Origin of the sequence: Dactylosporangium cerinum, from assembly GCF_042653625.1 — a bacterium.
Lineage (GTDB): Bacteria > Actinomycetota > Actinomycetes > Mycobacteriales > Micromonosporaceae > Dactylosporangium > Dactylosporangium cerinum.
Map to the genome: position 1 here is coordinate 1 of NZ_JBHSIU010000028.1, position 56461 is coordinate 56461.

General features: G+C 70.4%; 53 protein-coding genes (1 of these 53 cut by a window edge). 30 read left to right on the forward strand and 23 right to left on the reverse strand.

Annotated features, from left to right (window positions below; translation table 11 throughout):
- Both ACFPIJ_RS22815 and ACFPIJ_RS22820 read left to right on the forward strand, forming a co-directional pair.
- Positions 1-2829 (forward strand): HAMP domain-containing protein (locus tag ACFPIJ_RS22815; RefSeq protein WP_380117208.1); only part of this gene is annotated, 2829 nt, incomplete at its 5' end.
- A 33-nt stretch (positions 2830-2862) separates the two neighbouring features.
- Positions 2863-3432 carry a response regulator gene (locus tag ACFPIJ_RS22820; protein ID WP_380117209.1) on the forward strand — a complete coding sequence of 190 codons (570 nt, stop codon included), beginning with the start codon at positions 2863-2865 and terminating at the stop codon, positions 3430-3432.
- Here ACFPIJ_RS22820 and ACFPIJ_RS22825 read toward each other — a convergent pair.
- Positions 3425-3757 (reverse strand): STAS domain-containing protein, encoded by a 333-nt coding sequence (locus ACFPIJ_RS22825; protein ID WP_380117210.1) that lies wholly within the window; start codon positions 3755-3757, stop codon positions 3425-3427. The genes ACFPIJ_RS22820 and ACFPIJ_RS22825 overlap by 8 nt on opposite strands.
- Positions 3758-3858: 101 nt before the next feature.
- Between ACFPIJ_RS22825 and hemL the strand changes: the two genes are divergently transcribed.
- Genes hemL through ccsB form a run of 6 tightly spaced genes read left to right on the forward strand, consistent with a single transcriptional unit; the run spans position 3859 to position 9633 of the window.
- A complete protein-coding gene (gene hemL / locus ACFPIJ_RS22830; protein ID WP_380117211.1) occupies positions 3859-5199 on the forward strand; it encodes a glutamate-1-semialdehyde 2,1-aminomutase in 1341 nt (446 codons plus the stop codon).
- Between the two features lie 16 nt (positions 5200-5215).
- A complete protein-coding gene (locus ACFPIJ_RS22835; RefSeq protein ID WP_380117212.1) occupies positions 5216-5866 on the forward strand; it encodes a histidine phosphatase family protein in 651 nt (216 codons plus the stop codon).
- Positions 5866-6402 (forward strand): TlpA family protein disulfide reductase, encoded by a 537-nt coding sequence (locus ACFPIJ_RS22840; protein WP_380117213.1) that lies wholly within the window; start codon positions 5866-5868, stop codon positions 6400-6402. Before ACFPIJ_RS22835 ends, ACFPIJ_RS22840 begins: the two co-directional genes overlap by 1 nt.
- The gene (locus ACFPIJ_RS22845) at positions 6402-7154 is read left to right on the forward strand and encodes a cytochrome c biogenesis CcdA family protein (protein WP_380117214.1); all 753 of its coding nucleotides are present in this window, start codon (positions 6402-6404) and stop codon (positions 7152-7154) included. The genes ACFPIJ_RS22840 and ACFPIJ_RS22845 overlap by 1 nt, the downstream gene beginning before the upstream one ends.
- On the forward strand, positions 7154-8701 hold the full coding sequence (gene resB / locus ACFPIJ_RS22850) for a cytochrome c biogenesis protein ResB (RefSeq protein ID WP_380117215.1): 1548 nt from the start codon (positions 7154-7156) through the stop codon (positions 8699-8701). The genes ACFPIJ_RS22845 and resB overlap by 1 nt, the downstream gene beginning before the upstream one ends.
- Positions 8701-9633: a c-type cytochrome biogenesis protein CcsB gene (gene ccsB, locus ACFPIJ_RS22855; protein ID WP_380117216.1), complete on the forward strand. Its 933-nt coding sequence runs from the start codon at positions 8701-8703 to the stop codon at positions 9631-9633. The genes resB and ccsB overlap by 1 nt, the downstream gene beginning before the upstream one ends.
- 1545 nt (positions 9634-11178) lie before the next feature.
- On the opposite strand, the gene mqnP is transcribed toward ccsB, so the two are convergent.
- Together mqnP and ACFPIJ_RS22865 are read right to left on the reverse strand one after the other, a co-directional pair.
- Positions 11179-12081, reverse strand: coding sequence for a menaquinone biosynthesis prenyltransferase MqnP (gene mqnP / locus ACFPIJ_RS22860; RefSeq protein ID WP_380117217.1), 903 nt, complete (start codon positions 12079-12081; stop codon positions 11179-11181).
- Positions 12078-13538 carry a menaquinone biosynthesis decarboxylase gene (locus ACFPIJ_RS22865; RefSeq protein ID WP_380117218.1) on the reverse strand — a complete coding sequence of 487 codons (1461 nt, stop codon included), beginning with the start codon at positions 13536-13538 and terminating at the stop codon, positions 12078-12080. The genes mqnP and ACFPIJ_RS22865 overlap by 4 nt, the downstream gene beginning before the upstream one ends.
- Before the next feature lie 69 nt (positions 13539-13607).
- Between ACFPIJ_RS22865 and ACFPIJ_RS22870 the strand changes: the two genes are divergently transcribed.
- Complete coding sequence (locus ACFPIJ_RS22870) at positions 13608-14237, forward strand: UbiX family flavin prenyltransferase (protein WP_380117219.1); 630 nt, start codon at positions 13608-13610, stop codon at positions 14235-14237.
- Here the strand turns inward: ACFPIJ_RS22870 and ACFPIJ_RS22875 are convergent.
- Positions 14200-14427, reverse strand: coding sequence for a BldC family transcriptional regulator (locus tag ACFPIJ_RS22875; RefSeq protein WP_033363294.1), 228 nt, complete (start codon positions 14425-14427; stop codon positions 14200-14202). The genes ACFPIJ_RS22870 and ACFPIJ_RS22875 overlap by 38 nt on opposite strands.
- Before the next feature lie 187 nt (positions 14428-14614).
- Between ACFPIJ_RS22875 and ACFPIJ_RS22880 the strand changes: the two genes are divergently transcribed.
- On the forward strand, positions 14615-15094 hold the full coding sequence (locus ACFPIJ_RS22880) for an Lrp/AsnC family transcriptional regulator (protein WP_380117220.1): 480 nt from the start codon (positions 14615-14617) through the stop codon (positions 15092-15094).
- Here ACFPIJ_RS22880 and ACFPIJ_RS22885 read toward each other — a convergent pair.
- The 4 genes from ACFPIJ_RS22885 to ACFPIJ_RS22900 all read right to left on the reverse strand — a co-directional run bounded on the left by ACFPIJ_RS22885 (position 15067) and on the right by ACFPIJ_RS22900 (position 23146).
- Positions 15067-15672 (reverse strand): putative glycolipid-binding domain-containing protein, encoded by a 606-nt coding sequence (locus ACFPIJ_RS22885; protein WP_380117221.1) that lies wholly within the window; start codon positions 15670-15672, stop codon positions 15067-15069. The two genes, ACFPIJ_RS22880 and ACFPIJ_RS22885, sit on opposite strands and share 28 nt — an antisense overlap.
- Before the next feature lie 87 nt (positions 15673-15759).
- Entirely contained in the window at positions 15760-17055 is a 1296-nt protein-coding gene (locus tag ACFPIJ_RS22890; RefSeq protein WP_380117604.1) for a DEAD/DEAH box helicase, read from the reverse strand.
- Between the two features lie 152 nt (positions 17056-17207).
- Positions 17208-21428, reverse strand: a complete 4221-nt coding sequence (locus ACFPIJ_RS22895; protein ID WP_380117222.1) for a hypothetical protein — start codon at positions 21426-21428, stop codon at positions 17208-17210.
- 260 nt (positions 21429-21688) lie between these two features.
- Positions 21689-23146 (reverse strand): C40 family peptidase, encoded by a 1458-nt coding sequence (locus tag ACFPIJ_RS22900; RefSeq protein WP_380117223.1) that lies wholly within the window; start codon positions 23144-23146, stop codon positions 21689-21691.
- Between the two features lie 356 nt (positions 23147-23502).
- On the opposite strand from ACFPIJ_RS22900, the gene mqnE reads away from it, so the two are divergent.
- The 3 genes from mqnE to ACFPIJ_RS22915 all read left to right on the forward strand — a co-directional run bounded on the left by mqnE (position 23503) and on the right by ACFPIJ_RS22915 (position 27096).
- On the forward strand, positions 23503-24672 hold the full coding sequence (gene mqnE, locus ACFPIJ_RS22905; protein ID WP_380117224.1) for an aminofutalosine synthase MqnE: 1170 nt from the start codon (positions 23503-23505) through the stop codon (positions 24670-24672).
- 297 nt (positions 24673-24969) lie between these two features.
- Positions 24970-25251, forward strand: a complete 282-nt coding sequence (locus ACFPIJ_RS22910) for a DUF4229 domain-containing protein (RefSeq protein WP_380117225.1) — start codon at positions 24970-24972, stop codon at positions 25249-25251.
- 45 nt (positions 25252-25296) lie between these two features.
- A complete protein-coding gene (locus ACFPIJ_RS22915) occupies positions 25297-27096 on the forward strand; it encodes a M14 family zinc carboxypeptidase (RefSeq protein ID WP_380117226.1) in 1800 nt (599 codons plus the stop codon).
- On the opposite strand, the gene ACFPIJ_RS22920 is transcribed toward ACFPIJ_RS22915, so the two are convergent.
- The 6 genes from ACFPIJ_RS22920 to ACFPIJ_RS22945 form a co-directional block, all read right to left on the reverse strand.
- Positions 27093-27842: a VOC family protein gene (locus ACFPIJ_RS22920; RefSeq protein ID WP_380117227.1), complete on the reverse strand. Its 750-nt coding sequence runs from the start codon at positions 27840-27842 to the stop codon at positions 27093-27095. The genes ACFPIJ_RS22915 and ACFPIJ_RS22920 overlap by 4 nt on opposite strands.
- Positions 27843-27896: 54 nt before the next feature.
- On the reverse strand, positions 27897-29840 hold the full coding sequence (locus ACFPIJ_RS22925) for a HelD family protein (RefSeq protein WP_380117228.1): 1944 nt from the start codon (positions 29838-29840) through the stop codon (positions 27897-27899).
- A gap of 164 nt (positions 29841-30004) precedes the next feature.
- Positions 30005-30955, reverse strand: a complete 951-nt coding sequence (locus ACFPIJ_RS22930) for an endonuclease III domain-containing protein (RefSeq protein ID WP_380117229.1) — start codon at positions 30953-30955, stop codon at positions 30005-30007.
- 319 nt (positions 30956-31274) lie between these two features.
- The gene (locus tag ACFPIJ_RS22935) at positions 31275-32252 is read right to left on the reverse strand and encodes a ricin-type beta-trefoil lectin domain protein (protein ID WP_380117230.1); all 978 of its coding nucleotides are present in this window, start codon (positions 32250-32252) and stop codon (positions 31275-31277) included.
- Positions 32253-32647: 395 nt separating this feature from the next.
- Positions 32648-32806 carry a hypothetical protein gene (locus ACFPIJ_RS22940; protein WP_380117231.1) on the reverse strand — a complete coding sequence of 53 codons (159 nt, stop codon included), beginning with the start codon at positions 32804-32806 and terminating at the stop codon, positions 32648-32650.
- 12 nt (positions 32807-32818) lie between these two features.
- On the reverse strand, positions 32819-33889 hold the full coding sequence (locus ACFPIJ_RS22945) for a glycosyltransferase family 2 protein (protein WP_380117232.1): 1071 nt from the start codon (positions 33887-33889) through the stop codon (positions 32819-32821).
- Positions 33890-34444: 555 nt separating this feature from the next.
- On the opposite strand from ACFPIJ_RS22945, the gene ACFPIJ_RS22950 reads away from it, so the two are divergent.
- Positions 34445-35497 carry a hypothetical protein gene (locus ACFPIJ_RS22950; RefSeq protein WP_380117233.1) on the forward strand — a complete coding sequence of 351 codons (1053 nt, stop codon included), beginning with the start codon at positions 34445-34447 and terminating at the stop codon, positions 35495-35497.
- A gap of 99 nt (positions 35498-35596) precedes the next feature.
- Here ACFPIJ_RS22950 and ACFPIJ_RS22955 read toward each other — a convergent pair whose 3' ends face one another.
- The gene (locus ACFPIJ_RS22955) at positions 35597-35884 is read right to left on the reverse strand and encodes a GlsB/YeaQ/YmgE family stress response membrane protein (protein WP_380117234.1); all 288 of its coding nucleotides are present in this window, start codon (positions 35882-35884) and stop codon (positions 35597-35599) included.
- Positions 35885-36083: 199 nt separating this feature from the next.
- On the opposite strand from ACFPIJ_RS22955, the gene ACFPIJ_RS22960 reads away from it, so the two are divergent.
- Genes ACFPIJ_RS22960 through ACFPIJ_RS64580 form a run of 3 tightly spaced genes read left to right on the forward strand, consistent with a single transcriptional unit; the run spans position 36084 to position 37257 of the window.
- The gene (locus tag ACFPIJ_RS22960) at positions 36084-36353 is read left to right on the forward strand and encodes a hypothetical protein (protein ID WP_380117235.1); all 270 of its coding nucleotides are present in this window, start codon (positions 36084-36086) and stop codon (positions 36351-36353) included.
- Positions 36354-36379: 26 nt separating this feature from the next.
- The gene (locus tag ACFPIJ_RS22965) at positions 36380-37123 is read left to right on the forward strand and encodes a DUF2786 domain-containing protein (protein WP_380117236.1); all 744 of its coding nucleotides are present in this window, start codon (positions 36380-36382) and stop codon (positions 37121-37123) included.
- Entirely contained in the window at positions 37027-37257 is a 231-nt protein-coding gene (locus ACFPIJ_RS64580) for a DUF7711 family protein (RefSeq protein ID WP_465252335.1), read from the forward strand. The genes ACFPIJ_RS22965 and ACFPIJ_RS64580 overlap by 97 nt, the downstream gene beginning before the upstream one ends.
- Here the strand turns inward: ACFPIJ_RS64580 and ACFPIJ_RS22975 are convergent.
- From ACFPIJ_RS22975 to ACFPIJ_RS22985, 3 genes are all read right to left on the reverse strand, one after another.
- Positions 37229-37882, reverse strand: a complete 654-nt coding sequence (locus ACFPIJ_RS22975; RefSeq protein WP_380117238.1) for an NADPH-dependent F420 reductase — start codon at positions 37880-37882, stop codon at positions 37229-37231. The two genes, ACFPIJ_RS64580 and ACFPIJ_RS22975, sit on opposite strands and share 29 nt — an antisense overlap.
- A 119-nt stretch (positions 37883-38001) precedes the next feature.
- Positions 38002-39030, reverse strand: coding sequence for an LLM class flavin-dependent oxidoreductase (locus ACFPIJ_RS22980; RefSeq protein WP_380117239.1), 1029 nt, complete (start codon positions 39028-39030; stop codon positions 38002-38004).
- Entirely contained in the window at positions 39023-40066 is a 1044-nt protein-coding gene (locus ACFPIJ_RS22985; RefSeq protein WP_380117240.1) for an LLM class flavin-dependent oxidoreductase, read from the reverse strand. Before ACFPIJ_RS22985 ends, ACFPIJ_RS22980 begins: the two co-directional genes overlap by 8 nt.
- A gap of 80 nt (positions 40067-40146) precedes the next feature.
- Between ACFPIJ_RS22985 and ACFPIJ_RS22990 the strand changes: the two genes are divergently transcribed.
- Entirely contained in the window at positions 40147-40626 is a 480-nt protein-coding gene (locus ACFPIJ_RS22990) for a MarR family winged helix-turn-helix transcriptional regulator (protein WP_380117241.1), read from the forward strand.
- A gap of 9 nt (positions 40627-40635) precedes the next feature.
- On the opposite strand, the gene ACFPIJ_RS22995 is transcribed toward ACFPIJ_RS22990, so the two are convergent.
- A complete protein-coding gene (locus ACFPIJ_RS22995; RefSeq protein ID WP_380117242.1) occupies positions 40636-41406 on the reverse strand; it encodes a VOC family protein in 771 nt (256 codons plus the stop codon).
- Between the two features lie 89 nt (positions 41407-41495).
- Here ACFPIJ_RS22995 and ACFPIJ_RS23000 point away from each other — a divergent pair, with 89 nt between their 5' ends.
- Entirely contained in the window at positions 41496-42110 is a 615-nt protein-coding gene (locus ACFPIJ_RS23000) for an ArsR/SmtB family transcription factor (protein WP_380117243.1), read from the forward strand.
- 46 nt (positions 42111-42156) lie between these two features.
- Positions 42157-43407 carry an MFS transporter gene (locus ACFPIJ_RS23005; RefSeq protein WP_380117244.1) on the forward strand — a complete coding sequence of 417 codons (1251 nt, stop codon included), beginning with the start codon at positions 42157-42159 and terminating at the stop codon, positions 43405-43407.
- On the opposite strand, the gene ACFPIJ_RS23010 is transcribed toward ACFPIJ_RS23005, so the two are convergent.
- A complete protein-coding gene (locus tag ACFPIJ_RS23010; RefSeq protein WP_380117245.1) occupies positions 43313-43987 on the reverse strand; it encodes a serine hydrolase in 675 nt (224 codons plus the stop codon). The genes ACFPIJ_RS23005 and ACFPIJ_RS23010 overlap by 95 nt on opposite strands.
- A gap of 256 nt (positions 43988-44243) precedes the next feature.
- On the opposite strand from ACFPIJ_RS23010, the gene ACFPIJ_RS23015 reads away from it, so the two are divergent.
- Positions 44244-45092, forward strand: coding sequence for a menaquinone biosynthetic enzyme MqnA/MqnD family protein (locus tag ACFPIJ_RS23015; RefSeq protein WP_380117246.1), 849 nt, complete (start codon positions 44244-44246; stop codon positions 45090-45092).
- 103 nt (positions 45093-45195) lie between these two features.
- On the opposite strand, the gene ACFPIJ_RS23020 is transcribed toward ACFPIJ_RS23015, so the two are convergent.
- Positions 45196-46074: a serine hydrolase gene (locus ACFPIJ_RS23020; RefSeq protein ID WP_380117247.1), complete on the reverse strand. Its 879-nt coding sequence runs from the start codon at positions 46072-46074 to the stop codon at positions 45196-45198.
- A gap of 238 nt (positions 46075-46312) precedes the next feature.
- On the opposite strand from ACFPIJ_RS23020, the gene paaA reads away from it, so the two are divergent.
- The 7 genes from paaA to ACFPIJ_RS23055 are packed head-to-tail and all read left to right on the forward strand — an operon-like array spanning position 46313 to position 51224.
- Positions 46313-47332, forward strand: a complete 1020-nt coding sequence (gene paaA, locus ACFPIJ_RS23025; RefSeq protein WP_380117248.1) for a 1,2-phenylacetyl-CoA epoxidase subunit PaaA — start codon at positions 46313-46315, stop codon at positions 47330-47332.
- Entirely contained in the window at positions 47322-47591 is a 270-nt protein-coding gene (gene paaB / locus ACFPIJ_RS23030) for a 1,2-phenylacetyl-CoA epoxidase subunit PaaB (protein ID WP_380117249.1), read from the forward strand. The genes paaA and paaB overlap by 11 nt, the downstream gene beginning before the upstream one ends.
- Positions 47588-48328 carry a 1,2-phenylacetyl-CoA epoxidase subunit PaaC gene (gene paaC / locus ACFPIJ_RS23035; RefSeq protein ID WP_380117250.1) on the forward strand — a complete coding sequence of 247 codons (741 nt, stop codon included), beginning with the start codon at positions 47588-47590 and terminating at the stop codon, positions 48326-48328. Before paaB ends, paaC begins: the two co-directional genes overlap by 4 nt.
- Positions 48322-48774 (forward strand): 1,2-phenylacetyl-CoA epoxidase subunit PaaD, encoded by a 453-nt coding sequence (gene paaD / locus ACFPIJ_RS23040; protein WP_380117606.1) that lies wholly within the window; start codon positions 48322-48324, stop codon positions 48772-48774. Before paaC ends, paaD begins: the two co-directional genes overlap by 7 nt.
- On the forward strand, positions 48771-49865 hold the full coding sequence (gene paaE, locus ACFPIJ_RS23045; protein WP_380117251.1) for a 1,2-phenylacetyl-CoA epoxidase subunit PaaE: 1095 nt from the start codon (positions 48771-48773) through the stop codon (positions 49863-49865). Before paaD ends, paaE begins: the two co-directional genes overlap by 4 nt.
- Positions 49866-49914: 49 nt before the next feature.
- Positions 49915-50523, forward strand: a complete 609-nt coding sequence (locus tag ACFPIJ_RS23050) for a sigma-70 family RNA polymerase sigma factor (protein WP_380117252.1) — start codon at positions 49915-49917, stop codon at positions 50521-50523.
- Positions 50523-51224 (forward strand): anti-sigma factor, encoded by a 702-nt coding sequence (locus ACFPIJ_RS23055; protein ID WP_380117253.1) that lies wholly within the window; start codon positions 50523-50525, stop codon positions 51222-51224. Before ACFPIJ_RS23050 ends, ACFPIJ_RS23055 begins: the two co-directional genes overlap by 1 nt.
- Here ACFPIJ_RS23055 and ACFPIJ_RS23060 read toward each other — a convergent pair.
- Complete coding sequence (locus tag ACFPIJ_RS23060) at positions 51214-52161, reverse strand: aldo/keto reductase (RefSeq protein ID WP_380117608.1); 948 nt, start codon at positions 52159-52161, stop codon at positions 51214-51216. The genes ACFPIJ_RS23055 and ACFPIJ_RS23060 overlap by 11 nt on opposite strands.
- Positions 52162-52241: 80 nt before the next feature.
- Between ACFPIJ_RS23060 and mqnC the strand changes: the two genes are divergently transcribed.
- Entirely contained in the window at positions 52242-53480 is a 1239-nt protein-coding gene (mqnC, locus tag ACFPIJ_RS23065; RefSeq protein WP_380117254.1) for a cyclic dehypoxanthinyl futalosine synthase, read from the forward strand.
- Positions 53477-54169, forward strand: a complete 693-nt coding sequence (locus ACFPIJ_RS23070; protein ID WP_203849517.1) for a demethylmenaquinone methyltransferase — start codon at positions 53477-53479, stop codon at positions 54167-54169. Before mqnC ends, ACFPIJ_RS23070 begins: the two co-directional genes overlap by 4 nt.
- Positions 54170-55761: 1592 nt before the next feature.
- Here ACFPIJ_RS23070 and ACFPIJ_RS23075 read toward each other — a convergent pair.
- Positions 55762-56461, reverse strand: partial view of a hypothetical protein gene (locus tag ACFPIJ_RS23075; protein WP_380117255.1) — the 3' portion only. Its footprint extends 203 nt past the window's final position; only the last 700 of its 903 coding nucleotides appear in the window; its start codon lies off the right edge, out of view; its stop codon occupies positions 55762-55764.

Consider the following 56461-nt stretch of genomic DNA (forward strand, 5'->3'; position numbering starts at 1 on the left):
ACGGTCAACACGATGGTCGACCAGCTCTCAAGCTTCGCCGACGAGGTCACGCGTGTCGCCCGAGAGGTTGGCACGGAGGGCAAGCTCGGTGGTCAGGCCCAGGTGCGGGGCGTCGCCGGCACCTGGCGCGATCTCACCGACAACGTCAACTTCATGGCTTCCAACCTCACCGCCCAGGTCCGCAACATCGCGCAGGTGGCGACGGCGGTGGCCCGTGGTGACCTGTCGCAGAAGATCACGGTCGACGCCCAGGGCGAGATCCTGGCCCTGAAGTCGACGGTCAACACGATGGTCGACCAGCTCTCAAGCTTCGCCGACGAGGTCACGCGTGTCGCCCGAGAGGTCGGCACGGAGGGCAAGCTGGGCGGCCAGGCGCAGGTGAAGGGCGTCTCCGGCACCTGGCGCGACCTCACTGACAACGTCAACTCGATGGCGTCCAACCTGACCTCCCAGGTCCGCAACATCGCCCAGGTCACCACTGCGGTGGCGCGGGGCGACCTGTCGCAGAAGATCACGGTCGACGCGCACGGCGAGATCCTGGAGCTGAAGTCGACGGTCAACACGATGGTCGACCAACTCTCAAGCTTCGCCGACGAGGTCACCCGCGTGGCCCGTGAGGTCGGCTCCGAGGGCAAGCTGGGCGGCCAGGCGCAGGTGCGGGGCGTCTCCGGCACCTGGCGGGACCTGACGGAGAACGTCAACCAGCTCGCCTCGACGCTGACGACCCAGCTGCGAGCCATCTCGCAGGTGTCCACCGCGGTGACCCGCGGCGACCTGACCCAGCGGATCGCGGTCGAGGCGCTCGGCGAGGTCGCCGAGCTCAAGGACAACATCAACCAGATGATCGTCACGCTGCGCGAGACGACGAAGAAGAACGCCGAGCAGGGCTGGCTCGACTCCAACCTGGCCCGCGTCGGCGGCCTGCTGCAGGGCCAGCGCGACCTCGGCGAGGTCTGCCGCATGATCATGGCCGAGGTGACCCCGCTGGTCGACGCGCAGATCGGCGCGTTCTTCCTCGCCGGCACCGATGCCGGGTCCGGGCTGCGGCTGCGGCTCGAGGCGTCCTACGGGTACATGCCGCCCGGCACCGAGGTCAGCTTCGCACCCGGGGAGGGGCTGATCGGGCAGGCGTCGCTGTCGCGGCGCGCGATCCGGGTCACCGCCCCCCAGGACAGCCGGCTGCAGGTCCGCTCCGGGGTCGCCGCGACACCCCCGGCCGACCTGGTGGTCCTACCGGTGCTGTTCGAGGGCGAGCCGCTCGGCGTCATCGAGTTCGCCGGCGTCGCCTCGTTCTCGGAGCTGCACCTGGCATTCCTCGACCGGCTGGTGGTCACCATCGGCGTGGCCCTGAAGACGATCCTCGCCAACCGGCGCACCGAGGAGCTGCTGTCGCAGTCGCAGCGCCTCGCCCTGGAGCTGCAGGACCAGTCCGCCGAGCTGCAGCGCACCAACGCCGAGCTGGAGGAGAAGGCGACGCTGCTGTCGGAGCAGAAGGGCAACATCGAGAAGCAGAACCGCGAGATCGAGATGGCCCGCCTCGGCCTGGAGGAGAAGGCGCAGCAGCTGGCGCAGGCGTCGCAGTACAAGTCGGAGTTCCTCGCCAACATGAGCCACGAGCTGCGGACCCCGCTCAACTCGATGCTCCTGCTGTCCCGGCTGCTCGCCGACAACCCCGACACCAATCTCACCGCGAAGCAGATCGAGTTCGCCGCCACGATCCACAACGCGGGCTCCGACCTGCTGGCTCTCATCGACGACATCCTCGACCTGTCGAAGATCGAGGCCGGTCGCATGGACGTGGAGCCCGGCGAGGTGTCCTTCGACGAGATCCGCGCCTACGTCGAGCAGGCGTTCGCGCCGCAGGCCGAGGACAAGGGGCTGGACTTCACGGTCGACACCACCGCCGAGCTGCCGCCCGCGATCGTCACCGACCCGCAACGCCTGCAGCAGATCCTGCGCAACCTGATCTCCAACGCGGTGAAGTTCACCGAGAAGGGCGCGGTCACGCTGTCGATCAGCGTTGCCACACCCGACCTGCAGTTCACCTCGCCGACGCTGGCCGGTGCGCGGCGGGTGATCGCGTTCGCGGTCCGCGACACGGGCATCGGCATCTCCGACGACAAGGTCGCCCTGATCTTCGAGGCGTTCCAGCAGGCCGACGGCACGACCAGCCGCAAGTACGGCGGCACCGGCCTCGGCCTGTCGATCAGCCGCGAGCTGGCCCGGCTGCTGGGCGGGGCGATCGGGGTCACCTCAGAGGTCGGCCGGGGTGCCGTCTTCACCCTGTACCTGCCGGACGTCATCGCGACCGAGGTCACGCAGACCGTGCACGCGGTGCCGGCGCAGCCGTTGCCGCCGGTCCGCAGCCTGCCGCCGGGCCCGGCGATGCTGCGGGCGCTGCCTACCCCGGAGCGCCGCCCGACCGCGGCCGCGCACCAGCTCGACGGCGCGACCGTGCTCATCGTCGACGACGACGTGCGCAACGTCTTCGCCCTCACCAGCGCGCTGGAGCTGCACGGCATGACGGTCCTGTACGCCGACAACGGCACCGACGGCGTCCGGGTGCTGTCCGAGCACCCCGGCGTGGACATCGTGCTGATGGACGCGATGATGCCCGACCAGGACGGCAACGAGACGACCCGGGCGATCCGGCGCAACCGGCGCTTCGCCAAGCTGCCGGTGGTGTTCCTGACCGCCAAGGCGATGCCCGGCGACCGGGAGTCTTCCCTGGCCGCGGGGGCCAGCGACTACATCACCAAGCCCGTCGATCTCGACGAACTGCTTGACGTGATGGCCGCCTGGGTAAACGGGGAGGGTCGTGCGGTGTAGGTTGATCGATGACGTCAGAAAGGGGCCGCATCCTTGACTGGACCGGAACGGCCGGCGAAGGTGCTGCTCGTCGACGACCGAAAGGACAACCTCCTCGCGCTGGAGGCGATCCTGCAGGGGCTGCCGGTCCAGACCGTCGGTGCCGACAGCGGTGAGGACGCCCTCAAGCACCTGCTGGTGGACGACTTCGCCCTGATCCTGCTCGACGCCCAGATGCCGACGATGGACGGCTTCGAGACCGCCCGGCACATCAAGCGCCGCGAGCGGACCCGGCACGTGCCGATCATCTTCCTGACCGCCGCGGACCGCGACTCGCACCTGGCGCTGCGCGGCTACGCGGCCGGCGCCGTGGACTACCTCACGAAGCCGTTCGACCCGTGGGTGCTGCGGGCGAAGGTCTCCGTGTTCGTGGAGCTGTGGACGAAGACGCAGCAGCTGGCGGCACAGTCGGACCTGGTCAAGGTCCGGGATGGCGAGCTGCGGGCGGTCGGGGTCGCCGTCGACGAGGCCGTCGCGCTGCTCAAGGCGGGACTCGCCGCGGGCGGTGAGGTCGGCGGCTCCCAGGTGGAGAAGGCGATCGCCGCGTTGAGCAGGATCAGGTAGCGGTTTCCTGGATCATCAGCGCGCCCCGCAGGCCGGTGATGTCCAGGACGCGGATCAGGAACGCGCCCACGTTGACCAGCACCAGGTAGCTCTGTGCCATGGTGGCCTTCCGGCTGAGCACGACCAGCGTGCCGAGCCCCTGCGAATCACAGAACGTGACGCCGCTCATGTCGAGGACGACCCGTGTCGGGGTGTCGCCGCCGATGATCTCATCGACGGTCGTTGCCAGGCGTTGGACCGTGGACATGTCGATCTCGCCGGCGAGCGTCACCACGGTCTCGGTCGGGGCGCGGCGCACGGTGACGGAAAGATCAGGTCGATCCACCCGCACAGCCTAACGTGGATCCACGTCCATAGTGGCGTCGGGCACAGGCCACCTGGGGGCGGTCGGCGTCGCGCCGGGCAGGCTGTCAGAATGGGCAGGCTGTGACAGCTATTGACTCCGCCGGCCTCGGCCCCTACGCGGGTGACGCTCCGGCTTCGCAGGCACTGTTCGACCGCGCCCAGGCCATCGTGCCGGGTGGGGTGAATTCACCTGTCCGGGCGTTCCGCGCGGTCGGTGGCACCCCCCGGTTCATGGTCGGTGGCGAGGGCTGCTGGCTCACCGACGCCGACGGGCGACGCTATGTCGACCTCGTCTGCTCGTGGGGCCCGCTGATCCTCGGCCACGCGCATCCCGAGGTGATCGGTGCGATCACCGCCGCGGCCGCGCACGGCACCAGCTTCGGCACCCCGACACCGGGCGAGGTGGCACTCGGCGAGGAGATCGTCGCGCGCACCCCGGTCGAGCAGGTCCGCCTGGTCAACTCCGGCACCGAGGCCACGATGAGCGCGCTTCGGCTCGCCCGGGGCTTCACCGGCCGGTCCAAGGTGGTCAAGTTCGCCGGCTGCTACCACGGTCACGTCGACGCGCTCCTCGCCGCCGCTGGGTCCGGGGTCGCGACGCTCGCGCTGCCCGACTCGCCCGGTGTCACCGGTGCGGCGGCCGGGGACACGATCGTGCTGCCGTACAACGACATCGCCGCGGTCGAAGCGGCCTTCGCCGCCGAGGGCCCGCAGATCGCGGCCGTCATCACCGAGGCGGCCTGCGGCAACATGGGCGTCGTCGCACCCCGCGACGGGTTCAACGGCAAGCTCGCCGAGATCGCCCACCGGCACGGCGCGGTGCTCATCCTCGACGAGGTCATGACCGGGTTCCGGGTCAGCGGCGCCGGCTGGGCGGGCCTCGAGCCCGTCGACGCCGACCTGTGGACCTTCGGCAAGGTCATGGGCGGGGGCCTGCCCGCCGCCGCGTTCGGTGGCCGCGCGTCGATCATGGCGCAGCTGGCCCCGGCCGGCCCGGTCTACCAGGCCGGCACCCTGTCGGGCAATCCGCTCGCCTGCGCCGCCGGCCTCGCGACCCTGCGCCTGGCGACCCCCGAGGTCTATGCGCAGCTCGACGCAACGGCCGCCACGATCGGCAAGTTGTCCTCGGACGCGTTGGCCGCCGCGGGGGTACCGCACACGCTGGCCACCGCCGGCAGCATGTTCTCGATCTTTTTCACGCACGAGCCGGTGCACAACTACGACGACGCGCGGACCCAGGACGTCGCGGCGTTCAAGGCGTTCTTCCACACCATGCTGTCCCGCGGCGTCTACCTGCCACCCAGCGCCTACGAGTCGTGGTTCGTCTCGACCGCGATCGGCCCGGAGGCCCTGGACGTCATCTCGGCCGCGCTGCCGCATGCCGCCCGCGCCGCCGCCGCTGCCTCGGCCGGGCTCTCATGACGATGGCTGGTCTCTCATGACGACGAAGACGATCGTGCACGTGCTGCGGCACGGCGAGGTGCACAACCCGGAGAAGGTCCTCTACGGGCGCCTTCCCGGCTACCGGCTCTCCGAGCTCGGCGTGCAGATGGCCAAGGCCGCCGCGCAGGCCGTCGCGGACAAGGACATCACCTACGTGGTGGCCAGCCCGCTCGAGCGCGCGCAGCAGACCGCGGCGCCGATCGCCGACCAGTTCGGCCTGCCCATCGCCGTGGACGAGCGGCTCATCGAGAGCGGCAACTTCTTCGAGGGCAAGCGGGTCGGCGCCGGCGACGGCGCGCTGCGCGACCCGCGCAACTGGTGGGTGCTGCGCGACCCGGTGACGCCGTCGTGGGGCGAGCCCTACACGGCGATCGCTTCGCGCATGTTCGCCGCGCTGCTCACCGCCCGGGAGGCGGCCGAGGGGCACGAGGCCGTCTGCGTCTCGCACCAGCTGCCGATCTGGACGCTGCGCCGGCACGTCGAGCGCAAGCGGCTGTGGCACGACCCCCGCAAGCGCGAGTGCAACCTCGCCAGCTACACCAGCTTCCACTTCGAGGACACGAAGATCGTCGGGGTGTCGTACACCGAACCCGCCGCGCATCTGGTCGCCATGTCGCCGACGGCGCGTGACGCGAAGGGCGCGTAATGTTCTATCGGGCTATTGCCGTTCTTGTCGCTTTTGTGTTCCTGGCCGCCTGTGACAGCACGACCCCGCAGAACGCGCTCGGCAGCCGCAAGATCTCCGTGTCGGACCGGGTCGCCGCGCCCGCGGTGCGCGCGGACTTCATGGACACCACCGGCTCGTTCGACCTCGCCCAGCAGAAGGGCAAGGTCGTCGTGGTCAACTTCTGGGCCTCCTACTGCGCGCCGTGCCGCACCGAGGCGCCGGAGCTGGAGAAGGTGTACGCCGCCACCAAGGCCTCCGGCGTCGTCTTCGTCGGGATCAACGTGCACGACCAGCGCGACCCGGCCAAGGCGTTCCTGGCCGACATCAAGCCGACCTATGGCAGCATCTTCGATCCCTCCGCGTCGATCGCGCAGGACTTCGCGGTGCCGCCCAACTCGATCCCGGCGACCCTGGTCATCGACCGCACCGGCCGCATCGCCGCCGTGATCCGCATGCAGGTCGATGAGAAGCTGCTCGAGCCGATCGTGCGCGACCTGCTCGCCGAGCAGGCCTGATGCTCCTCGCCGGGCCCTTCGACTACGCCACCAGCGGCCCGCTGCTCGGTGCGATCGCCGTCGCCGTCCTCGCCGGCCTCGCCAGCTTCCTGTCGCCGTGCATCCTGCCGCTCGTGCCCGGGTACCTCTCCTACGTCACCGGCCTCGCGGGCGCCGACCTCGACTCGGGCCACCGGCGGGGCCGGGTGGTCGCCGGCATCTCGCTCTTCATCGCCGGGTTCACGGCCGTCTTCGTCGCCCTGATCGTGCTCGCCACGAGCGCCGCGATGCAGCTGATGGTGCACCGGCGGACGATCGAGATCGTCGCGGGTGTGATCGTCATCGTGCTCGGCCTGGCCTTCATCGGCCTGGTGCCGGGGCTGGAGCGGCAGTGGCGGGTGCAGAAGCTGCCCGCCGCCGGGCTCATCGGTGCCCCCGTCTTCGGCGTCGTCTTCGCCCTGTCGTGGGCGCCGTGCACCGGCCCGACGCTCGCCGCGATGATCGCGCTCGGCTCGACCAGCGGGTCCCAGGCCAGGGCGGTGACCCTTGCCATCGCGTACTCCCTCGGCATCGGCCTGCCGTTCATCGCCGTCGGCCTGGGCTTCCAGCGGCTCATCGGAGTCATCAAGTTCATCCGCCGCAACAGCCGATGGGTGACCCGCATCGGCGGCGCGCTGCTCGTCCTGGTCGGGCTCGCGCTCGTCACCGGCGTCTGGAGTGACCTTATGATCGCCATCACGGCCAACGTCGGACCCGGATCGGTGCCGATCTGATGCGCTGGATCGTTTCCGTGTGCCGGCGTGCCTGGCGGCAGCTCACCTCGATGCGCACCGCGCTGGTGCTGCTGTTCCTGCTCGCCGTCGCCGCCATTCCGGGCTCCGTGCTGCCGCAGCGCAACGTGTCGCCGGAGCAGGTCCGCCAGTATCTGCGGGACAACACCGAGTGGGGTCCCACGCTCGACCGGTTCTTCTTCTTCGACGTGTACGCGTCGCCCTGGTTCTCCGCCATCTACCTGCTGCTGTTCACGTCCCTCGTCGGCTGCCTGGTGCCCCGCTTCCGGGTGCACTTCGTCGCGATGCTGCGCAAGCCGCCGTCCGCGCCCGCGCGGTTCTCCCGGCTGCCGGCCTCCGTTTCGGACATCGCACCGGTGCCCGCCGCTGAGGTGGTCTCGGTGCTGCGGCGCCGGCGGTTCCGCACCGTCGTGCGGGTCGACGGCGACGTCACCGAGATCAGCGCCGAGAAGGGCTACCTGAAGGAGACCGGCAACCTGGTCTTCCACTTCGCGCTGCTGTCGCTGCTGCTCGGCGTCGCCTACGGCTCGTGGTTCGGCTGGCACGGCAACCGGCTGCTCGTGCAGGGCCAGGACTTCGCGTTCTGCAACACCCTGCTCAACTACGACGAGCACGCCCTCGGCGCCCGGGTCGGCGAGGGCGACCTGCCCAAGTTCTGCCTGCGGATGGACAAGTTCGCCGCCACCTACCTCGACAGCGGCCAGCCGGTCACCTACAAGGCCGACGTCACGGTCACCCAGGCCGGTCGCACGTCGTCGCACCTGCTGCAGGTCAACGACCCACTGCGGCTCGACGGCGCCAACGTGTCGCTTCTGGGACACGGCTATGCCCCGCGGTTGCGGTACACCGACAAATATGGCAAAACGCACGAGCAGGTCGCCGCGTTCCTGCCCAAGGACGGCATGCTCACCAGCGACGGCGTCGCCACCTTCCCGGACGTCAACCTGAACCCCGACACCGGCACCCGCGACGAGAAGGCGCAGATCGGCTTCTCCGGGGTGTACCTGCCGACGCTGCCGTCGGACCCCTCGGTCGCCTCCTCGGCCTTCCCGGCGGAGAAGGATCCGCGCCTCATGCTGCAGGCCTACCAGGGGGTGCTCGGCTTCGACTCCGGCGCGCCGCTGTCGGTCTACACCCTCGACCAGCGCCAGATCGACGCGAAACGGCTCACGAAATTCGGCGACCCGATCATGCTCAAGCCCGGCGAGAAGGGCACCCTGCCCGACGGCACCACCGTCGAGTTCGTCGGCACCGAGCAGTGGATCAGCATCTCGATCCGGCACGACCCCGGCCAGCCGATCGTCCTGGCCGGCGCGGCCGCGCTGCTGGTCGGCCTGCTGGGCTCGCTGACCGGCAAGCGCCGGCGGGTGTTCTTCCGGATCACCCCGACCGCGATGTCGGCGGGCGGCCTGCCCCGCGGGGACTACCCGGGCTTCGCCGAGGAGTTCGCCGCCATCGTCGCCGCGGTGGCCCCTGCTGCGAGCGTGCCCGGCCAGGTGGCGCAGACTGACGTCAAGGAGGTCGTTTGATGGGTGGGTTGTCGAATCAGCTGCTGGTCGTCACGATCTTCAGCTATGTGCTGGCGATGCTGGCGTACGCCGTTGAGTATGCGTTCGGCCCTCGAAGCCTGGTAGGCCAGCGCGTTCTGGTTGGCGCGGGCGGTCCTGCTTCTTCCGAGATTTCGGATATTTCGGATTCGCCGGCGGGTGCTCGCCGGGCGGGGGTCGCCGCCGTCGGCCTCACCGTCCTCGGCTTCCTGGCCCACGTCGGAGCCCTGGTTACCCGCGGTATCGCCGCCGACCGTGCCCCCTGGGGCAACATGTACGAGTTCGTCATGACCGCCACCCTCGTCGGCGTCTCCGCCTGGCTGGTCGTCCTGGCCAAGTGGCGCAACCTGCGGCACCTCGGCCTCTTCGTCACGCTCGTCGCGTCGATCCTGCTCTCGATCGCCGGCATGACCCTGTACGTCCCGGTCGGCCCCCTGGTCCCGGCGCTGCAGTCCTACTGGCTGGTCATCCACGTCGGCGCCGCCTCGATCGCCTCCGGCGTCTTCCTGGTCGGCTTCGTCGCCGCCGCCATGCACCTGATCCGCCTCGGCCACGACCAGGGCAAGCGCAACTTCCCCTACAGCCTCGGCGAGCGCCTCCCGCAGGCCGGCGTGCTGGAGCGGGTCACGTTCCGCGTGCACGCCTTCGCCTTCCCGATCTGGACCTTCGGCGTCATCGGCGGCGCCATCTGGGCCGAGGCCGCCTGGGGTCGGTACTGGAACTGGGATCCCAAGGAGACCTGGTCCTTCATCGCCTGGGTGGTGTACGCCTGCTACCTGCACGCCCGTTCCACCCCGAGCGTCAGCCGCCGCATCACGTCCTGGATCGCGGTCGTCGGCTGGGCGACGATGCTGGTCAACCTGTTCGGCGTCAACCTCGTCGCCAGCGGCCTGCACTCCTACGCCGGCGTCTGACCCACCGCCTCTCCACTGTCCGCGCCGCCGACCTGATCGCTGTGGCGGCCGTCGAGGTCGACTGATCCGTCCCCTTCCGATCCACCCCCACGCCGTGTGTTTGGTCGTGGGGGTGGATCGGGGCTGGTTGCGGTCCGCGGGTTCTGGTCAGCATGACCTTCAAATATTCGCCCAAACGTTGCGGGGACTTGATGGCACCGCCCGGCCGCTGGCGCGTCCGTGCGACAGGGTGGCGTGGTTCCGGTCCGTGCCGTCTTGCGGTGATGCCAAGCCAGGTCCGCACTCACATGATCCAGCGCCGTCGAGGTCGTCATTCGGTGGTGCCACACCGCCGCCGGTCACAAAAGCCGCAATCTCCCCGCCCCGCCCACGCCGGACCCGACGTTCGAACTACCTGGTGGATCAGTGGTCGCCCGCGACCACCAATCCACCAGGTAGTGCAAGACTGCCGCTCCGGACCCGCAGAACAACCCGGTGGATCCTCGCTACCCGGTGAATCACTGTTGTCCCACGGGGGGTAATCCACCGGGTAGTTCAAGATTTCTGTTCGGGAGTGCTGGTACCACCCAGTCCAGTGATCGATGGTTTTCGTTCTTTGGCTGCAGGCGGTGTTGTAGCACCGAATGATGACCTCGACGGACCTGGACCATGTGAGGTCGGACCTGGCTTGGGATCACCGCAAGACGGCTGTCAGGGTGACCACGCAACCCTGTCGCACGGCCGAAGGCCGGGCGGTGCCATCAAGTCCCCGCAACGTTGGGCGAATATTTGAAGGTCTGGTCGAAAAACCCACGCGGACCGCAACGGACCCGACAGGACGCCAGCCGCTTCGCAGCCGGGTAGCCATCGAACGATCTTGCGCCCTGGTCGCATGGGCGACCAGACGGCTCCTTCAATCATGAGCGTCCGATGCCGAGTGGTGGACCAGCGCGGAAATAGATGGAAATGTCCGCATGCCTGGCGGGGCCGGACGAGATACTCGCGGAAAGCGTGAACGGGTCGGGGCGCGCGGGCGCCCCTCTGCTTCACACCTCTGCCGTGCCGCCGTGCCGCCGCTCTGCCACGGGCGGATGCGGCGGTTCGTTCATGATCCAACGCGCGACGCGCCCAGTCATACATCACGTCAGCGGACGCGACCCCTGAGGAGTCTGGCGCGCCGAAGCTGCCCGTCGGGACAGGCCGCGCGCGCAGGCCGTGCACGTCCGTCGGGCAGGCCAGGCACGTGCGACGCGCAGGCCGTAGACGCCCCTCGGGTAGGCCAGGCGCGCAGGCCAAGCACGCCCGTCGGGTCGGGCACGCGGGCGCGACGCGCAGGCCGTGGTGGACGCCTCTCGGGCGGGCCAGGCACGAGGCCGCGCACACCCGTCGGGCAGCCCGGGCACGAGGCCCTGCACGCCCGTCGGGTCGGCCAGGCAGGCGCGATGCGCAGGCCGTGCACCCCTCGACAGGTTCAGGGCGTTACATGCCCGCCGCGCATGACGGGTCCGGCAGCTCGGACCGTGCTGGTGCGTCCGGGCTGACGAGGCGGTTGTCGGATCGGTCGGGTCAGGGGCGGAGGCCGCCGAGGATGGTCAAGTCGAGCAGGGCGAACACGAACAGAGCGATCCCCACGAACCCATTCGCCGTGAAGAACGCACGGTTCACGCGGGACAGGTCGTCGGGCCGGACGATGGCGTGCTCGTAGATGAAAGCGGCCGCCGTGACCACGAGGCCGATCCACCACAGCCAGCCGAGGTCGACCAGCTGGCCGAACCAGACGAACAGGCCGAACGTCACCACGTGGGCGGCGGTCGACAGGTGCAGGGCGAACGGGACGCCGTAGCGGGACGGGACGGAGTGGACGCCGATCTCGCGGTCGACGGCAGCGTCCTGGCAGGCGTAGATGAGGTCGAAGCCGCCGATCCACAGGCCGACGGCGGCACCGAGGACCCAGGCGGCGCCGGAGCCGCGCAGGTCGCCCGTGACGGCGAGCCAGGCGCCGACCGGACCGACCATCTGAGCGACGCCGAGCAGGGCGTGCGGCCAGTTGGTGAAGCGCTTGCCATACGGGTAGAGCACCAGCGGGACCACGGCGAGCGGGGCGAGGGCCAGGCAGAGCCAGTTGAGCAGGGCGGCGGCACCGAGGAACACGACGAGCGCGACCGCGGCGCCGGTCCACGCGGTGCGGACGCTGACGGCGCCGGTGACGAGCTCGCGCTGGGAGGTGCGCGGGTTGCGGGCGTCGATGTGGCGGTCGATGATCCGGTTGGCGGCCATCGCGAACGTGCGGGCGCCGACCATCGCGACCGTCACCAGGAGCAGGTCCACCCAGTTGACGCGGCCACCGTGGACGGTCATCGCGGTCAGGGCCGACAGATAGGCGAACGGCAGCGCGAACACCGAGTGCTCGATCGCGACGAGCCGCAGGAATGCCTTGACCCGGCTCCGGGGTGCCTCAACGAGCGTCACTTGAACCCATACTCTCTCCAGCGTTTGTCGACCCGCGCCACGACGTCGGGGGACATGACCATCTCTTCCGGCCAGCCGCGATGGTAGCCCTCCGTGGGGCCCTTGCGTGTCGCGTCGAGACCCGCCTTGCCGCCCCAGAACTGCTGATAGGACGCGTGGTCGAGGTGGTCGACCGGGCCCTCGGTGAGCAGCAGGTCGTGCTTGTAGTCGACGTTGCCGAAGGCGCGGAAGGCGACCTCGGCGTAGTCGTGCACGTCGCAGTCGTCGTCGACGATCACGATGAGCTTCGACAGCGACAGCAGGTGGGCGCCCCAGATGGCGCTCATCACCTTCTGCGCGTGCTTCGGGTAGCGCTTGCGGATCGACACGATCACGCAGTTGTGGAACACGCCGGCCGCCGGCAGGTCGTAGTCGACGATGTCCGGGATCATGATCTTCAGCAGCGGCAGGAAGATCCGCTCGGTCGCCTTGCCGAGGCCGAGGTCCTCCTGCGGCGGCTTCGACGTGATGATCGAGTGGTAGATCGGCTGCTTGCGGGTGGTCATGCACTCCACGTGCAGCACCGGGAAGTCCTCGACCGGCGTGTAGAAGCCGGTGTGGTCGCCGAACGGGCCCTCGGGCAGGCGCTCGCCGGGCTCCAGATAGCCCTCGAGGACGATCTGGGCGTTGGCCGGCACCTGCAGCGGCACCGTGAGGCAGTCGACCATCTCGACCCGCTCACCGCGCAGGAACCCGGCGAACAGGTATTCGTCGATGTCGGAGGGGAGCGGGGCGCTCGCCGAATAGGAGACGACCGGGTCGGCGCCGATGGCGATCGCGACCGGCAGGCGCTGGCCGAGCCGCTCGGCCACGGCGTGGTGCGCGGTCGAGTCCTTGTGGATCTGCCAGTGCATGCCGAGCGTGTTGTGGGAGTGCTGCTGCAGGCGATAGAGCCCGAGGTTGCGCTTGCCGGTCTCGGGGTGCTTGGTGTGGGTCAGGCCGAAGTTGTGGTAGATCCCGCCGTCGTCGGGCCAGATCTGCAGGCCGGGCAGCCGGTTGAGGTCCACCTGGTCGCCCTTGTAGACGACCTCCTGGCACGGCGCGGTCTTCACGTGCTTCGGGGGCACCGCCTTGAGCTGGAGCAGCTTGCCGATGCCGTCACGGATGCCGGCCCAGCCGACCGGGAGCTCCGGCTTGACCAGCGCCCCGATGCGCTCGCCGACCTCGTCGAGGTGGGAGACGCCGAGTGCCATCGCCGTGCGCTTCTCGGTGCCGAACAGGTTGATCGCGACCGGCATGTCCCCGCGGGTCGGGCGGTCGAACACCAGGGCCGGGCCGCCGGCCCGGACCGTCCTGGTGACGATCTCGCTGATCTCCAGGTGCGGGTCCACGGGCGCGGACACGCGATGCAGCTCACCCGCCCGCTGCAGGGCGGCAAGGAACTCGTTGAGGTCTGCATATGGGAAGCCGCGTGCCATGGACACCATCCTGCCAACCCCGTACGACAGTTTCCGAGCGGGCTGGTCAGTTGTGGCAGAGTTGACGGCGTGGTTGATCAGCGCAGGCCGTGGGTCGTCGGGGTGTCCGGGGCGTCCGGCACGCCATACGCGGCCGCGGTGATCCGGGCACTGTTCGACGCCGGCGAGGCCGTCGACCTGGTCGTGTCACGCGCTGCCCGGCTCACGATCCTCGACGAGACCGGCGCACCCTTCCGCGACGCACACTGGAAGGACGACCTGGCCACGTGGATCGAGCGCCCGATAGAGGACGTCGCCTACTGGCCCGCCGGTGATCTCGCCGCCGGTCCGAGCAGCGGCTCGTATCAGGTCAAGGGCATGCTCGTCGTGCCGGCGAGCACCGCCGCCTGCGCCGGCATCGCGATCGGCCTGTCGAAGGATCTGCTGCAGCGTGCCGCCGAGGTCAACCTCAAGGAGCGCCGACCGGTGGTCGTCGTCCCACGGGAGACCCCCGTGACCCGCAGTCACCTGGAGCACCTCATCGCCCTGCACGACGCCGGCGCCGTGGTCCTCCCCGCCAGCCCCGGCTTCTACTCGGCCGGAGCGGCGGCCACGGCCGCCCAACTCGTCGACTTCATCGCCGGCAAAGTCCTTGACGCTGCCGGCGTGTCTCATACCTTGTTCACTCGTTGGTCGGGTGAACTCGGCCATTCCCGTTAGAGGTGTCGTCGAGCGCGTCGTCTCCTTCGAGCAGCGCCCGCACCTCGGATTCCCGGAACCGCCGGTGTCCTCCCGGGGTTCGGATGCTGCTGATCCGGCCGGCCGCCGCCCAGCGTGTCACCGTTTTAGGATCCACACGAAACAAGGCAGCGACCTCGCCGGGCGTCAGCAGACGATCTCCCGTCTCCACGGCCCCTCCTTAACCCACGGGTGGCTCGATCGGGCCCGCGCACCCCCATGCGGCAAGCTGAAAGCACGAGTCATCCTGGGATGTACGCCCATTACAGCACCGCTAGCGTGCCGTGTCCGGGAAACGAGGAAATCGCACGTGTTGGGTAATTAGCTGTGCTAAAACGCTGACCATTAGGCTGGACGGGATGGACGCGATCGATCGACAACTCATCGACCTGCTTCGAGACAACGCCCGCCTTCCATATGCGGAGCTGGCCCGGAAGGTCGGCCTGTCCGCGCCGGCCGTGCATGAACGCGTCGGCAAGCTGGAGTCGTCCGGCGTCATCCAGGGCTACCGGGCCGAAATCCACCCGGAGGCCGTGGGCCTGCCGCTCACCGCGGTCATCGGCATCGTGCACGACAGCAGCGGGGACACCGACGGCATCCTCGAAGCCCTGCGCGAGCATCGAGAGATCGAGTCGTGCTACTTCATGGCGGGCGAGGAATCGTTTCTGTGCAAGGCGCGCGTGAAGACCATCGGCGACCTTGAACGGCTCATCATCGAACTCAACCGGGTCAAGGGCGTCGCCCGCACACGCACCGCCATCGCCCTCTCCACGAAGTGGGAAGGGCGCTCACAGCCCGCCTCGAAGGACAATCAGGCGAGCACCGCCAGCCCCGGATAGTCCACGACATAACCCTCCGCGTCGAGCTGCAGCACCGCCGTGAAACCCTCCGAGGAATAGCGGACCCGTCGGTCGGGCAGCACCTCATACACCTGCTGGAGGGGGATCACGGCCAGGCTCGGCAGCAGGACCCAGGCCGCCTCGATCGTCGACACCGTGCCGGGGGCCGCGCGGTGCAGGCCCAGCCGGCGCACCGGCAGCGTGTTGGTCAGCGGGGAGTTATACAGGTCGACGTCGAGCACCTGGTGTAAGCGGTCGGGATCCTCGATGCCGGAGAACGGCGCCGTCGGGAGCACCCGCTCCAGGTCGCCCTGCTCGCCGGTGGTGACCCGCCAGCGGCCCGCCGCCCGCTCCATCCGCAGCGTCCGCCGCCAGCCCGCACCCTCGGCCGTCACCTCGAGCCGCGTGCTGGCCCAGCCGTCGTCGGTGTGCAGGTCATACCGGCAGGAATACAGCGCATTGTCGGCGGCGAAGGCCGTGCCCTTGGCATACAGCCCCCGGCGGTCGTCGAAGGTGACGAACTCACCGCCGGTCGTGTCAGTCCGCTGCCAGGCGAACGCCCGTGGAAGCACCGTCATGCATTGAAGTTAGCCCACAGGTATGACAAAAACCGGGGGCCGACAAAAAGGCGGTCCGCACCATTCTGCGGACCGCCCTGTCGTCACCTAACGCCGTGGACGACGATCATGTTCGTGCTGCTGCGGCCGCCGGCCAGGACGGCCGTGGTGCGACGAGCCGCCGTGATGCGAAGAGCCCCCGCTGGGAGCGCTGCGCTGGATCCGCACCGGCACGCCGCTGGGCTGCCGAGCGCCCGTGACCTCGGCCAACGCCGGGTCGCCGGCCCGCACCCGGAGCTCGGTCGGGGTGACCCCGGCCTTCGCGAGCAGCGCCGCCGCCCGCCGACGCTGCCGCGGCAGCACCAACGTCACGACCGTGCCCGCTGCCCCGGCCCGCGCGGTCCGACCGGCGCGGTGCAGGTAGTCCTTCTGATCTCTCGGGAGATCGACGTGCACGACCAGCGACACATCGTCGATGTGAATGCCACGGGCCGCGACATCGGTCGCCACCAGCACGTCACACGTGCCCTCTTTGAACTCCGCGAGGGTACGCGTGCGCACCCGCTGCGTCTTGCCGCCGTGCAGGGCACCTGCCCGCACACCGACGGCCGCGAACTGGTCGACCAGCTCGTCAACGGCCATCTGCGTCTTCACGAACAGGATCGTGCGGCCCTTGCGGGCAGCGATCGACGCCGCGATGGCGAACTTGTCGTTCGGCGGGACCAGCAGCACGTGGTGGTCCATGGAGCCGACCGACGCGGTCGCGGGCTCGATCGAGTGCGTGACCGCGTCGACGAGGAACCGCTTGACCAGCGTGTCGACGTCCTTGTCGAGGGTCGCGGAGAACAGCAGGCGCTGACCGGTGGTCGGCGTCTGTCCGAGGATCTCCGTGACCTCCGGGAGGAAGCCCATGTCGGCCATCTGGTCGGCCTCGTCGAGCACGGTGATCTCCACCGAGTCGAGCCGGCAGACGCCGCGCTTGATCAGGTCACCGAGGCGGCCGGGCGTCGCGACGAGCACGTCGACCCCCCGCTCGAGGGACCAGATCTGCCGGTCATACGGCACACCGCCGACGGCGGTCTTGCAGAACAGGCCAAGCGTCTTCGCCAGCGGGGTCAACGCGTCGTTGACCTGCATGGCGAGCTCGCGCGTCGGCACGAGGATCAAGGCCTTGGGGGCATGCGGACGGGACCGTCCGCTCGCCGCGAGCCGGGCAAGCATCGGCAGCCCGAAGGCGAGCGTCTTGCCCGAGCCGGTGCGGCCCCGGCCCAGCACGTCACGGCCCGCGAGCACATCGGGGATCGTGGCGGCCTGGATCGGGAACGGGTCATTGATGCCCTGGTTGGCAAGCACACGCACCAACTTGTTGGGCAGGCCGAGCCCGGCGAAACCGGGCCCTTGGATTTCCTCTGTGGCTTCGAACTCGTCGGTAGCTTCGAAGATGGAGGGGTACGAACTGGGGTCAGCGAGCAGCAAGGAGCTGGGACCTTCCGATTGGAGACCCTTCAGCTTATCCGATCTCGCCCACTGACCCCGCGCCAAGGTGTCGCGGTTCACTATTTCTGTGGTACGCCACTGAACATGTCCTCAATGAACGCCTTTGAGAACGTGACGGCGAGGTAACCACCCACCAGCAGCACCACCACGATGATCGCGATGATGATGATGACTTTCAGGTTGCTGGACTTGGCCGGCTCCTCCTCGTCGTCCTCGTCCGCTTCCTGCGTACCTTGACTCAAGATGTGCCCGGTCAGTGAGCCGGAGTTCTCCAGGGGGCTGCTGCCGCCGTCGGCCGGGACCGTCGCCACCGGAGTGACGCGTTGCCCGCCATAGACTGTGCCCGCAGAGCTGCGCTGGTTCCGTGCCCAGTTTCCGTAGCTTTCGGCCGCGGGTGAAGGTCCCGCGTCGTCGACCACCTGATCCTCATCCTCCTCAGGCGGAGGGATCGCGGGCGGCTGCTGATGCGCCGGAGGGGCCGGGTTGGCGGGCGCCCCGCTCGACGGGTAGACCGTCCCGGGCGCCCTGTCCGTGGCCGGCCGGTCATCCCGGGCCGGCCCCGCCGACGGCGGCTCCGGCGCGCCCCACGCCGGCGCGCCCCACCCCGTCTGCTGCACCGGCGGCAGGTCGGACTGCGCGGTCGGCACCGAGTACATCGGCTGCTGCCCCTCTGCGGGCGGCTCCGGCGCCGCTGCGGGCTCCGCGGCCGGCGGCGCCGCCCAGCTCGGCGCGAACGGTGCCGACACCGACTCCCCGCCCGGCGACGGCTGGGCCCAACTCGGCGCACCGGGCGCGGACACCTGGTTGTCGGCAGGCTGCGCCCACGCGGGCGGAGCCGAAGCCTGCCCGGCCGGCGCCCAGCTCGGTGGCGCGAAGGCGGGCGGCGACGAGACCGGCGGCGTCGACTCCGACGGACTCGCCGACGGAATGGAAAACGCCGGAGGGGCCGAGACTGGCGGCGTCGACTCCGACGGTGTCGCATTTGGCATGGTGTACGCCGGTGCCCCCGAAACCGGTGGCGTGGACTCCGACGGTGTCGCAGGCGGCACGGTGTACGACGGCGACCCCGCAGCCGGCGGCGCAAACGCCGGTGGCCCGGAGGCCGGCGGCGCAAACGCCGGACCGCCCGCAGCCGGAGGTGCGAACGCGGGCCCACCCGACACTGGCGGTGCTGAAGCGGGCGGCGCGAAGGCAGGCCCACCCGAAACCGGCGGAGATGACGCGGGCGGCGCGAACGCCGGACCACCCGACACTGGCGGTGCTGAAGCGGGCGGCGCGAACGCCGGACCACCCGAAACCGGCGGCGAAGACGCGGGCGGCGCGGAGGCCGGCGGCGGGGCCCATCCCTGACCGGGCGTGCTGGCCCAGCCCTGCTCACCCGGCGCGGCCGTGGGCGGCTGCTGCCAACCGGATTGAGCGGGCGCCGGCGGCGCGGCCCAGCCCTGCTGCGAAGGCGGCGGGGACACCGGCTGCGCGGGCGGTGGCGCCCAACCCTGCTGCCCCGGTGCGCCCTGCCCCGGTGCGCCCTGGCCTGGTGCGCCCTGTCCCGGCGGAGGGGCCCAACCCTGCTGCCCCGGTGCGCCCTGGCCTGGTGCGCCCTGTCCCGGCGGAGGGGCCCAGCCCTGCTGCCCCGGCGCGGCGTACTGCCCCGGCTGCTGCTGCCCAGGCGTCCCATACGTGCCGGGCGCCTGCTGCCCAGCCGGCGTTCCGTACTGACCGGCGGGTGCCTGACCGGGCGGCGTGCCGTACTGGCCGGGCGCCTGCTGCCCCGGTGCTGTGCCGTACTGGCCAGGCTGCTGCCCGGGTGGCGTGCCGTACTGGCCGGGCGGCTGCTGACCGGGCGCGCCGTACTGCCCCGGCGGCTGCTGTCCCGGGACGCCGTATTGCACCGGCGTGCCGTGCTGCCCTGGAGCGCCATACTGCCCGGGCTGTCCGGGGGTGCCGTACTGCCCCTGCGCCGGCTGTCCGGGCGTCCCGTACTGCCCCGGCTGCCCTTGCACGGGCTGGCCGAATTGCCCCGGCTGGCCCTGTGCGGGCTGCCCGTACTGGCCCGGCTGACCCTGTGCAGGCTGCCCGTACTGGCCCGGCTGACCTTGCGCGGGCTGCCCGTACTGCCCCGGCTGGCCCTGGGCCGGCTGGCCGTACTGCGCCGGTGGCTGCTGTCCGGGGGTGCCGTACACACCCGGGGTGGGGTTCGGCTGCCCGGGAGCCGGCCACTGCTGCGGCGCAGGCGGCTGATTCCACCCTTGCGCGGGCGGCGTCGACACCGGCTGCTGCCCGACCACCGGCCACTGCTGCGGCGTGGCGGGCGGCTGCGGCCCCCCGGCAGGCGGCTGTGGTGCGCCGACCGGCGGCTGCTGCGTGCCGGCGGGAGGCGGAGCCCAGCCCTGCGCGGCCGGCTGAGCCCAGCTGGGAGCGGCGCCCTGCCCACCGGCGGCCGCCGCGGCCTGGCCGGAGTCGCCGGTGCCCCACGGATGCTGCGAGGACGGCGTCGTGTACGGCGTCGGCGCCTGGAACGGCGACGGCGGCTGCGGCACCGGCGGCGGTGGCACCGGCGGCCCCGGGAACGGCGGCGGCGTCGGCTCCGGGGTCGGCACGGGAGCGGGCGGCGTCGGCGCGGGCGGCGGTGGGAACGGCGTCGGGATCGGCTCGGGCTCCGGCGCTGGCGGGAACGGCGTCGGCTCGGGCGCCGGCACCGGCTCCGGGCTCGGGAAGGGCGACGGCTCCGGGCTCGGGAACGGCTCAGCGGGAGCGGCCGGCTCAAGGGGAGCAGCCGGAGCGGGCTCGCCGTCGGAGTCAGCGGCGCCGGCGGCGGCCGGGAGGCCGACCGAGGCGGAGCCGGTGGCCATCGAGTGCGGCAGGGCCATCGAGGTGCGGTACACGGTCGGGGTCGGCGTCGTGGTGGCCCGGGCGGCCTGCTCGGCCTCCTCGGCGCTCACCGAGTGGATGCCGGGCACGGAAGCCTTCGCCCGGGCCGCGACCACGGAGGCGGCGAACGCTCCGGCAACCGGCAGCACGACCGGCGGGGTCGAACCGGCCGGGGCCATCAACGGCTCGGCCGGCACATCGACGACCCGCCGGTCGATCGGCGCCAGGACGGGCTCAGCGGCATCGGCGGCAGGAACCACGGCGGGCCGGCCCTGCACCGCGAACGGATGCACCACCGACGGCTCCGAAGCCGGCGGGGCGGGCTCGACGGCGGGCGGCGCGAACGCCGGCGGGGCGGACGAGGCGGGCTCGACCGCGGGTGGCGCGAACGCCGGCGGGGCGGACGAGGCGGGCTCGACCGCGGGTGGCGCGAACGCCGGCGAGCTGGCCGAAGCCGGCTCCACCTCCGCCGCGGGCGTCTCCGGCGCGCTCCACGGCCGTGCGAACGCGTCCCACGACGACTCCGGCAGCTGCCGGGGCGCCCGGGCCCGGCTCGGCAGCGGCGGCGGCGCCTCGCTGACCGGAGGCGGCGGGACCGGAGCGGAGGAGACCGGCTCGTCGACGGACGCGGCCGGCGCACCGAACCCCGAAACCGGGATCGGCGCGAACGGCGGCGCCGCCACATCGGACGACACCGGCTCGGCGGGGTGGATGCCCGAGTACGGCGTGGACTCCCCGGGCGGAGGACCGTAGGTCCCGGCGACGGAGTCGAAGTTCGGCAGTTGGTACGCCGGTGTCGGGCTGGCCAGCGCGGCCGCGATGACGTCCGCCTCGGGCTCGGCCCGGCGCCGCGGCCCGTCAGGACCGGGAGCCGGCTGCTCGGGCGCCTCGCTCAGCCCGCTCGTGGCGGCCGGCGTGTCACCACCCGCGGCACTCACCCCGGCATCCAGCCCAGAGCCGGAAGACGCTGCGGCGCTCACCCCGGCGCCCACACCGAAGGGTGCCTCGGCAAGACCGGACGAGGCACCACCGGACGAGGCAGCACCGGACGAGTCGCCGCTGGGCGCCGCTCCGGTGTCGGTCGAGTTGAACGCCGCGACCATCGCTGCGACCTCCGGGTCGTCCTCACCCTCGTCGTCGGAGTCCGCGAACGGGTCGCCGCCGGGCCAGAGGGCGCCGTCGGTGGGTGTCGGCGGGAGCTCGTACGCCTGGTCCGGGACAACCTCCTGCGGCGTGTCCGGGGGCAGCTCAGCACCGACCGGTGGCGGTGGTGGCAGCGGCGGCAGATCGCCGTCGAGCTCGTCGGGCTCCGGAGTGGTCGCCTGCGGCTGCGCGCCGGGCGTGAACCCGAATGGGGAGTCGGGCTGCACCCCCTCGTTGCGTGCGCCGTCCCGTGTCTCCCGCTCGTCCATTGCTGCCCTCCATGACCGTGCCCTGCCTGGGCGTCACCGCGTTCCCGGCGTGCCCCCTCCGCCAGTCACGGCTCCACGGTGCCACATCGAGTCACGGAACGCTGGACCGGACTGCGTCGGGTTTTGGATCACCGCGCAGGATCACGTCCGGGATCACCGCTGGGATCACCGCCGGGCGAAGATCCTCCGAGAACGAACGAACCGGCGAACGAACGAACCGGCCCGCGGGCTACCCCGCGAGCCGGTCCGGTGAACCGACGTCAGTCGCCCGACGGTGTCGCCGTGGTCTGTGCGGCCGTGCTCGCCCCCGTGGACGTGGGCTCGACGGCCGGCTTCGTCGTTGCCGGGGCGGCCGACGCCGGCTTGCTCGGCGCCTTCGACTCCTCTTCCGCCGGCTCCGACACCGGTGCCGACGACGGGGGTGCCGACGACGGCGGCTCACTCGGCGGCGCAGAGGGCGGGGTCGACGTCGGCTTGGTAGCACTGGCCGACGCTTTCACCGGCCCGCTGGCCGACGGGGAGGCCGTCACCGACGACGACGGGCTGGCCGTCACCGACGCCGAGGGCGTGGTGGTCGAGTTCGGTGCCTTCACGGCCGGGAAGATCCGCGTCGCGCCGAAGAACCGCGACCACTTCACCTGCCCGGTCTTCACCTTCTCGCCGGTGGTCGGCGCGTGCACCATCTGGCCGCCGCCGAGGTAGATGCCCATGTGGTAGATCGAACGCCAGTCGCTGGAGTCGCTGGCGAAGAAGATCAGGTCGCCGGGGAGCAGCTGGTCACCGAGGCGGAGCTTGGTCGCCTGGATGGCCGGGGTGCCGTGGTACATGTCGTTGGCGACGCGCGGCACGCGGACCCCGAGCTGCCCGTACGACCAGTACGCCAGGCCTGAGCAGTCGAAGGTGTTCGGGCCTTCGTCGCCCCACACGTACCAACTGCCGATCTTGCTCATGGCGAAGTTCAGTGCCTGGACGGCCTTCGGGTTGGCGACCATGCCGTCGACCGGCACGTTGGAGACGGTGCCGCGGCTCTGCTCGGCCGCCGCCTCCTGCGCGGCGATCTGCAGGACGGCCTGCTCGTTGTCGGCCTTGAGCTTCTGGAACGCGGCGTCCTGGACCTTGAACTCCGCGTCGATCGGGGTGAACGTGCCCTGCGCGGTGAGGTAGGTCGACTGGGCCAGCTCGTACTGCTGCTTGGCGGCCGCCTCCTCCTGCTCCGCGCGCAGCAGGTCACGGGCGTCCTGCTGGCTGCCCGGCTGCTGACCGAGGCCCGGCGCGAGCAGGCCGAACTGGTGCAGGTCGTGCGCATACCCGTCGAGCGGCCCGAGGCCGGTCGCCCGCTTGTACGCCTCCGCGGCGGCCGAGTCGGCCCGGCTGCGCAGCTCCGCGACCTGGGCGGTGGCGGCACGCAGCTTGTCCTGGGCGTCGGAGGCCGCGGCCTGCGCCGTCTCCAGGTTGATCTGTGCCTGGAGCCGTTTCTGCCCCAGTGTGCTGACGGTGACCTCGAGCGAGGCGAGCTGCGTCGCGAGCGGGCCACGCAACGTGGCGGTGCTCCCGCCGACGACCGCGGGCGCGGCGGTGCCGCCCTGGCCGGGCATGAGCAACGTGCCGGATGCGATGGGCCGGGAGCCGGTGTCGGGGATCGCACCACCCGGATCGGCGTACGCCGGGCGGGGGACGAGTGAGCACAGCAGGGTGCAGACGACGGCCGCGACGAACATCGGCCCACGCCTGTGCCTTCCCCGCTGCCGGGGGACCATCGCCGCGACCTGCGCGGATGCCTCAGCTTCGGCAGGCGGGACCCAGCTGTCGCCGGGATAACTCGCCGCCCTCAATACCAGTCCGTCCATGCCACCGTCCCCAGTCGGTAAGCCCCGCCAATGGTCGATCGCGATCGATCGATCAGTCGGTCTGCCGCCCGACCGTGTTTCTGCCCACTTTTGTTTACCTCACGGAAGCAATCAACGTCGAGAGCTGATCAATGTCAGTTCGCTCGCGAAGAGGTGAACAGGGAGATGAACACCGCACTCCTGCGGGGGCCGGTGAGGCCCGGCCCGGCCCGACGTACGCTGGCGACGTGGATGCAGGTGTGAAGCGTGAACTCGAGGCCAAGGTCGTTGCCGGCGAGCGGCTGAGCAGGGAAGACGGCGTCGCTCTGTACGAGAGCGACGACCTGGTCTGGCTCGGCAGGCTGGCCCACCACAAGCGCACCGAGCTCAACGGCGACCGGGTGATGTTCAACGTCAACCGGCATCTCAACCTCACGAATGTCTGTTCCGCCAGCTGCGCATACTGCTCATTCCAGCGCAAGCCGGGCGAGAAGGACGCATACACGATGCGCATCCACGAGGCGGTCGCCAAGGCCAAGGAAATGGAGGACGAGCAGCTCACCGAGCTGCACATCGTCAACGGCCTGCACCCGACCCTGCCGTGGAAGTACTACCCGAAGGTCCTCCGCGAGCTGAAGTCCGCCCTGCCCAACGTCAAGCTGAAGGCGTTCACCGCCACCGAGATCCAGTGGTTCGAGAAGATCAGCGGCCTGCCCGCCGACGAGATCTTCGACGAGCTCATCGACGCCGGCCTCGAGTCCCTCACCGGCGGCGGCGCGGAGATCTTCGACTGGGAGGTCCGCCAGCACATCGTCGACCACGCCACCCACTGGGAGGACTGGTCGCGCATCCACCGCCTCGCCCACAGCAAGGGCCTGCGGACCCCGTCGACGATGCTGTATGGCCACATCGAGGAGCCCCGGCACCGCGTCGACCACGTCATGCGGCTGCGCGAGCTGCAGGACGAGACGGGCGGCTTCACCGTCTTCATCCCGCTGCGCTACCAGCACGACTTCGTCGACTCCGCCGACGGCAAGGTCCGCAACCGGCTGCAGGCCCGCACCAAGATGGCCTCGCCCGCCGAGTCGCTCAAGACCTTCGCCGTGTCCCGGCTGATGTTCGACAACGTGCCCCACGTCAAGTGCTTCTGGGTCATGCACGGCCTGTCCGTCGCCCAGCTGTCCCTCAACTTCGGCGTCGACGACCTCGACGGCTCGGTCGTCGAGTACAAGATCACTCACGACGCCGACAGCTACGGCACGCCCAACACGATGCACCGCGAGGACCTGCTCCACCTGATCTGGGACGCCGGCTTCCAGCCCGTCGAGCGCAACACCCGCTACGAGGTCGTCAAGGAATACGACAAGCCCACCCCCCTCGCCGAGCGCCGCGCCGAGCCGCAGCAGGTCTGGGCCTGACCCTCAGTGCGGGCTCCGGTCCGTCGTGGGCACGACCGTCGCTCCCGTCAGCCACCGGTCAGGCCTTGACGGCCTTCCCTGCCACCTCCGTGCACAGTTGCGCGGACACGACCTGCGGTCGTGACCACGACCTGCGGTCGTGACCAAGACCGGCCGCCTCCGCGGCCCGGTCGTCCGTGCGCTGCGCGCACGACGTCGATCAGGCGCGCGACGGCGACAGTGCCGGCGAGCGTCTGAATCGGCGGGCGGTGGGCGGCTTAGCGTGGCGCGCGCGGGCGGCGATATCCTGGCCAGACCATGTCTGCGCTGTTGAAGTACACACTCGCCCGGCTCGGGCTCTTCGTTCTCGCGGCCGGTGCGATGTTCGCCGTCCCGCTTGACGTCAGCGTCCTGCTGAAGCTGATGATCGCCGTGGTGGTCTCCGCCGCGCTGGCCTTCTTCCTGTTGAAAGGGCTCCGCGAGGAGGCCTCCATGCAGGCGGTCGGCGCCGCCGCGCGCCGGACCGAAAAGCGTGAACGACTGCGCGCCGCGCTGAACGGGGATGATGATGGGGGTGAAAGCACCACCAAAGCGGACTAATAGCGCTTAAACCTTGGATGGTGCAAGACCACCCAAGGAGGCTCGATGGGCCGCAGGCTCTCCGTATCGCTCACGCTCGCCGGTGTCGGTCTGCTGGTGCTCGTGGGGATGAACCCCGCCAGTGCCGAGCCCGCTGAGAAGTCCGGCCGGTACGTGGTCGACGGCGTGCGCACCCTGGACGACCGCAACCGGGTCGCCCGCAGCGGGGCCGCCATCGACGGGATCGACCACGGCCGGGCCGAGATCACCGCGCTGCCGTCCGAGGTTCGCACGCTCCGCGACCAGGGATTCGTCGTGGAACGGCAGCGGGCGGAGGACTTCCCCGCCGCCGACAAGGCGTACCACAACTCCGCGGAGATGATCGCCGAGCTCGACAAGGTGGTCGCCGCCCACCCGACGATCATCCGCAGGACCAGCATCGGCAAGTCGTACGAGGGCCGCGACCTGCCGCTGATCAAGATCTCGGACAACGTCGCGGTCGACGAGGACGAGCCGGAGGTCCTCTACGGCGCCCACCAGCACGCCCGCGAACACCTCACGGTCGAGATGGCGCTGTACCTGGTGAAGCTGTACACCGACGGGTACGGCAAGGACGCCCGCATCACGAAGTTGGTCGACGGCCGCGAACTGTGGATCGTGCCCGACCTGAACCCGGACGGCGGCGAATACGACGTGGCCACCGGCTCCTACCGCAACTGGCGGAAGAACCGGCAGCCCAACGCCGGATCGGGCAGCGTCGGCACCGACCTCAACCGCAACTGGAGCTTCCGGTTCGCCTGCTGCGGCGGTTCCTCGGACAACCCGTCGTCGGAGACCTACCACGGCCCGTCGGCGTTCTCCGCGCCCGAGATCCAGCGCCTGCGGGACTTCGTGCTCAGCCGCCGCGTCGGCGGGGTGCAGCAGATCAAGACGAGCATCGACTTCCACGCGTACAGCGAGCTGATCCTCTGGCCGTTCGGCTACACGACCGCCGACACGGCGACCGGGCTGAACGCCGACCAGCAGGCCGCGTTCCAGAGCCTCGGCACCCGGATGGCCAACTCCAACGGATACACGCCCGAGCAGTCCAGCGACCTGTACATCACCGACGGCTCGATCATCGACTGGCTGTGGGCGACGCAGGGGATCTTCGCGTACACGTTCGAGATGTACCCCGGCGTCAACCCCAGTGGGAACGGCTTCTACCCACCGGCGAGCGTGATCAGCGCGCAGACCACCCGTAACAAGGAGGCCAGCCTGCAGCTCGCGGAGTTCGCCGACTGCGTGTACCGGATCATCGGCAAGCAGGCCCAGTACTACAAGAGCGGCACCGCGAACGTGGTCTGGTCCGACGACTTTGAGAGCGCCAAGGGCTGGACGGTCACCAAGGGCACCGCGACCGGCGGGCTCTGGGAGCGCGGCAACCCCGAGTCGACCACGCAGAACGGCCCGAAGCAGCTCGGCAGCGCCGTCAGCGGCGACAACGACCTGGTGACCGGCCGCAAGGCCGGCTCGTCGGCGGGCAGCAACGACGTCGACGGCGGCACCACGGCGGTGCGGTCGCCGTCGATTGCGCTGCCGGCCGCCGGCGCGCTGACCCTCGACTGGTCCTGGTACTTCGCCCACGCCGCCAACGCGTCCGCCGGCGACCAGTTCAAGGTCAGCGTGCTGCACGGCGGCGCGAAGACGGCGGTCTTCGCCAAGGCCGGCGCGGCCGGCGACCGCGACGCGGCCTGGACCGAGGCCAGTGTGGACCTGACGTCCTACGCCGGGAAGTCGATCCAACTGTTGATCGAGGCGACCGACGCCGGCAGCGCCAGCCTGATCGAGGCGGCCGTCGACAACGTCATGATCACAAAGTCCTAAAAGCGGTATTCGTCGGAAATCTCGATCAGCGCGAAATGTGCGCCGGACGGGTCGGCGACGCGGGCGTACCAACCGGCCGATGACGCCATCGGCTTGCGGGCCACCGTGCCACCCAACGAAGTCACCCGCTCGCATGCCGTCACGGCATCGTCGACCATGAAGCAGACCGTCCAGTGCTCCGGCAGGTCGGCGGGGAACCGCTCATCGATCGGCAGCAGCCCGCCGACGGCGTCGTTGTGGTGGTGCAGCTCGAAGTACGGCTCGGCGTTCTCGGTCTCCACCGCGTGCCACCCGAACACCGAGCCGTAGAAGGCGCCGGTGCGGTCCAGGTCGTGGGAGGCCAGCTCGTACCAGCAGATCGCGCCCGGCTCGAACGACACCTGGGCGCCGCCGAACCGGCTGCGCAGCCACGTGGCGAAGACCGCGCCGCCGGCGTCGGCGACCACGGACAGCGTGCCGAGGTCCCGCACGCTGGTCGGGGGCACCTTCACGGTCCCGCCGGCCTGCAGGACCGCCTCGGTGGTGCCGGCAGGGTCGTCGGTGGCGATCGAGATCAGCCACGCGGCCGGCCCGCCGGGAGCGGCCGTGCGCAGGCCGGCCACGGCGCGGCCGTTGAGCGTGAAGTGCCCGTCGTCATTGAACTGCCAGCCGAAGAGGCCGCCGTAGAACGCGCGCGCAGCGACCGGGTCGGGGCTGGCGACCTCGGCCCAGCACGGCGTGCCCGGTGCGTAACCCCGTACTCGCATTCCGCGTCCCTCCGGTTGTCTCAGTGTTTCGAGATAGTGACATCCGGACAGTGATCACGAAACCCTATCCAAGGGCGGAGGAAGCGGACGTTCGTGGAGGACGTCCAACCGCGAGACGGCCCGCGTCAGGACGACGAACAGCCGATTGAGTCCGCGGGGCTCGGCGTCCACAATGTCCGCCGGTTCGACGACGATCACATGGTCGTACTCAAGACCCTTGGCGAGGCTTGCCGGCAGCACGGTGACCCGCTCGTGCACGAGATCGGGGGCGATCAGCGGCACGGTGGCGTCAGCCGCGATCACGCCGATGGAGCCTTCGAAGGCGAGCGCTCGCCGCACCGCATCCGCCAACGGAACGGCACCGATGGTGAGTGCCCCGTCGGTCCTCAGCGACCGCGCCTCCGGCACGTCGACCCCCAGCGCGGGCAGCAGCCGGTTGGCCAGCGCCACGACCGCGGCCGGCACGCGGAACCCGGTCGTCAACGGCACGACCCGTGCGGCCGGTTTGCCGAGGTGCCCCAGCAGCGTCCGCCACTCCCGGGCCGCCCACGGCGCCGTGCCCTGCGCCAGGTCGCCGAGCAGCGTGATCGACCCGTGCTCCGAGCGCCGGGCGATCACCCGCGCCTGCATCGGCGACAGGTCCTGCGCCTCGTCCAGCACCACGTGACCGAACGACGGCACCCGGTCGATCAAACCGGCGGCCTCGTCGATCAGCACCGCATCCGCCAGGGTCCATCGCGCCGACTTCGCGGTCTTCGGCGGTTTCGCCCAGGCGATCGCCGCCTGCTCGTGCGGCTCCAGCACCTCGTCGGCCGGGTCACTGAGCACCTCGAACACCAGCTGCTCCGGCGTCACCGCCGGCCAGGCATGATCCAGCACCTCGAGCACCGGCTGCGAGCGACCCATCCGGCGCTGCCACCCCTCGCTCGGCGAGTCACCGCGACGCGCCTCCGACTGCCGCATCAGCAGCGACACGATCCGCGCCCGGACCCGCTCCCGGCCGATGCCGTACGGCGGCGCCTCCCGCCGCACGTCGTCCACGACCCGCCGCAGCGCCTCCGTCGACACCCGCCACCGGTAGGACCCGTCCGAGACGGTCAGCGGCTCCTCCGGCCGCTTGATCTTCGCGTTGAGCCGCCGCGCGAGCACCGTGGCCATCCTCGGGTCGTGCTTCACCTCGGCCGCGGCATCCGTGTCGACGCCTTTCACGGGGGTACCGAGCAGCCCGTCGATCGTGGACTGCTGCACCTCGATCTCACCCAGCGCCGGCAGCACGCTGGCGATGTAGCTCAGGAACGCGCTGTTCGGCCCGACGATCAGCACCCCCGACCGCCGCAGCCGCTCCCGGTGCAGGTAGAGCAGGTACGCCGCCCGGTGCAGCCCCACGGCGGTCTTCCCGGTGCCGGGGGCGCCCTGCACGCAGATCGACTCGTCCAGCTCGGCGCGCACCAGCTCGTCCTGCTCGGGCTGGATGGTGGCGACGATGTCGCGCATCGGCCCGACGCGCGGCCGTTCGATCTCCTCGAGCAGGATCCGGCTGGTCCCGAGCTCCTCCCCGGCCTGCAGGTGCTCATCCTCGAAGCTGGTCAGCTCGCCCTTGACGAAGCCGAACCGGCGCCGGGTGCTGACGTCCTGCGGGTCCTTGACGCTCGCCTGGTAGAACTTCCGGCTCATCGGTGCCCGCCAGTCGAGCACCATCGGCTCCCCGGCCACGTCGGTGACGTGCCGCCGCCCGACGTGGAACCGGCCGCCCTCGTCGGCTTCGACCGCCTCGATGTCCAGCTTGCCGAAGAACAGTGGGGTGTCGGGGCTGTCGGCCAGCTCGGCGATCCGCCGGGCCAGGTGTCGGCCGAGCGTCTCGGCGGCGAACGGGTCCCCGGCGACCTGATCGCCGGTGGAGAAGAGGTCCTCGGCATGCTCCCGCATCCTGCGCAGGGCCTTGCGTGAGGCTTCCAGGTGCGCTCGCTCGGCGGCGAGCTCGTCTTGCAGTGCGGGCACGGTGATTTCCTTCAGGGGAATCTCAACAGCTGCTCGCTCGCGTATCCGGGACGTGACCCGGCGCGTAGGGACGTCCGCTGCGGTGCCTACCTCACCGCGGCCGTCAAGCGGCCAACCACGTTACGCCTAAGGACCGTTGGACTCCATCGAATTTCGACCTCGGCTCACACCCGGACGGGTCCGGGCATCACGCGAGTACGGGCCGCGTAGCGGCAGGACTCGGCGAGGAAGCAGCGTCGGCAGTCCGGGGTGCTCGCGGTGCATGTGTCGTAGGCGACGTGCTGGATCAGTGGGTGAGCGCGCGCCACGTCCGGGCCGTAGGCGAGCAGGTCCGCGGCGACCCGGCGGCTACCCGGTTTGGTGAGGCCACCGTCGTGGTCGGTGAGACCGAGCCGGTAGGCGACCCGCATCAGGTGCTGGTCGATCGGCACCGTGTCCGGCACGTCGTTGACGATCGCCATCACGATGGCGGCGGTATGTGTGCCGACGCCGGGCAACGACGGCAGCAGGTAATTCAGTGCGTGCGAGTCGGAGCCGCCGATCGGCCGGTCGAATGCCGTCGCGCCTCGCCTGGTGAGGATCGCCGCAGTGGCGTGCAGGCGGGAGGCCTTGACCTCGCCGAGCGGTCTGACCAACTGGGCCAGTCTGGGCAATGGCAGCTCGGAAAGTCGTCGAGGGGTGAGTCCACCGCATTCGGCGGCGAGTCGGGGGAACACCTTCCGTACGGCCGCGGCGGGTCGGGCCTGGGCCAGGACGGCCAGCACGAGCGTCTCGAACGGCGAGCCGGCCAGCAGGATCATGCCCTGATGGTGTCGGCGCAGCGCTCTCAACGCCGGGTGACCCGTAAGGGCCATGGCACCGACCTGTTCACCGTTACGGAACGTGGCGATCAGCAGGTCACGCAACAGTTCTTCGTCCGTGCCGGTCCGGAAGGAGAACTGCAGCCCGCCACGGTCGGCCTCGACTCGTACCCGGATGCCCTGCCCGTGCAGGTGGAAGGTGCGTTGCCATACGCCGGCCCCGGTCATGTGCCAGGCCAGGGCAGGGATCTGCAGTCGCATGGTAGCCGCGAGATCGGGCGTGGATTCGCAGGCCAGGCTCAATGCGGTAAGCATCGGTGCACCTCATCGGCGGGGTCCGGGACGGCGAGGGCGGCCCGAGATGTCATCGGGTCCGCCCAGCGTCGCCGCGAGGGCCGGTTGGCGCTGCCCGCGCCGGTGCCGATGCCACTTCGGAAGGGTGCCACTCCCGAAGTAGCGCTCTACGTGCCTGTCGTGTTACACGCGGTATGGGTGAGGGTGATCATCGGTAACCTGTTCGTCGCGGAACGCTCAGAACAGTCCCTCCGCAAGCTGCGTCGGTGACGATCGGTGTCGCTTCGACCGGCCAACGCAGTGGCCACCGACCCGGCCGGCCCACTGTCGGGCGTCTCCCTCAGGGCAGGATCCATCGTTGCGCGTCGGACTGGTTGCAGGCTGCCATCCGCTGCTGGGCCCTGCTGTCCGCGTCGCCCGCACGCCCGAGACACAGCCCCGACGCCTGATTGATCAGCGAGCCCGCGGGTCCTGACCGCCACTGCTGGGCCGGTCCACCATCGCAGCTCTGCAGACGGATCCTGTCACTTGATGCCTGCAGGCATCGACCAAGGGCCTGAATGGTGCCGCCGTCCGTCACGGTCCATGCCTGGCCGGAGGTGCCGTTGCAATCCCACCTCCGGATCCCATCGCCGTCCTCGCCGGCGTTGCCGTCAAGGCACAGCCCGGAGACGCTGGTGATCCGGCCGGTGCTGGACTCGCCTCCACGCGGAGGCGGAGGCGGCGGAGGCGACAGGGCGGGCTGCCCGCTGAGTACGGGGCCGGCGCTCGGCGGGGCGGCATCCGACGGGTTGGGTAACACCCCGGGCGGAGACGGCTCCCCGGAGACGGACGACGCTCCTGCCGTTGTCGGCGCGTTCGACGCCGGCGACGCCGGTGGGACCGGCACAGCAGCTGTCCTGAAGTGACCACCCCTCGGCGCTGTGGTCTCGGCCGCGCCCGGAGCAGGAGCCGCAGGCCGATCGCCGACGCTCAGCGCAAGCACGGTGGTGCCCAGCGTGAGCATCAGCACGCCCGAGCCGACGGCAAGGAAGCGCCGTCGGGCACGATTGACCGGACGGGCAGCAGGCGCGGGGGCCGTGCCAGCCCCTGCGCCGGCGCGGGTCAGGCGGATGTCGGCGGGCGTCCTCGCGTGCCGGCCGTCGTCCTCGGGTTGGCCGTCGTCCTCGGGTTGGCCGGCGGACGTCGGTGTATCGCCCAAGGGCTCTTCGGCCGCGGGCTGGTGCTCAAGAAGGCGGACGTAAGGACGAATCAGGAGGGGCTCTTCGTCGATCTCCGGCCAGACCGGGCCCGAATCCGTCGCGTTGGGATACGTCATTTCCCGGCCGCCCACTCAACCCTGAGCGGCCGGTGCAGCCGCAGCCGGCAGTTGTTGTCGCGGTACTCGAACAACATCACGAGCAGCGTCCCGGGTCGCATGCCGCCGAACGTAACGGCCATCGGCGTGTGCTGATGCGATTGCGGAGGGTGAACCTGAGAGTTCACCCTCGAACTCACCCGCCACGGGTGACAATGCCCGGGGCAACCCGGCGCGCCGGGACGTCCGCTGCGGCGCCTACCTCACCGCGGCCGTCAAGCGGACAGCTGGTCCACGCGCTCCCTGCGGGGCACCTCCACCGAATCGCACTGCGACGTTGCGGCACGGTGGTTGATCGGTGTACCCGATCAACCACCGTTTGTCGGTCATGAGCACGGTGCCGCCCCAGCGACCACTCAGTGCTGCCGCCGAACCCGAGGCACCAGCCGGAGCAGCGCAAAACCGCCCATGATCAACGTGGCGGCGAGCACCAGCTGCCAGCCGATCGACAGGCCGGTCACCGGCAGCGTCGCAACACCGGCGCCGGTCCCACCGGCAACGGTTCCTCCATACATGTGCACTCCTTCTCAGTGATTGATCCATTCACGGTCAGCACCGCGAACCGTCTTCCACGCCGCCAGCCAATACACGCCGGCGCGCCATTGTTCGAACAGCCACTCGGGCAGCATCGACGCCGCCAGAACGATGTCACCGGGACGGCCCGATCGGACCGTCCAGACCCGCTCGAGAAAGAAGATGCCCGTCAACGGCAGCCATCGCGGGTCGAACGGCAGGCTGCCCGTCACGGCGAGGAACAAGGCCAGGAACGCGAGATACGCCGGCACCAGCAGCGACCCGGTGTAGATCGCGATCTGGCGGACCCAGGTGCCGAACGTGCGCCGGTTCATCCCATACAGGCGGAGGCTGTCGAGCATGCCCCGCTGCCAGCGGATCCGCTGGTCCTTCAGTGCCGTCCAGGTGGGCATCGACTCGGTGATCGCGGTCGCCTTCGACGGCGCCACCGGTCGGTAGCCGAGCGCCTGGACCGCGAACGTCAACTCGATGTCCTCGGTGGCGGTGTCGCGGTGGTACAGCTCGCCGCGGTAGCCGGGGAGCCGGCCCTCACCACGGGCGATGAGCACATCCCGGATCACGCGGACCTGGAGCAGGGTGGCGACACCGGACAGCACCAGCGCCTTGTCCATGCGCCGGGCAACCTGCCGCGCGAACCGGGCGTACTCGTTGCGCTGCAGCCGATCGAGCAGGCTGGTGCCGTCGCGCGACGTGTGGAAGCTGGCGCAGACGGCGCCGACGGGTCGCCGCCGGCGGCGGCCGGCACGGGGCCGGGTGAGTGCCCGGACGGCGTGCTGGGTGAAGTCCGGGTGCAGGATGCTGTCCGCGTCGGTGACCAGCAGGAAGTCGTCGTCGGCGAGACCGGGCAGCAGGTTGGTGATGGCCCAGTTCAGCGCACCGGCCTTCTTGTGGGGGTTGTGACCGGGGAACTCGTGCACATCGGCGCCGGCGGCCGCGGCGATCTGCGCGGTGTCGTCGCTGCAGTTGTTCGGCACGACAACGATCCGGTCGATCGGCGGGGACCATTGCCGTCGCAGCGCTCGGACGGTGTCGGCAATGGTCGCGGACTCGTTGTAGGCAGGCACCAGAGCGACGATCTTCGCAGTTGGCCGGGCGTGCCGGGAGCGCTGCGTCGGGAATGCGCGGACCGCGACGGTGGAATCGTCTTCGATTTTTTGGCTGGGCCCGGATGCGTCGCGATCGACGTCAATCATCTCGTCGGTCAGGCGGAAGCGCACGACTGGATTGCCCTTCGAGTTTCGTGCGGGCAACGCCCTTTTCCGTGCAAGGGGTCTCCGCGTGAGTGATCAACCGTCGAATCAAGATGGACGCGGCGCTACGGACGCGAATGCATGACGGTTGCGGAGCCGACTTTGCTCGACGTGGTCGCGGGGTCGCAGGCGTTCGGTGCTGCTTCACCCGGGTGAAACGGTCGAATGAAACAACGACTGCCCAGGAGTATGGCGGGACAATGGCAATGCGCCACTCGGGAACTCATCCGACGACCGGATTCCGGGTGAAGGCGCGGTCACCGTAACGCCAGTGGTTTGGTGCGGTGCGTAACGGGGAGTCGACGCCGGCACCTCATGGCTGGACTGCGGTCCGCGTGCGACCTCAGAAACAAAAAGGACACCTGTTCCATGATCGATTCGCCACCGCATTCTCATGCGCCGAAATCACGCCGCCTGTACCAACCGATCATGATTGTGCCGGCGGTGCTCGCGCTCGTCACGATCGCGTCGATCACCACCTACGTCATGAACGCCGACACCGACAGGACCCGTGCCGTCTCGGCGCCGATTGCCACACCGACCGCGTCGCCGCCACCGCGATTCGATCCCGACGCCGGCGCGGCGCTGCCGCGAAACCGCGTCGTGGCCTTCTATGCGGTGCCCGGCGCGGCCGTCACCGGCCCGGCCCATGAGCTCACGGGGGCGATGCTCGCCCGGCTCAGGCAGCAGGCGGCGGTGTATCAGCGGCTCGACCCGGCGCATCCGGTGCTGGCCGGGATCGATCTCGTCGTCAGCGTGCCGGACCGGAAGCCCGGGCCGGCCGGCACATACAGCCATCATGTGCCGACGGCCACGATCGACGAGTACGTCGAATTCTGCCGGAAGAACAACCTGCTGCTGTTTCTGGACCTCAACTTCGGCTGGTCCGACCCATCGGCGGAATTGAACTTCTTCCGGCCGTATCTCAAACTGCCGTTCGTGCACGTCGCCGTCGATCCGGAGTGGATGTTCCCGCGGCACAACGGCGTTCCGGGGGTCAATCTGTCCAACGTGCGCGCCGCCGACCTCAACCCGCTCATCAGCGCGGTCGCGCAGATGCCGGAAGAGTACAAGGTGCCGCGCAAGATGTTCATGATCCACCAGTACCGGCCGGACGGTGACGACCTGGCCAATCCCTACAACCCGGGCGCGGCGATCATCGCCGACAAACGGAACCTGCTCAACGACAGCCGGGTGGACGTGGTGATCCATGTCGATTCGGTGGGTGGCTGGCCCGGCGACATCGAGGTGAAGACCGAGCAGTACACCAAATGGGTCGACCAGGGCATGCAACGGTTCCAGAATTTCAGGTACGGGGGATTCAAAATCTTCTACCAGCTGGAGTCCAAGCACCAGCTGATGACCGAGGAACAGGTCATGGCGCTCCAGCCGGCACCGATGGTCATCACCTACGGCAACTGAACCTGCGGCAACCGATCCGGGACGACTGCCACCACGATCAGCGGAAGAGCTCGTGCGCCACGGGGGCACACGAGCTCTTCCGCTCACGTCAGGCGCTGGCTACACGCGAGTGGTGCCGGCGGGCCGCCCGTGCCCACTCGTCACCTTGGCGGCGATGTAGACGCCGACGACCGCGAGCGCAATTTGAATGCCGTGCCGGATCCAGTCGACGCCCGAGGTCTGCCCGACCCCGAGCCAGGTGGCAATCAGCCCCCCGATCAGCGCGGCGACGATGCCGACCGCGACGGTGAGCACGACCGATATGTTCTGCCGGCCCGGCAGGATCAGTCGCGCAAGAACGCCGATGATGGCGCCGCCGATAATCGCCCACAAGATCGTCCCGATCATGTCGGCCTCCTTCCTCGTGGCTCGCCCGCAACGCACCCTCCCTACCCACGCGTACCCACATGTCACCTGTCCCGCCCGCCGGCCTCGTCCCCGGGACGTTCGAGGTGGACTTCGATCGGGGGCGGCGACCGAGCCGTCGGGCTGGGCGAAGGGGCGTAGTGCCACCTCGCAGTCAGCGGTGATCAGCCGGTGCGTTTCCGTGCTGACGGCGCCGGTCAAAGGGCGACAGCTCGCCCGAGGATGGCAACCGGCGGACCTGGTCCGGCTCGTGCAGCGCCGATACGGGGCGCGACACGGACGGGTCACGATCGACGTCATCGCCGCGCAGATGCGGGCCTATGCGCCGGCCACCGTCGACGAGCGGTGGGAAGCGCAGCTGGGCGACCTGGGCGCGACGGTCTGGTGGGAGCGTGACGACCGGTATCCGGCGACGCTGGCCGAGCGGGAGGGGCTGACCCGGGCCGAGTGATCCGCTGCCTGCTGGAGGTGCTCCTGGTGGTGAACACCTGCCCGCGGATCCAGCAACTGGGCCCGGTGCCCGGGCAGGCGCGGCGCGGTTCGCTGCGCACCACTGCGACAGTCAAGGATCGGGGCCAGCTCGACCGGATCCGAGCGCTCCTGGCGAAGGCGGAGTCGACCAACTTTCCGGAGGAAGCCGAGACGTACACGGCGAAGGCCCAGGAACTGATGGCCCGGCACAGCATCGACTATGCGCTGCTGTCGGTCGACGTGGGCGGACGCGACGAGCCAGTCGGGCGTCGGGTCGCTGTCGACAACCCGTATGGGGCGCCGGAGGTGCTCCTGCTCGACGCGGTCGCGCGGGCGAACCGCTGCCGCAGCGTCTGGTCCGGCGAATTCGGGTTCGTCACCGTCCTCGGCTTCCCGTCCGACGTGGACGGTGTCGAGATGCTGTTCACGTCGCCGCTGGTGCAGGCGACCGGCGCGATGGTGGCGGCCGGCTCCCGGCGTGACGCCAGCGGCCGGTCGAGCACCCGGTCGTTCCGGCAGTCCTTCCTCACCGCGTATGCGCAGCGCATCGGCGAACGCCTGACCACGGTGACCAAGGAGACCACCGACGAGGCGACCCGCGACGCGGTGGGCCTGCTGCCCGTGCTCGTCTCCAGGGAGGCGAAGGTGCCGCGTTGGACGCACTTGCCGAGGGCACCGCGGAAGATCTGCGCGAGCCGGCGCCGACCGCAGAGCAGGCGCGTGAGCAGTTGGCGGCCGAACAGGCCGTGAGCCTCGCCCACCTGCGCCGGGTCGAGGCGGGATATTGGGAACGCGATTGGCGCTTCGCCCACCGGGACAACGGCGTCTACCCGGAGAACCATCTGTGGGAAGCGGTCAGCGGCTACCTGGACCTGCTGAAGTAGCGGAGCGGGCGAGCATGGCGCGGACCTCCGCGGCGTCGACGGCGGCGCCGAAGAGTTCGGTGCCCGGTTCGAAATGTCTGCCCTCGGCGAGGGGGCCGGCCGCGACCGGGTCGAAGCCGAGCGCGTCGATGAGATCGGCGACGGTCTTGAGATCGACCGGGTCGTCGCCGGCGATCGCGATGGCCGTGCGCTCGCCGGTGCCGGCGAACGCACGCTCTTCGAGGTCGTGATAGCCGAGGTGGTTGAAGGCCTTGACCACCCGGGAGCCGGGCAGGAACGCCTGGACGATCTCGCTCGACGAGGTGCTCGGGTCGGTGAGGTCGGGACGGTGGCCGTCGACCTCCCACCAGTAGTTCATGGCGTCGATGACGAGCTTGCCGCGCAGCGCGTCCGCGGGGATGGTGCGGTGCTTGCCGAGCGGCAGCGCCAGGATGACCACGTCGGCGCGGGTGGCGGCGTCGTGGGCGGTGGTGGCGACCGCCCCCGGGGTCAGCACCTCGACCGTGAGCGCGATCTGCGCCGGGTCGCCGGACCCGGCGATGAGCACCGGGTGGCCGGCGGCCACGGCGAGCCGGGCGAGCACGGTGCCCACCTTGCCCGCACCGAGGATCCCGATGACGGTCATGCCGCCACCTCCGCTGCGCTCCGGCGTCGGCCTGACCTGGAGGCTGAGCTCATGATGACCGGCTCCTCGCTCCGCTGCGGGGCCGGTCATGCCGCCACCTCCGCTCCGCTGCGGGCCGGTCATGACAGGAGGTCCTTGACCATCGGGATCACCTTGGTGCCGTAGAGCTCGACGGCCCGCAGGCGGGCGCTGATCGGCTGGGCGCCGGCGGTGTAGATGAGGTCGAAACGGCCGACGTCGACGGTGCCGAGCGTCCGGGCGATCTTGCGGGCGACGGTCTCCGGTGCGCCGATGTAGAGGGAGCCGTGCTCGATCTCGGCGTCGAACTCCTGGCGGCGGATCGGCGGCCAGCCGCGCAGGGCGCCGATCCGGTCGCGGATGACCCGGTAGTGCGGCCAGAACACCTCCTTGGCCTCCTCGTCGGTGTCGGCGACGAAGCCCGGCGAGTGCATGCCGACTGGGTGTGCGGTGGTGCCGAGCTGGTCGGCGGCCCGGCGGTACAGCTCGATGTACGGGCCGAAGCGCGAAGGCTGGCCGCCGATGACGGCGAGCATGAGCGGCAGGCCGTACCGGGCGGTCCGCACGACCGACTGCGGCGAGCCGCCGACGCCGACCCAGGTGGCGAGGCGGCCGGACTCGGTCTTCGGGAAGACGTCGGCGTCCACGAGCGGGGCGCGCGTCGTGCCGCTCCAGGTGACCGGCCGCTCGTCGAGCAGCCGCACGAAGAGGTCGATCTTCTCCTCGAAGAGCACGTCGTAGTCGCTCAGGTCGTAGCCGAACAGCGGGAAGGACTCGGTGAAGGAGCCGCGGCCGAGGATGACCTCGGCCCGGCCGTGCGACAACGCGTCGACCGTGGCGAAGCGCTGGTGCACCCGGACCGGGTCGTCCGAGCTGAGCACGGTCACGCCGGACGCGAGCCGGATGCGTGACGTCCGGGTGGCGATGCCGGCGAGCACGGTCTCCGGGGTCGACACGGAGTACTCCGGCCGGTGGTGCTCGCCGAGCGCGATGACGTCGACGCCGAGCTGGTCGGCCAGCACCGCCTCGTCCACGACCTGCCGGATCGCGGCGGCGTAGGAGACCGGTTGGCCGGCGTCGTCCGACGGCACGTCGCCGAAGGTGTCGAGGCCGAACTCGAGATCAGACATGGCTGGGCTCCATCGTGAGCAGTTCCTGGACCCGCGGGGCGACCTCGCGACCGAGCAGCTCGATCGTGCGGGCGCGGGCCTGCAGTGGCAGGTGCATGACGTCGTACTTGAGGTCGAAGCGGCTCAGTCGCAGGTCGCGGGCGGTGGCGGCGATCTTGCGGGCGACGGTCTCGGGGGAGCCGACGAACAGGGCTCCGTGGTCGATCTCGGCCTGGTACCGCTCGCGGGTCGGCGCGTAGAAGCCGCGTTCGCGGGCCAGCGCGGTCACCACCGGCTGCCAATGGCGCCACCAGGTCTCCGCGGCCTCTTCGTCGGTGTCGGCGATCAGGCCGAGCGAGTGCTGCCCGACCGGGAGGGTGGCGTGCCCGAACTGGGCCAGCGCGCGCTGGTAGAGCTCGACGTGGCCGGCGAAGCGTTGTGGCCGGCCGCCGATGATGGCGAGCATGAGCGGCAGTCCGTAGCGGGCGGCGCGGATCACCGAGTTCGGGCTGCCACCGACGCCGATCCAGGTCGGGATGCCGCCCGGGCGCATGCGCGGGTGCAGCCGCTGCTCGACGAGCGGGGCGCGGACCGTGCCGGACCAGGTGACCGGGTCCTCCCGCTGCAGCCGCACGAAGAGGTCGAGCTTCTCCTCGAACAACTGCTCGTAGTCGGCCAGGTCGTAGCCGAACAGCGGGAACGACTCGGTTGCCGACGCGCGGCCGAGGACGATCTGCGCCCGGCCGTTCGACACCGCGTCCAGGGTCGAGAACTCGTGGTAGAGCCGCACGGGGTCGTTGGTGCTGAGCACCGTGACCGACGTGCCGAGGCCGATCCGTTCGGTGGCCGTGGCGATCGCCGCGAGCAGCACGGGTGTCGCCGAGTCGTTGTGGCCGGCACGGTAGTGCTCGCCCACGCTGAACACGTCGAGGCCGACCGACTCCGCGAGCCGCGCATCCTCGACCAGCAGCCGCAGGGTCTCGGCGTCGCTCAGGACGCGGTCGCCGTCGGTGGCCACCTCGCCGAACGAGTTCAGACCCAGCTGGAAGGTCGTCATGTCTCCTCCTGCCCGGGATCCCCGGTAATTGACGTGTCAATTATTGGCACGATATGATTGACGCGTCAATTGGAGGGACCATGACGGACGACACACCCGGGCAGCGGCGGGGACGCCAGCTGCCGACCGTCGATGAGCTGCGGATCTGGCGGGATTTCATCGAGACCGCGGACGCGCTCCGGGGCGAGCTGGCGTCCAGGTTGCAGAGCGAGACGACGCTGTCGACCGGGGATTATTCGGTGCTGCTGGCGCTCAGCGAAGCTCCGGACCAGCGGATGCGTTCCTCGGAGCTGGCCGCGGGCATCGGCTGGGAACGCAGTCGGCTGTCCCACCACCTGGCCCGCATGGAGAAGCGCGCCCTCATCCGTCGCGAGGAGTGCGCCACCGACAACCGGGGCGCCGACGTCGTGCTGGCCCCGGCGGGCGCGACGGCGTTCCGGGGCGCGACGGTGCCGCACCTGCGCGCGATCCGGGAGCTGTTCGTCGACGCGCTCACGCCGGAGCAGCTGGCCGCCGCAGGCGACCTCGCAACCGCCCTACGGGCCCGCCTCACGCAGTGAGGCAGCAGCTCAGAAGTGCTCGCGGAGTTCGGGCAGCAGTTCGAAGGCGAGGAACGGGGCGCCGGTCGGGTCCAGCAGGAAGGCGCCCAGGCCGATGCCCGCGTCGACCGGCCCGGCCATCAGCCGCCCGCCCAGCTCGGCGGCCCTGGCCGCGGTGGCCGCGCAGTCGTCGACCAGGAAGATCGTGCGCCAGTGTGCGGGCGTCCCCGGCGGATAGTGCTCGCCCATTGGGCTCATGCCGCCGACCACCCGGTTCGTGGCGACCCACTCGTGATACTCCTGGTGGGCGCCGGCCGAGCCGGCGCGTTCGGTCCAGCCGAAGACCTTGCCGTAGAAGCTGACCGCAGCGGGCACGTCGGGCGTGACGACCTCGCTCCAGCAGATCGTGTCGGACTCGTTGACGACCTGGGTGCCGGCGAACGTCCCGCGCTGCCACGCGCCGAAGACCGCCCCGGACGCGTCGGTGAAGAGCGCGCTGCGCCCCCGCGCGCCGGCCTGCACCGGTGGCATCAGCACGGTGCCGCCGGCGTCGCCGACCAGGCCGGCGGTCGCCTCGAGGTCCTCGGTCGAGATGTAGCTCAGCCAGGCCGAGGGCCGGCCGGGTGCCGCGGCGAGCCCGGCGACGGCCAGGTCGCGCAGCAGGAACGTGGTGGTCCCGTCGTCGGCCGCGGCGGTCGTCCAGCCGAAGAGGCCGCCGTAGAAGGCCGCGGAGGCAGCGGGATCGGCGCTGGTCAGCACCGTCCAGCACGGTGTCGCGGGGGCGTAGCCACGTACTCGCACCGACAGCTCCTCATCGAGAAATGATCACTCACGATAGGAAAAAAGGTCTGACCTTAGATCATCCGAAGGGCCATGAATACCCTGGTTCCGTGGCTGATGAGACGGCTGATGAGACGGCTGACGAGATCCCGGTCAGGCTGGACCCGGGCCGCGCGCAGATCCGTGACGCGGCGACCATGCGCGCGCTGGCGCACCCGGCGAGGATTGCGATCCTCGACCGGCTCTTCGACGGGGGCGAGCCGGCGACCGCGACCGAGCTGGCCGAGGTCTGCGGGCTGTCGCCCAGCGCGACCAGCTATCACCTGCGGGAGCTGGCCAAGGTCAACCTGATCGAGCAGGCGCCGAGCCGCGGCGACGGGCGGGAGCGGGTCTGGCGCAGCCAGCTGCAGGGGCTCAACATCGAGGCCGGCCCCGAGGGCGGCGCGGCGGAGAGGGCCGCCGACCGCGAGCTGTCGACGATGTTCCTGGAGATCGAGGACGCCCGGGCCCGAGCGTGGCTGGCCCGTCAAGATCAGGAGCCCTACGAGTGGTACACGGCCGCGACCTCGGCCGACATGCAGATCCAGGTGACCGCGGACGAGCTGCGGGAGCTCAACAACCAGGTGCTCGCGCTGTTCCAGCAGTACGCCAGATCGCGCCGCGTCGATCCGCCCGAGGGGTCCCGCCAGGTGAACGTGACGTACCGGACCTTTCCCCGTACATAGGACGGCCCTCTGGCGATCTAGAGATGTGAAGGATTATTTTCGAAGCATGTCCTTCACATCTGCTCGTGACGTGTACCTGCTCGCGGTCACGCGGGGTGTCTCGTTCCTCGGGGACTTCCTGGCCGCGACCGCGATCCTGCTGGCGCTGCAGGAGCGCGGGGCCGGCGGACCGGCCGTCGCCGCCGTGCTCATCGCGTCGGTGATCCCGGTCGTCGTGCTCGCCCCGCTGGTCGGGCGGCTCGTGGACCGGGTCGACAGCCGGGTGCTGCTGACGACCGTCGGCCTCGCCCAGGCTGCCTGTTGCGCCGCGATGGCGCTCACCGCCAGCACCTGGCTGCTCATCGCGTTGGTCGCGCTGCTCGCCGCGGGGGTGGCGGTGACAACCCCGACGTTCAACGCGCTGCTGCCCGACATGGCCGGGCCCGACGGCGTCGGCCGGGCGATGGCGATCGGGCAGACCGCCAACTCGGTCGGCGCCCTCGCCGGCCCGGCCCTCGCCGGCCTGCTCGTCGGGGCGTTCGGCCTGCGCGTCCCGCTGCTGATCGACGCCGCCACCTACCTCGCCGTCGTCGTCGCGGGGCTGCTGCTGCACACCCGCCGGAAGGCGGCGGCGTCCGCTGTGCCGGGCGCTGGTCGTGCACCATGGAACATCCGCAGCGACAGATTCCTGCTGGCACTGGTGTGCCTGGTCGGGGCCGTCGTGCTCACGCTCAACGTCAACATGGTCGTCGGCGTGTTCTACATCCGGGGGACGCTCGGCGGCAGTCCGGCCGAGTTCGGGCTGGTCGAGGCCGCCTGGATGGCCGGCATGCTGGCCGGCGGGTGGCTCGCCGCGGCCCGCACCCGCGACGACGGCCAACTCGGGCGCATCCTGGTCCTGCTGCACCTGACGACGGCGGCGGTCGTGCTGCTGTCGGGCTTCGCCGGCGCGGTGCTGATGCTCTACCCGCTGTGGCTGCTCGGCGGGGCGATGAACGGCGCGGAGAACAACTTCCTCGGCGTCATCTCCGCCCGGCGCGTCCCCGCCGCGGTGCGCGGCGCGTTCTTCGCCCGCATCGGCGCCGTGGTCAACGCCGCCAACCTGATCGGCTACGCCGCCGGTGGCGTGCTCGTCGACCGCTTCGAGCCCCGGCACATCGTCATCGCCTGCGGCGTGGCCGGCCTGCTCTCCGTCGCGGTCTTCGGCGGCTGGATGTGGCGGGTCAGTGCGGCGACTGGGTCAGCAGCTGCTTCGTCACTTCCCGGCACGTCTTCGTCCCGTAGTCCTTCCCCAGTGTGCTCGGGTAGTGCGCCATGATCCCGATCGTCCACCCGTCGCCGACGGCCATGCACGCGATGTGCCACTGGCCGTCGTCGCGGGCCAGCCAGCCGTTCTTGATCGCGGTCGTCTTCTGCACGTCCGCCGGCAGCACCTCGATCGGCCCGAACCGTCCCGGCCCGCGCACGTTGCGCATCTCGTTGAGCAGCCAGCCGGTCCACTTCGGTCCCGCCGCCCGGCCGTCGCCGATGCACTTGGCCAGCCGGGCCACGTCCCGCGCCGACATCTGCGTGAGGCTCCACGAGTTCTGGGTGCCCTTGGTCTCGGTCAGCCCGCAGGTCGTGATCATGCGCTTGATCGAGGTCAGGTTGCCGTTCTGGACGTGATACTTGAACGTGTTCTCCGTCTCGGAGTCCCGGATCATGCGCGACAGCTCCTGCAGCGCGGCGGCCGCGGGCTGCTTGTTCTGCTCCGCCTGCCGCCGCAGCCAGTCCGCCGCCACCCACGCCTTGGCCATGCTGGCGGTGTCGCTCGTCGTGTACGGCGTCGACCCGTACAACTTGTCTTCCTTCAGGTCGTAATACGCCCACGACCAGAAGCCCTTGACGTTCATCGTCACCGGCTGCGTCGGTGTGAACAGCGGCCCGCTGGCACTCGGGCTCGGCGCTGGGCTCGGGCCTTCCGTTGCCGCGTCGGTCGCCGCAGCCTGCTGCTGCTGGGCGTTTTGCGGCTTTTGCTCGGAAGGCGTGCTGCAGCCAGCCAAGACGATGGCGCAGACCAGCACTGCGAGGGGGCGTCGCACCCCACGAGAGTACGCGCTGTGACAATGGCCGCCCCGCCCGCTTGAGCGACGAATCCTGGGGCACCATGGCGGTGTGCCTGCACTGCAGCGGCCCCGCGTCGGCCACATCCAGTTCCTGAACTGCCTGCCGCTCTACTGGGGCCTCATGCGCTCGGGCGCGCTGATCGACGTCGACCTGCACAAGGATTCCCCCGAGCGGCTGAGCGCCGCCCTCGTCGCCGGCGACCTCGACGTCGGCCCGATCACGCTGGTCGAATACCTGCGCAACGCCTCCGACCTGCTGCTCCTGCCGGACATCGCGGTCGGCAGCGACGGCCCCGTCCTCTCGGTCAACCTGGTCTCGACGGTGCCGCTGTCGTCGCTGTCCGGCCGTCGCGTCGCCCTGGGCGCCACGTCGCGGACCGGGGTCATGCTCGCGCAGATGTACCTGGAGTCGAAGATCGGCGTCACACCCACGTACTTCCAGAGCCCGCCCGACCTTGCCCGCATGCTCGACGAGGCGGACGCGGCCGTGATCATCGGTGACGTGGCGCTGCGGGCCCTGCACGACGCCCCGCAGCACGGCTGGACCGTCACGGACCTCGGTCAGGCCTGGCGGGACTGGACCGGGCTGCCGATGGTCTTCGCCGCGTGGGGGGTCCGGCGGTCCTTCGCGGAGGCCCACCCCGGCCTGGTCAAGGACGTGCACCAGGCGTTCCTGCGGTCCAAGGACCTCTGCCTGACGGAGCTGGACGAGGTCGCCGAGGCGGCGGCGCGCTGGGAGACCCTCTCGGCGGCGACGCTGGCGCACTACTTCCGGGTGCTGGACTTCTCGCTCGGGGATCGTCAGGTGGCGGGGATTCGCGAGTTCGCCCGCCGGGCGGCTGAGCGGGGTGCTGTTCCGGCGCTGCCGCCGGCCGGGCCTGAGTTCTTCGTGGGTTGACCGAGGGGGACACGCTCACCGAAAGATTACTTTTTCGGATGTGCTAGTGTCAGGGAAGCAGGGCGAAGACACGACGTCGGTTCCGTGCCAGTGGACGCGGCTCCTACGCCTGCAACTGCCGGGTCACGCTGGAGCAGATGTCGGCGCCGTAATTCATGCCCTTCGACGTCGGGTACACCGTCAACACGCTGAGCACCCAGTCGGTGCCGATCGCCATGCAGTTGACGTGCCACTTGCCGTCGCTCCGGGCGATCCAGCCGTTCTTCACCGCCGTCGACGCCTTCTCCGTGGCCGGCAGCGCGGGCACCACCCCGAACTCCTGGCTGCTGCTGACGTTGCGCATCTCGTTGAGGACCCAGTCGGTCCACTTGGCACCGGCCGCGCGCCCGTCGCCGATGCACGCGCCCATGCGGGCGGCGTCGCGGGCCGAGACCATGGTGCTGGCCCAGTCGACGAAGGCCTTGCTGTCGGTGAGCCCGCACATCTGCACCAGCCGGGTGATGCTGGCCGAGCGCCCGTTGAGCCCCCAGAAGTACGACGCCGCCGTGTTGTCGCTGTTGCGGATCATCGAGGTGAGCTGGCGCAGGTTCGAGGTGCTGGGGTTCGGGGTGCGGCGCAGGTAGTCCGCGGCCAGCCAGGCCTTGATCATCGAGGCGGTGCGCTGGGTGGTGGCGGCATTGGTGGAGCCGGCCATCGCGCCGGTGCGGCGGTCGAGCACGGTCCAGGACCAGAAGCCGGTGGCGTTGACCGCGACCGGGGCTGGGTGCAGCAGCGCCGGCGGGAGGCTCGGAGCCGCGGGCGCGGCCGGTGCGGCCTTGCGGGTGGCTTCGGCCGTCGGTGACGCGGGCGCACTGACGGCGGCCGGGGCGGCGGCGCTGGAGCCGTGATCGTCCAGCATCTCGCTGCCCCACACGTAGGGCACGCCGACCATCACTGCGACGGCGAACAAAATGAACACGGTGAATCCGACGCGCTTGCGCATGGGTCGGTGGTCCCTCCCTGGCGGTCGCACCCATTGCATCGACCGCTGGTCATGAGCAGGTGTTGCCGGTGTTACCACCACGTAAGCGATCAGGGGGTGACGCCTCGTGATGATCCTGGACAGTCTCCCCTTCCAACGCATTCGCCGCAGCCCGGACGCACTCAAAAGTCGCTGGTAGTTGCCTCGAAGGATGTGACACCTTCTTGCAGGAGAGGTTGGATGCTGTAACACTGAGGGGGTGTACGGCAACGACTTCGCCCCGCTCCTTGAGCAGGTGGACAGCGCCGAGCGGGACCTCCAGCAGGCCGCCGGCCGTGATGTGGCGGCCGGATCCGACCTCCAGGGCTACTTCGACACGATCGTCGCGGCCGACCAGAAGATCGAGCCGCGGGACTGGATGCCGGAGGCGTACCGCAAGACGCTGATCCGGCAGATCGCGCAGCACGCGCACTCGGAGATCATCGGCATGCAGCCGGAGGGCAACTGGATCTCTCGCGCGCCGTCGTTGAAGCGCAAGGCGATCCTGCTCGCCAAGGTCCAGGACGAGGCCGGGCACGGGCTGTATCTCTACGCCGCCGCGGAAACGCTCGGCATCTCCCGCGACGAGCTGGTCGAGATGCTGATCGACGGCCGGCAGAAGTACAGCTCGATCTTCAACTACCCGACGCTGACCTGGGCGGACGTCGGCGCGATCGGGTGGCTGGTCGACGGCGCCGCGATCGTCAACCAGGTGCCGCTGTGCCGGTGCTCCTACGGGCCGTATGCGCGGGCGATGATCCGCGTGTGCAAGGAGGAGTCGTTCCACCAGCGGCAGGGGTTCGAGATCCTGCACACGCTGTCGCACGGGACCCCGGAGCAGAAGGCGATGGCGCAGGACGCCGTCGACCGGTGGTGGTATCCGTCGCTCGCCATGTTCGGGCCGCCCGACGGCGATTCGACGCACTCCGAGCGGTCGATGGCCTGGAAGATCAAGCGGTTCACCAACGACGAGCTGCGGCAGCGGTTCGTCGACATGTGCGTGCAGCAGGCCGGCATCCTCGACCTGCGGATTCCCGACCCTGACCTGCGCTGGGACGAGGCACGCGGGCAGCACGACTACACCCAGCCCGACTACGACGAGCTGATGCGGGTGATCAAGGGCGACGGCCCGTGCAACCAGGAGCGGATGGAGCACCGGCGGCGGGCGCACACGGACGGTGCCTGGGTGCGCGAGGCCGCCCGTACATACGCTGAAAAAAGGGCAAACAATGCTGTTTGAGGTATTCGTCCGGCCGCGTCGTGGACTGTCACACGCCCACGTCGGCAGCCTGCACGCGCCCGACGCCGAGATGGCGCTGCGCAACGCCCGTGACGTCTACACCCGCCGCCAGGAGGGCGTGTCGATCTGGGTCGTCCCGGCCGCGGAGATCACCGCCAGCAGCCCCGACGAGAAGGACGCGTTCTTCGCTCCCGCCGCCGACAAGGTGTACCGGCACCCGACGTTCTACGACGTCCCGGAAGGCGCGGCACACATATGAGCCACGTCGGTTACGTGCTGGGCCTTGCCGACGACGCGCTGGTCGCCGCGCAGCGGCTCGGCGAATGGTGCTCCCGCGCGCCGGAGATGGAAGAGGACATCGCGCTGGCGAACATCGCCCTCGACCAGCTCGGCGTGGCCAGGCTGCTGCTGACCTACGCCGGCGAGCTCGAAGGCGCCGGCCGCACCGAGGACGACCTGGCATATCTGCGCTCCGAGCAGGAGTTCCGCAACGTTCGGCTGGTCGAGCTGGACAACGGCGACTTCGCGGTCACCATGGCCAAGCTGCTGTTCCTGTCGATCTACCAGCGGCTGCTCTACGACCGGTCGATCGGCGTCGGGGACGAGCGGATCGCCGCCGTCGCCGCGAAGGCGCGCAAGGAGTCGGCGTATCACGTCGACCACAGCTCCCGGTGGGTCGTGCGGCTCGGCGACGGCACCGAGGAGTCGCACCGGCGCATGCAGGCCGCGGTCGACCTGGTGTGGCCGTACACGGACCAGCTGTTCGAGGTGGATCCGGACGTGCACGCACTGGGCCTCGCGGGGGTCATCGTCGACCCGTCGACGCTGCGGCCGGCGTGGCTGGCGGCGGTCGACGCCGTCCTCACCGAGGCGACGCTGACCAGGCCGGCTGCGGGGTCGCCAGTGGCCAAGCGGGGCGAGCACACCGAGGCGCTGGCGAAGCTGCTCGCCGAGATGCAGGTGCTGCACCGCGCACACCCGGGAGCCCGCTGGTGACGCTCTTCGACGTGGTCGCCGCCGTCAAGGACCCGGAGCTGCGGGTGCTCAACCTCGCCGAGCTCGGCATCCTCCGCGATGTCGCGGTCGACGGCGACGCCGTCACGGTGACGATCACCCCGACCTATTCCGGCTGCCCCGCCATGGACCTGATCCGCGCCGACATCGAGTCCGCCCTGCACGAGGCGGGCGTGTCCGAGATCTCCGTCAAGACCGTCCTCGACCCGCCGTGGTCGACCGACATGATCACGGAAGAGGGCCGGTCGAAGCTCGCCGCGGCCGGGATCGCACCACCGGGTCGCGTCTTCGTCACGCTGTCGGTGCGCTGCCCCCGCTGCGGGTCGCCGGCGACCGAGCAGCTGTCCCGGTTCGGCTCGACCGCGTGCAAGTCCCTGTGGCGCTGCACGTCCTGCCTCGAACCCTTCGACGCGGTGAAGGCGATATGACGACCCCGCTCAAGCTGCGCCGCCCCACGTTCCAGCGACTGGCCGTGGTGGACGTCGAGCCGCTCACCGACGACTCGGTCGTGGTGACCTTCGACGTGCCGGCCGGGCAGCGCGCCGCGTTCGCGTTCCAGGCCGGGCAACACCTCACCGTCCGTCGCTGGGACGGCGACACCGAGATCCGCCGGTCGTACTCCATCTGCTCGACCCCGTCACGGCTGGCCGCCGAGGGGGTCCTGCGGGTCGGGATCAGGGCGGTGCCCGGCGGGGCGTTCTCGTCCTACGCCGTCGCCGGCCTCTGCCCGGGCGACGAACTCGACGTCATGCCCCCGCTCGGCCACTTCACCAGCGCGTTCGACCCGTCCCGGACCAGGCACTACGCCGCGCTCGTCGCCGGCTCCGGGATCACGCCGGTGCTGTCGCTCGTCGGGGCGGCCCTCGAGGTGGAGCCGTCGAGCCGCTTCACCGTCGTCTACGGCAACCGCGCCGCCGGCACCGTCATGTTCGCCGAGGAGCTCGCCGACCTCAAGGACCTGCACCGGGAGCGGTTGCACATCGTCCACGTGCTCTCCCGCGAGGCGCAGGAGTCGGCGCTGCTGTCCGGGCGCCTCGACGAGCAGCGGGTCGGCGCGATCCTCGACACGCTGGTGCCGGCGGGCACCGTGGACGAGTGGTTCCTGTGCGGGCCGCACGGCATGGTCCTGGACGCCCGGGTCGCGCTGAGCCTGCGGGGCGTGACGGACGACGCCGTGCACACTGAGTTGTTCCATGTGGCCGAGGTACCGGCATCGCCCGCGCCGCCGTTTGCCGGCACTTCGGGTGTGACGGTGGATATCGTCCTGGAAGGCCGCACCTCCCGCATCTCGATGGCTGCCGATGAGCGGATCCTCGACGCGGCGCTGCGGCAGCGGCCCGAGCTGCCGTACGCGTGCAAGGGCGGGGTCTGCTCGACCTGCCGCGCTCGCATTGTGGAAGGTGAGGTCTCCATGGCGCGCAACTTCGCGCTGGAGCCGGACGAGGTCGCCGCCGGCTATGTCCTCACCTGTCAGGCCCTGCCGATCACGGACAAGGTCGTGGTGGACTACGACGCATGAGGCTTGGGGTTGGTCCAATCCGGCGGGGCGGTTGCTCCGAATGAGCGATATGAGACCCGAATACGAGGAGCTGCCCACCCAGCGGCTCGTCGCCGTGCCGACCCCGCAGCGGCGCGTCGACGCCGACGAGCTGCTGAGCCGGGTGGCCCGGGGCGACGAGCGGGCCTTCGCCGAGCTCTATGACCTGCTGTCGCCGCGCGTGTACGGGCTGATCCGCCGGGTCCTGCGCGACCCCGCCCAGTCCGAGGAGGTCGCGCAGGAGGTCATGGTCGAGGTGTGGCGCAACGCCGGCCGCTTCGACGGCACCCGCGGCTCCGCGACGGCATGGGTCTTCACGATCGCCCACCGCCGGGCCGTCGACCGGGTCCGGGCCGAGCAGGCCAGCAACGACCGGGCCCAGCGGGTGGCCGCGAGCAGCGTCGAAACCCCGTACGACGACGTGGTCGAGACCGCCACCGCCCGCATCGAGCAGCAGCAGGTCCGCCGTTGTCTCGACGGCCTCACCGACCTGCAGCGCGAGGCGATCACCCTCGCCTACTACAACGGCAACAGCTACCGCGAAGTCGCCGACCTGCTCGGCGCCGCCCTGCCGACCATCAAGACACGCATGCGTGACGGGCTGATCCGGATGCGGGACTGCTTGGGAGTGGCGTTCTGATGGCCGAGACGGTGGACATCCACGCGTTGGCGGGCGCCTACGCGCTCGACGCGGTCGACGACCTGGAACGGGCCGCGTTCGACCGGCACCTGCGCGAATGCGGCGCGTGCGCGGTCGAGGTCGCCGAGCTGCGGGAGACCGCGTCCTGGCTGACCCACGCGGTCGCCGCGCCGCCGCCGCCACGGCTGCGGGACGCGGTGCTGGCGGAGATCGGCCGCACCGCTCAGGAACGCCCCAAGCGCGGTGCCGTGGGTGGCGGGCGGTCCCAGCGGTCCCGGCTGCTGCGCTGGACCGTCGGCGCGGTGGCGGCGGCAGTGCTGGCCGTCGGGGTGGGCGTCGGGACGTGGACGATCGCGCAGAACGGGGTGCAGCAGGAGAACGCGCGAATCGACGCGGTGCTCGCCGCCCCGGACGCCCGCCTGGTCTCCTCCGAGATGGCGGGCGGCCGGGTGACGCTGATCGTGTCGCCGTCCCGGAACGCCGCGGTGGCGGTCCTGGACGGCCTCGAGGACCCTGGGGCCGACAAGGACTACCAGCTGTGGATGATCGGCGATGCCGGTCCGAAGGATGTCGGCGTCATCCCGGGCGGGACGGGCCGTAAATACATCAACGGCCTCGCCCCTTCCTTCGGCGTCACCAAGGAGCGCGAGGGCGGCGCAGACAAGCCTTCCGAGCCGCTCGTGGGTCAGATCAAGCTGTGAGTGCGGCCTCGATCGCGGCCTGGTCCTCCGGGGTGGGGACCCAGGATCCGGCCGCGACGTTGGCCGTGACCTGCTCGGCGCTGGTGGCACCGGCGATCACGCTGGCGACCGCCGGCCGGGCGGCCAGGCCACCGATGGCGACCGCGAGGAGGTCGACGCCGCGCTCCTGGCCGACCGCCTCGAGGCGCTCGATCGTGTCCCAGGGCGCGCCGGCCAGGACCTTGTCGAAGCCGTCCCGGGCCAGTCGGGTGCCCTTCGGGGCGGCCTCGCCGCGCCGGTACTTGCCGGTCAGCAGCCCGTGCGCGAGCGGGAAGAACGGCAGCAGCCCCACCCCGTAGTGCTCCAGGGCCGGCACCAGGTCCTTCTCGACGCTTCGCTCCAGCAGCGAGTAGGAGTTCTGGGCGCTGACGAACGGCGTCGTTCCGTGCGTCCGCGCGGTCCACGCGGCGTCCGCGGCCTGCCAGCCGGAGAAGTTCGAGTGTCCGATATATCTGACTTTTCCGGCCTGTACCAGCGCGTTCAGGGCGTCGAGGGTTTCCTCGATCGGCGTGTTCGGGTCCGGGGCGTGCAGCTGGTACAGGTCGATGTAGTCGGTCTTCAGGCGCCACAGCGACGCCTCGACGGCCTTCGCGACGTATCGCCGGCCGCCCCTCGCGCCCCAGTCCGGACCGTTCGAGCCCCGCGCGTCCATCCCGAACTTGGTGGCGACGATGACCTCGTCGCGCCGCTTGCCCAGCGCCCTGCCCAGCGCCTCCTCCGAGGCGCCCGGGGTCGCGCCGTAGATGTCGGCCGTGTCGAACAGGGTCACGCCGAGATCGATCGCGGCGTGGACGACCTCCGCCGCGCGGTCCGCGTCGATGCGACCGCCGAAGTTGTTGCATCCGATGCCGACGACGGAGACGGTGAGGCCCGAGGCGCCGAGGCGCCGATAGCGCATGTCAGTCACTTGGTGATCCTAGGCACCACAGATCGCGGGGCCCTGCCGCGCGCGGTGTGATCCCACGTAGTCTCGATGACGTGACGGACACACCGGTGATCAGCGACATCCTGCAGCGGGCGGCCGACGGTGGGCGGATCAGCGCGGAAGAGGCGCTGCTGCTCTACACCGACGCCCCGTTCCACCCGCTGGGTGAGGCGGCGGACACGGTGCGCCGCCGGCGATACCCGGACAACATCGTCACGTACCTCATCGACCGCAACATCAATTACACGAACGTCTGCGTGACGGCGTGCAAGTTCTGCGCCTTCTACCGGGCGCCGAAGCACGCCGAGGGCTGGACCCACGGCACCGAGGAGATCCTGCACCGCTGCCAGGAGGCCGTCGACCTCGGCGCGACCCAGGTGATGCTGCAGGGCGGCCACCACCCGGACTACGGCGTCGAGTACTACGAGCAGCTGTTCTCCGCGGTCAAGCAGGCCTTCCCCACCCTGGTGATCCACTCGATCGGCCCGTCCGAGGTCCTGCACATGGCCAAGGTCTCCGGTGTCTCCATCGAGGAGGCGATCCTCCGGATCAAGGCCGCCGGCCTCGCCTCCATCGCCGGCGCCGGCGCCGAGATGCTGCCCGAGCGCCCCCGCAAGGCGATCGCCCCGCTCAAGGAGTCCGGTGAGCGCTGGCTGGAGGTCATGACCCAGGCCCACCGCCTCGGCGTCTCCTCGACCGCGACGATGATGATGGGCACCGGCGAGACCAACGCCGAGCGCATCGAGCACCTGCGCATGATCCGCGACGTGCAGGACAAGGCCGTTGCCAACGGCTACACCGCTTCAGCGGATCTCGAGGGCACGGTCGGCGGCTTCCGGTCGTTCATCCCGTGGACGTACCAGCCGGAGAACAACCACCTGAAGGGCCGCACCCAGGCGACCAGCCTCGAATACCTGCGGATCGTCGCGGTCGCCCGGCTGTTCTTCGACAACATCGCCCACCTGCAGTCCTCGTGGCTCACCACGGGCAAGGACGTCGGCCAGGTGTCACTGCACCTCGGCGTCGACGACCTCGGCTCGATCATGCTGGAGGAGAACGTCATCTCCTCCGCCGGCGCCCGCCACCGCTCCCGCCTCACCGAGCTGGTCCAGATGATCCGCGACTCGGACCGCATCCCGGCGCAGCGGGACACCCAGTACCGCCACCTGCAGGTCCACTGGACCCCCGCCGACGACCCCACGGACGACCGCGTGCAGTCACACTTCTCCTCGATCGCCATCCCCGGCGGCGGCGCCGGCCGCTCCATCCCGCTGACGCCGGTGTCGTCATGAGCCGCGCCTCGCTGGACAAGCAGCCGCACGAGGTAGCCGCGATGTTCGACGGCGTGGCCAAGCGGTACGACCTCACCAACACGGTCATCTCAGGCGGCCAGGACCGCATCTGGCGCCGCGAGACCAGGCTCGCCCTCGGCCTCAAGCCCGGCGAACGCGTCCTCGACCTCGGCGCCGGCACCGGCGTCTCCACCGAGGAACTCGCCAAGTCCGGCGCCCAGGCCGTCGGCCTCGACCTCTCCATCGGCATGCTCCAGGCCGGCCACGCGAAGCGCCCCGCGGTCCCCCTGATCGCCGGCGACGCCCTCGCCCTGCCCTTCGCCGACGAAACCTTCGACGCGATCACCATCTCCTTCGCCCTGCGCAACATCGTCGACACCGACGCCGCGCTCCGCGAGATGGCCCGCGTCACGAAGCCCGGCGGCCGCCTGGTCATCTGCGAGTTCAGCCACCCGACGTGGCGCCCCTTCCGCGGCGCCTACCTCGGCTACCTGGTCAAGGCCATTCCCCAGGTCGCGAAGCGCGTCTCCAGCAACCCTGACGCCTACGTGTACCTGGCCGAATCCATCCGTGCCTGGCCCGACCAGGAGGGCCTGGCCGCCCGCGTCACCGCCAACGGCTGGCGCAAGGTCGCCTGGCGCAACCTCACCGGCGGCGTGGTGGCCCTGCACCGAGGCTTCCGCATCTAAGGCATCGTGTGGCGTCATCCCGGCAGCGCCCCGGACTGCCGAGATCCGTGCCGTCAACCGCACGTTCGTCGCAAAACGGACCGTTGCGCGGCGCATGATCGGCGGCTCCTACCCGTCCGGCGCCGCAGCAGTCGGCGTGACGGCAGCGGGTGATCTCGCGGAGCCGACCAGGTTGCTGTGTGGACGATCGAAAGCGTCCTTCGATCACGCCGTGAAGATCGAATCAGCGCTTGGCGCCGGTCGGCGTTCCAGGATGCGGGCTGTGTGATCTTGCCGCCTTGATCGAAGGCCGGCCGTGGTCGCCCGGACAACCAGCCCGCGCCTTCGATTATCGGGTAGATCCACTCTGGGAGCAGAGGAAGCTCGCAAAAGAGCCCTATCCGGACATCGGGAGCGTCGAATCGAGTGCTCCTGGGCACCTCACGCCGAATCGCAGCCGCCTGGGCGGCCAGTCTGGAGTCTTCGCTGCGCGGCACCGCCTGACGGCGGCCAGATCCGTCCTTGGATTACGAGGACCTGAGGGGGTGGAGCGGCACCCGGAGCGACCGGCGAGCGACTGGCAGCAGGCAGGTCGCTGCCGCGCGCCGGCTGGCCGCGCCCGGGCCGTGGCCCCCCACCACCGACTGGCGCGAACGTGGCTGAGGTGCGAGGCGAGCGAAGATTTTTGCGGCGAAAATCACCTCCTGGCCCGTCGCGGCTCCAACAAGCGGCGTGCCGATGTGGCCCACCCGGCCATAATCCCGTGCGGTCTCGGTTGTTGGGCTGCCGGAATCGTTCGGGATCCGATCACGACCTGCGCCGTAGACCGCTGGGCGGACGTGGCGATGCGGCTGCGGTGGGAGGTCGGGTCAATGGTGCCGGGCGCCAGGCAGCGATCTTCGCTGCGGGGTCGTGCCCGTCGTGCTAGCCGGCTGAAGATGCCGCGCCGAGTGCCCCGAAGTGGGCGGCGTGCCGATGTTGCCCTGCCCGACGATGATCCCGTGCGGTCTTGGTGGCTGGGGCTGCCGGAACCCGTTCGGGATCACGACCAGCGCCGTCCGACCCGTCCGAGCGGTGCCGTCTGACCAGCGCCGTCTGACCAGCGCCGTCCGACCCGTCCGAGCGGTGCCGTCCGACCGGCGCCGTCCGACCGGCGCCGTCCGACCAGCGCCGTCTGACCAGCGCCGTCCGACCCGTCCGAGCGGTGCCGTCCGACCCGGGTCGTCTGACCAGCGCCGTCCGAGCGGGTGCCGTCAGGGCTGCGTCGTCTGACCAGGGTGCCGTCTGAACAGCGCCGTCTGACCAGCGCCCCCGGTGGGCGCGGGCAGGTGAGTGCGGGCCGGCGGGCGCCGGGGTTGCGGTCGGGGGCGGGCGGGGTGCCGGATGAGGTCTTCGGTGGAGCGACGCCCGCCACAGCGACGCCTCCCAGAGCAACGCCTCCCAGAGCAACGCTCTCCAGACCACCGCCAGCCAGATCACCGTCGGCCGGGCCGCCGCTAGCCGGGCCGCCGCTAGCCGGGCCGCCGCTGGCCGAGCCGCCGTCGGCTGGACCGACGATCGCCAGAGCGGTGCCCGCCGGAGTGACGCTCGCGAGCGCGACGACAGCATCGTGCTCACCAGCGGACCGGGGTCAAGCGGTCCAGGTGTTGCCGCAGCTCCGCGACCAGGTCCGACGGCCGGGTTGTCAGGTCGTTCCAGGTGTAGCTGACGACCGTCCAGCCCGCCGCGGCGAGACGGGTGTGCCGGTTTCGCAGCGGGGTGGACGGCTCCAGCTCCTCGATCCCGAGCTCGATCACCAGTTTCGCCTCGGGGAACACCATGTCGCCGAGGCCGATCAGCCCCCACCGGTCGCTGATCGGCTCCTGTGGGGACCAGCCCCAGATCCCGGCCCGCTGCAGGAGCCGGCCGGCCAGTTGCTGGGCGGAGGTGCGGTTGCCCATGGCGACGGACCGGATCAGGCGGACCAGCCGCGGGGTGCCGTGCCGGCCGGTGGCGTCGCGGATGCGGGTGGCCAGGTCGGGCATGGTCGTCCAGCACTCCTGCAGCGCGGTGGTGAGCAGGGCGGTGGCCGTGCCGTCGGGCAGGAGGCGGGCGCAGTCGTAGACGGTGCGCTCGGCAGTGGTGACGCGTCTGTCGTCGACAACGCAGATGTCGGTCTCCGGCACCTCCCGCGTCAGGACGTGCACGTGCCGGATCCGGGGTCTGCGGGCCTCGAACGCCACGAAGGTCTCGGTGCTCGGCACGTCCCAGCCGTGCCAGCGGGCGGCGGAAGGGCCGGCGAGCACGGCGCTCGGAAGGGCGAGCTGGGCGGCG

Excerpts from the sequence above, each read along its gene's own strand:
- ACFPIJ_RS22915 (WP_380117226.1), top strand. The coding sequence starts at position 25,297 with ATGGGCCGCAGGCTCTCCGTATCGCTCACGCTCGCCGGTGTCGGTCTG.
- ACFPIJ_RS22975 (WP_380117238.1), bottom strand. The coding sequence starts at position 37,882 with ATGACCGTCATCGGGATCCTCGGTGCGGGCAAGGTGGGCACCGTGCTC.
- ACFPIJ_RS23060 (WP_380117608.1), bottom strand. The coding sequence starts at position 52,161 with ATGCGCTATCGGCGCCTCGGCGCCTCGGGCCTCACCGTCTCCGTCGTC.
- ACFPIJ_RS22900 (WP_380117223.1), bottom strand. The coding sequence starts at position 23,146 with ATGTTCGTCGCGGCCGTCGTCTGCACCCTGCTGTGCTCACTCGTCCCC.
- ACFPIJ_RS22985 (WP_380117240.1), bottom strand. The coding sequence starts at position 40,066 with ATGACGACCTTCCAGCTGGGTCTGAACTCGTTCGGCGAGGTGGCCACC.
- ccsB (WP_380117216.1), top strand. The coding sequence starts at position 8,701 with ATGGGTGGGTTGTCGAATCAGCTGCTGGTCGTCACGATCTTCAGCTAT.
- ACFPIJ_RS22955 (WP_380117234.1), bottom strand. The coding sequence starts at position 35,884 with ATGATCGGGACGATCTTGTGGGCGATTATCGGCGGCGCCATCATCGGC.
- paaB (WP_380117249.1), top strand. The coding sequence starts at position 47,322 with ATGCTGTTTGAGGTATTCGTCCGGCCGCGTCGTGGACTGTCACACGCC.
- ACFPIJ_RS22980 (WP_380117239.1), bottom strand. The coding sequence starts at position 39,030 with ATGTCTGATCTCGAGTTCGGCCTCGACACCTTCGGCGACGTGCCGTCG.
- resB (WP_380117215.1), top strand. The coding sequence starts at position 7,154 with ATGCGCTGGATCGTTTCCGTGTGCCGGCGTGCCTGGCGGCAGCTCACC.
- ACFPIJ_RS22950 (WP_380117233.1), top strand. The coding sequence starts at position 34,445 with ATGATCGATTCGCCACCGCATTCTCATGCGCCGAAATCACGCCGCCTG.
- ACFPIJ_RS22990 (WP_380117241.1), top strand. The coding sequence starts at position 40,147 with ATGACGGACGACACACCCGGGCAGCGGCGGGGACGCCAGCTGCCGACC.
- ACFPIJ_RS22885 (WP_380117221.1), bottom strand. The coding sequence starts at position 15,672 with ATGACGGTGCTTCCACGGGCGTTCGCCTGGCAGCGGACTGACACGACC.
- ACFPIJ_RS22880 (WP_380117220.1), top strand. The coding sequence starts at position 14,615 with ATGGACGCGATCGATCGACAACTCATCGACCTGCTTCGAGACAACGCC.
- ACFPIJ_RS23005 (WP_380117244.1), top strand. The coding sequence starts at position 42,157 with ATGTCCTTCACATCTGCTCGTGACGTGTACCTGCTCGCGGTCACGCGG.
- ACFPIJ_RS22835 (WP_380117212.1), top strand. The coding sequence starts at position 5,216 with ATGACGACGAAGACGATCGTGCACGTGCTGCGGCACGGCGAGGTGCAC.
- ACFPIJ_RS22935 (WP_380117230.1), bottom strand. The coding sequence starts at position 32,252 with ATGACGTATCCCAACGCGACGGATTCGGGCCCGGTCTGGCCGGAGATC.
- ACFPIJ_RS22920 (WP_380117227.1), bottom strand. The coding sequence starts at position 27,842 with ATGCGAGTACGGGGTTACGCACCGGGCACGCCGTGCTGGGCCGAGGTC.
- ACFPIJ_RS23070 (WP_203849517.1), top strand. The coding sequence starts at position 53,477 with ATGAGCCGCGCCTCGCTGGACAAGCAGCCGCACGAGGTAGCCGCGATG.
- ACFPIJ_RS22845 (WP_380117214.1), top strand. The coding sequence starts at position 6,402 with ATGCTCCTCGCCGGGCCCTTCGACTACGCCACCAGCGGCCCGCTGCTC.
- ACFPIJ_RS23050 (WP_380117252.1), top strand. The coding sequence starts at position 49,915 with ATGAGACCCGAATACGAGGAGCTGCCCACCCAGCGGCTCGTCGCCGTG.
- ACFPIJ_RS22910 (WP_380117225.1), top strand. The coding sequence starts at position 24,970 with ATGTCTGCGCTGTTGAAGTACACACTCGCCCGGCTCGGGCTCTTCGTT.
- ACFPIJ_RS22930 (WP_380117229.1), bottom strand. The coding sequence starts at position 30,955 with ATGCTTACCGCATTGAGCCTGGCCTGCGAATCCACGCCCGATCTCGCG.
- paaC (WP_380117250.1), top strand. The coding sequence starts at position 47,588 with ATGAGCCACGTCGGTTACGTGCTGGGCCTTGCCGACGACGCGCTGGTC.
- ACFPIJ_RS22895 (WP_380117222.1), bottom strand. The coding sequence starts at position 21,428 with ATGGACGAGCGGGAGACACGGGACGGCGCACGCAACGAGGGGGTGCAG.
- ACFPIJ_RS22840 (WP_380117213.1), top strand. The coding sequence starts at position 5,866 with ATGTTCTATCGGGCTATTGCCGTTCTTGTCGCTTTTGTGTTCCTGGCC.
- ACFPIJ_RS22865 (WP_380117218.1), bottom strand. The coding sequence starts at position 13,538 with ATGGCACGCGGCTTCCCATATGCAGACCTCAACGAGTTCCTTGCCGCC.
- ACFPIJ_RS22940 (WP_380117231.1), bottom strand. The coding sequence starts at position 32,806 with ATGTATGGAGGAACCGTTGCCGGTGGGACCGGCGCCGGTGTTGCGACG.
- paaE (WP_380117251.1), top strand. The coding sequence starts at position 48,771 with ATGACGACCCCGCTCAAGCTGCGCCGCCCCACGTTCCAGCGACTGGCC.
- ACFPIJ_RS23055 (WP_380117253.1), top strand. The coding sequence starts at position 50,523 with ATGGCCGAGACGGTGGACATCCACGCGTTGGCGGGCGCCTACGCGCTC.
- ACFPIJ_RS23020 (WP_380117247.1), bottom strand. The coding sequence starts at position 46,074 with ATGCGCAAGCGCGTCGGATTCACCGTGTTCATTTTGTTCGCCGTCGCA.